Source organism: Methanosarcina sp. DH2, from assembly GCF_020804225.1.
Classification (GTDB): domain Archaea; phylum Halobacteriota; class Methanosarcinia; order Methanosarcinales; family Methanosarcinaceae; genus Methanosarcina.
In genome coordinates this window covers 1-45044 of sequence record NZ_WJBI01000025.1, presented here as the reverse complement: position 1 = coordinate 45044, position 45044 = coordinate 1, and the positions used below count along the sequence as shown (strand labels likewise).

The 45044-nt window shown below is 41.1% G+C and carries 39 protein-coding genes and 4 pseudogenes; 18 read left to right on the top strand and 25 right to left on the bottom strand.

What is annotated here, in order from left to right; all coding sequences use genetic code 11:
- The 3 pseudogenes from FXV91_RS19015 to FXV91_RS19005 form a co-directional block, all read left to right on the top strand.
- Window positions 1–158, top strand: a pseudogene (locus FXV91_RS19015) (acetyl-CoA synthase subunit gamma); the annotation flags it as partial.
- A 292-nt stretch (window positions 159–450) separates the two neighbouring features.
- A pseudogene (locus FXV91_RS20125) lies at window positions 451–630 on the top strand (hypothetical protein); the annotation flags it as partial.
- Window positions 611–835 (top strand): annotated as a pseudogene (locus FXV91_RS19005) (transposase); the annotation flags it as partial. The pseudogenes FXV91_RS20125 and FXV91_RS19005, both read left to right, overlap by 20 nt.
- Before the next feature lie 44 nt (window positions 836–879).
- Here the strand turns inward: FXV91_RS19005 and FXV91_RS19000 are convergent.
- The gene (locus FXV91_RS19000; protein ID WP_229392365.1) at window positions 880–1668 is read right to left on the bottom strand and encodes an alpha/beta hydrolase; all 789 of its coding nucleotides are present in this window, start codon (window positions 1666–1668) and stop codon (window positions 880–882) included.
- 270 nt (window positions 1669–1938) lie between these two features.
- Here FXV91_RS19000 and FXV91_RS18995 point away from each other — a divergent pair, with 270 nt between their 5' ends.
- Entirely contained in the window at window positions 1939–3102 is a 1164-nt protein-coding gene (locus FXV91_RS18995) for a multidrug effflux MFS transporter (RefSeq protein ID WP_229392364.1), read from the top strand.
- A 296-nt stretch (window positions 3103–3398) separates the two neighbouring features.
- On the opposite strand, the gene FXV91_RS18990 is transcribed toward FXV91_RS18995, so the two are convergent.
- Window positions 3399–3719 carry a hypothetical protein gene (locus FXV91_RS18990; protein WP_229392363.1) on the bottom strand — a complete coding sequence of 107 codons (321 nt, stop codon included), beginning with the start codon at window positions 3717–3719 and terminating at the stop codon, window positions 3399–3401.
- A gap of 74 nt (window positions 3720–3793) precedes the next feature.
- Complete coding sequence (locus FXV91_RS18985) at window positions 3794–4336, bottom strand: hypothetical protein (RefSeq protein WP_229392362.1); 543 nt, start codon at window positions 4334–4336, stop codon at window positions 3794–3796.
- An 852-nt stretch (window positions 4337–5188) separates the two neighbouring features.
- Between FXV91_RS18985 and FXV91_RS18980 the strand changes: the two genes are divergently transcribed.
- Together FXV91_RS18980 and FXV91_RS18975 are read left to right on the top strand one after the other, a co-directional pair.
- Complete coding sequence (locus tag FXV91_RS18980) at window positions 5189–5683, top strand: hypothetical protein (RefSeq protein WP_229392361.1); 495 nt, start codon at window positions 5189–5191, stop codon at window positions 5681–5683.
- 60 nt (window positions 5684–5743) lie between these two features.
- Complete coding sequence (locus FXV91_RS18975) at window positions 5744–6124, top strand: hypothetical protein (protein WP_229392360.1); 381 nt, start codon at window positions 5744–5746, stop codon at window positions 6122–6124.
- Window positions 6125–6130: 6 nt separating this feature from the next.
- On the opposite strand, the gene FXV91_RS18970 is transcribed toward FXV91_RS18975, so the two are convergent.
- The 4 genes from FXV91_RS18970 to FXV91_RS18955 form a co-directional block, all read right to left on the bottom strand.
- Window positions 6131–6292 (bottom strand): hypothetical protein, encoded by a 162-nt coding sequence (locus tag FXV91_RS18970; RefSeq protein WP_229392359.1) that lies wholly within the window; start codon window positions 6290–6292, stop codon window positions 6131–6133.
- 221 nt (window positions 6293–6513) lie between these two features.
- Window positions 6514–7182 (bottom strand): flavodoxin family protein, encoded by a 669-nt coding sequence (locus tag FXV91_RS18965; RefSeq protein WP_229392358.1) that lies wholly within the window; start codon window positions 7180–7182, stop codon window positions 6514–6516.
- A 436-nt stretch (window positions 7183–7618) separates the two neighbouring features.
- Window positions 7619–10006, bottom strand: coding sequence for an endopeptidase La (lon, locus tag FXV91_RS18960; protein ID WP_229392357.1), 2388 nt, complete (start codon window positions 10004–10006; stop codon window positions 7619–7621).
- 144 nt (window positions 10007–10150) lie between these two features.
- The gene (locus tag FXV91_RS18955) at window positions 10151–10570 is read right to left on the bottom strand and encodes a MarR family winged helix-turn-helix transcriptional regulator (protein ID WP_229392356.1); all 420 of its coding nucleotides are present in this window, start codon (window positions 10568–10570) and stop codon (window positions 10151–10153) included.
- A 292-nt stretch (window positions 10571–10862) separates the two neighbouring features.
- Here FXV91_RS18955 and FXV91_RS18950 point away from each other — a divergent pair, with 292 nt between their 5' ends.
- The gene (locus tag FXV91_RS18950) at window positions 10863–11354 is read left to right on the top strand and encodes a protein-tyrosine phosphatase family protein (protein WP_229392355.1); all 492 of its coding nucleotides are present in this window, start codon (window positions 10863–10865) and stop codon (window positions 11352–11354) included.
- 211 nt (window positions 11355–11565) lie between these two features.
- On the opposite strand, the gene FXV91_RS18945 is transcribed toward FXV91_RS18950, so the two are convergent.
- Both FXV91_RS18945 and FXV91_RS18940 read right to left on the bottom strand, forming a co-directional pair.
- Entirely contained in the window at window positions 11566–12867 is a 1302-nt protein-coding gene (locus tag FXV91_RS18945) for a Fic family protein (RefSeq protein WP_229392354.1), read from the bottom strand.
- A gap of 406 nt (window positions 12868–13273) precedes the next feature.
- On the bottom strand, window positions 13274–13480 hold the full coding sequence (locus FXV91_RS18940; protein WP_229392353.1) for a hypothetical protein: 207 nt from the start codon (window positions 13478–13480) through the stop codon (window positions 13274–13276).
- A gap of 262 nt (window positions 13481–13742) precedes the next feature.
- Between FXV91_RS18940 and FXV91_RS18935 the strand changes: the two genes are divergently transcribed.
- Window positions 13743–15722, top strand: a complete 1980-nt coding sequence (locus tag FXV91_RS18935; RefSeq protein ID WP_229392352.1) for a M3 family oligoendopeptidase — start codon at window positions 13743–13745, stop codon at window positions 15720–15722.
- 143 nt (window positions 15723–15865) lie between these two features.
- Here the strand turns inward: FXV91_RS18935 and FXV91_RS18930 are convergent, their stop codons facing one another.
- Window positions 15866–16072, bottom strand: a complete 207-nt coding sequence (locus FXV91_RS18930; protein WP_229392351.1) for a hypothetical protein — start codon at window positions 16070–16072, stop codon at window positions 15866–15868.
- A 668-nt stretch (window positions 16073–16740) separates the two neighbouring features.
- Between FXV91_RS18930 and FXV91_RS18925 the strand changes: the two genes are divergently transcribed.
- Together FXV91_RS18925 and FXV91_RS18920 are read left to right on the top strand one after the other, a co-directional pair.
- Window positions 16741–18090 (top strand): hypothetical protein, encoded by a 1350-nt coding sequence (locus FXV91_RS18925; protein WP_229392350.1) that lies wholly within the window; start codon window positions 16741–16743, stop codon window positions 18088–18090.
- Between the two features lie 392 nt (window positions 18091–18482).
- Window positions 18483–19664 carry a tetratricopeptide repeat protein gene (locus FXV91_RS18920; protein WP_229392349.1) on the top strand — a complete coding sequence of 394 codons (1182 nt, stop codon included), beginning with the start codon at window positions 18483–18485 and terminating at the stop codon, window positions 19662–19664.
- A gap of 124 nt (window positions 19665–19788) precedes the next feature.
- Here the strand turns inward: FXV91_RS18920 and FXV91_RS18915 are convergent, their stop codons facing one another.
- Both FXV91_RS18915 and glgP read right to left on the bottom strand, forming a co-directional pair.
- Entirely contained in the window at window positions 19789–19995 is a 207-nt protein-coding gene (locus FXV91_RS18915; RefSeq protein WP_229392348.1) for a hypothetical protein, read from the bottom strand.
- On the bottom strand, window positions 19992–21671 hold the full coding sequence (glgP, locus tag FXV91_RS18910) for an alpha-glucan family phosphorylase (protein ID WP_229392347.1): 1680 nt from the start codon (window positions 21669–21671) through the stop codon (window positions 19992–19994). The genes FXV91_RS18915 and glgP overlap by 4 nt, the downstream gene beginning before the upstream one ends.
- Before the next feature lie 409 nt (window positions 21672–22080).
- Here glgP and FXV91_RS18905 point away from each other — a divergent pair, with 409 nt between their 5' ends.
- The 4 genes from FXV91_RS18905 to FXV91_RS18895 all read left to right on the top strand — a co-directional run bounded on the left by FXV91_RS18905 (window position 22081) and on the right by FXV91_RS18895 (window position 25688).
- Entirely contained in the window at window positions 22081–23295 is a 1215-nt protein-coding gene (locus tag FXV91_RS18905) for a HEAT repeat domain-containing protein (RefSeq protein WP_229392346.1), read from the top strand.
- 442 nt (window positions 23296–23737) lie between these two features.
- Entirely contained in the window at window positions 23738–24730 is a 993-nt protein-coding gene (locus FXV91_RS18900; RefSeq protein WP_229392345.1) for a GAF domain-containing protein, read from the top strand.
- A 356-nt stretch (window positions 24731–25086) separates the two neighbouring features.
- Window positions 25087–25218: a hypothetical protein gene (locus FXV91_RS20095; protein ID WP_255680720.1), complete on the top strand. Its 132-nt coding sequence runs from the start codon at window positions 25087–25089 to the stop codon at window positions 25216–25218.
- Between the two features lie 29 nt (window positions 25219–25247).
- Complete coding sequence (locus tag FXV91_RS18895; RefSeq protein WP_229392344.1) at window positions 25248–25688, top strand: pyridoxamine 5'-phosphate oxidase family protein; 441 nt, start codon at window positions 25248–25250, stop codon at window positions 25686–25688.
- 309 nt (window positions 25689–25997) lie between these two features.
- Here the strand turns inward: FXV91_RS18895 and FXV91_RS18890 are convergent, their stop codons facing one another.
- The 3 genes from FXV91_RS18890 to FXV91_RS18885 all read right to left on the bottom strand — a co-directional run bounded on the left by FXV91_RS18890 (window position 25998) and on the right by FXV91_RS18885 (window position 27869).
- Window positions 25998–26657: a fasciclin domain-containing protein gene (locus FXV91_RS18890; protein ID WP_229392343.1), complete on the bottom strand. Its 660-nt coding sequence runs from the start codon at window positions 26655–26657 to the stop codon at window positions 25998–26000.
- A gap of 219 nt (window positions 26658–26876) precedes the next feature.
- Window positions 26877–27005, bottom strand: coding sequence for a hypothetical protein (locus tag FXV91_RS20090; protein WP_255680718.1), 129 nt, complete (start codon window positions 27003–27005; stop codon window positions 26877–26879).
- Between the two features lie 243 nt (window positions 27006–27248).
- Window positions 27249–27869 carry a nucleoside deaminase gene (locus FXV91_RS18885; protein ID WP_229392342.1) on the bottom strand — a complete coding sequence of 207 codons (621 nt, stop codon included), beginning with the start codon at window positions 27867–27869 and terminating at the stop codon, window positions 27249–27251.
- Between the two features lie 152 nt (window positions 27870–28021).
- Here FXV91_RS18885 and FXV91_RS18880 point away from each other — a divergent pair, with 152 nt between their 5' ends.
- Both FXV91_RS18880 and FXV91_RS18875 read left to right on the top strand, forming a co-directional pair.
- Window positions 28022–28426, top strand: coding sequence for a pyridoxamine 5'-phosphate oxidase family protein (locus FXV91_RS18880; protein ID WP_229392341.1), 405 nt, complete (start codon window positions 28022–28024; stop codon window positions 28424–28426).
- Window positions 28427–28551: 125 nt separating this feature from the next.
- Window positions 28552–28764 carry a hypothetical protein gene (locus FXV91_RS18875; protein ID WP_229392340.1) on the top strand — a complete coding sequence of 71 codons (213 nt, stop codon included), beginning with the start codon at window positions 28552–28554 and terminating at the stop codon, window positions 28762–28764.
- A gap of 865 nt (window positions 28765–29629) precedes the next feature.
- Here FXV91_RS18875 and FXV91_RS18870 read toward each other — a convergent pair.
- Window positions 29630–29848, bottom strand: a pseudogene (locus FXV91_RS18870) (IS200/IS605 family accessory protein TnpB-related protein); the annotation flags it as partial.
- Window positions 29849–30132: 284 nt separating this feature from the next.
- Between FXV91_RS18870 and FXV91_RS18865 the strand changes: the two are divergent.
- Window positions 30133–32343: a CHASE4 domain-containing protein gene (locus tag FXV91_RS18865; RefSeq protein ID WP_229392366.1), complete on the top strand. Its 2211-nt coding sequence runs from the start codon at window positions 30133–30135 to the stop codon at window positions 32341–32343.
- 94 nt (window positions 32344–32437) lie between these two features.
- Here the strand turns inward: FXV91_RS18865 and FXV91_RS18860 are convergent, their stop codons facing one another.
- Entirely contained in the window at window positions 32438–33172 is a 735-nt protein-coding gene (locus FXV91_RS18860; protein ID WP_229392339.1) for a YkgJ family cysteine cluster protein, read from the bottom strand.
- A gap of 923 nt (window positions 33173–34095) precedes the next feature.
- On the opposite strand from FXV91_RS18860, the gene FXV91_RS18855 reads away from it, so the two are divergent.
- A complete protein-coding gene (locus FXV91_RS18855; protein WP_229392338.1) occupies window positions 34096–36237 on the top strand; it encodes a CHASE4 domain-containing protein in 2142 nt (713 codons plus the stop codon).
- Window positions 36238–36298: 61 nt separating this feature from the next.
- Here FXV91_RS18855 and FXV91_RS18850 read toward each other — a convergent pair whose 3' ends face one another.
- From FXV91_RS18850 to FXV91_RS18815, 8 genes are all read right to left on the bottom strand, one after another.
- Window positions 36299–37450 carry a transglutaminase-like domain-containing protein gene (locus FXV91_RS18850; protein ID WP_229392337.1) on the bottom strand — a complete coding sequence of 384 codons (1152 nt, stop codon included), beginning with the start codon at window positions 37448–37450 and terminating at the stop codon, window positions 36299–36301.
- 84 nt (window positions 37451–37534) lie between these two features.
- Window positions 37535–38353, bottom strand: coding sequence for a winged helix-turn-helix domain-containing protein (locus FXV91_RS18845; protein ID WP_229392336.1), 819 nt, complete (start codon window positions 38351–38353; stop codon window positions 37535–37537).
- An 89-nt stretch (window positions 38354–38442) separates the two neighbouring features.
- The gene (locus tag FXV91_RS18840) at window positions 38443–39690 is read right to left on the bottom strand and encodes an ABC transporter permease (RefSeq protein WP_229392335.1); all 1248 of its coding nucleotides are present in this window, start codon (window positions 39688–39690) and stop codon (window positions 38443–38445) included.
- Window positions 39691–39725: 35 nt separating this feature from the next.
- The gene (locus FXV91_RS18835; RefSeq protein WP_229392334.1) at window positions 39726–41126 is read right to left on the bottom strand and encodes a COG1361 S-layer family protein; all 1401 of its coding nucleotides are present in this window, start codon (window positions 41124–41126) and stop codon (window positions 39726–39728) included.
- A 1-nt stretch (window position 41127) separates the two neighbouring features.
- Complete coding sequence (locus FXV91_RS18830; RefSeq protein ID WP_229392333.1) at window positions 41128–42057, bottom strand: ABC transporter ATP-binding protein; 930 nt, start codon at window positions 42055–42057, stop codon at window positions 41128–41130.
- A 304-nt stretch (window positions 42058–42361) separates the two neighbouring features.
- Window positions 42362–42502, bottom strand: coding sequence for a hypothetical protein (locus tag FXV91_RS18825; protein WP_229392332.1), 141 nt, complete (start codon window positions 42500–42502; stop codon window positions 42362–42364).
- Window positions 42503–42544: 42 nt separating this feature from the next.
- Window positions 42545–43951: an MATE family efflux transporter gene (locus FXV91_RS18820; RefSeq protein WP_229392331.1), complete on the bottom strand. Its 1407-nt coding sequence runs from the start codon at window positions 43949–43951 to the stop codon at window positions 42545–42547.
- Window positions 43952–43971: 20 nt separating this feature from the next.
- Window positions 43972–44436, bottom strand: coding sequence for a MarR family transcriptional regulator (locus FXV91_RS18815; protein WP_229392330.1), 465 nt, complete (start codon window positions 44434–44436; stop codon window positions 43972–43974).
- Window positions 44437–45044: the final 608 nt, after the last annotated feature.

The following is a 45044-nucleotide window of genomic DNA, read 5'->3' as shown; positions in this document are numbered from 1 at the left end:
AGACAGACACAAACCACAAAACCCTTATCATTCCAGGTCTTGCAGCCCGTCTGCAGGGTGACCTCGAAGATACGCTTGGTGCAAATGTAAAGGTTGGCCCAATGGACTCCGGCCGTATCCCAGGCTGGATCGAGAAGAACTGGCCCCCAAAACAATAATCGGAACGCAATTTGAATAGCAACTATTCAGGTAGCCCTATGAAGGCTACCCAATTTTTCCTCTTTTCAAGGAAAAATTAGATATAAAATGATTTTTTTTTCATTTGTGAAACGTGAAGTAATTCTTGCTTTATGTGCTTCAAACCCTGAAGTTATTGCCTACATTGTTATTCTTGAATCTTAAATTAAAGAACTCACTGAAAAGAACTCACTGAAAGGTTGATATCCTTAGGAATCTCGCTTAAATCAAAACAGTCGTAATAGCAGTCTCCTCCCTTCTACTGATTTTTTCAAAGAGAAACCTAATCCCAGGAGTCACCGTAAAAAGAGTGGCAAGAAACGTGGAGGTCAAGATGGTAATCCAGGGACAACTCTTGCACAGTCTCTAAACCCTGAAAAGCAAGGAAAACGTGGTAAGAATCCAAAAACCAAAGCAAGGAATATACTGGATAGCAAGGAATATACTGGATAGGTTTATAGAACACAAAGAAAAAATTCTGAGATTCTTGACAGATTTGAAAGTTCCATTTGAGAATAACCAGGCAGAAAGAGACATCAGGATGATGAAACTACAGCAGAAAATATCGGGAACTTTCAGAACTATACAAGGAGAGCAAACTTTCTGCAGGATGAGAGTTTACATTTCTACAATTAGAAAGAATGATTTGCCTGTTTAGAGAGTATTACAGCGGCGCTCAAGTGAGAGTTGCTAGCTATATCCTTAATAGTTACAAATTTCTTTCTTTAATAAGTTATAAAATCTCTCTTTCGCTTCTCTCTCAATCCATGGTTTATGCCCACATTTTTCCAGCAAAACGAACCTGAAATCATTCAAAACTCCTGACAGGGGTCCTCTTACTCCTTCGTAGGGGTGGGGGTCGTAATTTCCATGAATTGCAACTACGGGGCACGTGATTTTCGTTCCCAATTCCAGAAGCTTGCCGCTGCTCCTCAATTCGCTGGCTTCTTCCCACACGCCCTTGAAGATTTCGCAGTTGCATTCGAGCAGTTCTTCTTCATGTGGGAGAGGATCATAAGCATCTGCTTTCGACATCAACTTTCCAAAGCTGCACAGGGCTTCATCCCTGTTTTTAGCTGAGGAATCATTAAGGGTTTCTGTAAGGAAGAGGAAGTTTTCCCAATCTTCTTTTACGAGCCGGCTTACCCGTGTACTCATTATGCTTGCAGCGTACTTTTCTTCATAGGGGCCGCTTCCTATTAGGATTAGTTTTTTTACGAACTGAGGGTTGAGGGCTGTGAAAATAAAACTGAGCATTGCACCCCAGGAAAACCCTATCAGGGTTACAGGCAGAGCCCCATGCTCTTCCAAAATATCTCTTAGCTCATCTACCTGACCTTCAAGAGTTGCTTTAGTCTGGAAAGGTTCAAGGACTCCCCTACTGCTGGATAGTTCCCTGGCAACAGGGGCCATTTCACCGGGAGCACCGGGTCCGCCGTGGACAACGGCTGCAGTAAAGGGCGGGTTTCCGTATTTTCTCAGATTTTCCATGCTTATATAAGGTCTAAAGCTTCTTTGATTTAAAAGAAAATTGGTTTTCAAATCTATTTGTTTCCATATTTATTTGTTCTGATCTTTACTTTCGTAACCGTTATATAGGACTCGATTCCTTCGATAATCATTCTGGTTAGTTACACATGTAACTATTTACCCAATTAATAACCATCTAACAAAAACCACTAATGGTAAAAATTAAAAAAGGATCATGCTATGACTTTCCAACAAAAAACAAATAATTCCAATGAAAATTTAAAGCGAAATTTGAAAGGGACCTTGCCGCTGCTTGCCCTTCTAACCGCCTTTCCCGCGCTGTCAACAGATATGATCCTGCCTGCGGTTCCTTCTCTTGCCAAAATCTGGAATCAACCCCTATCCGTGATCAATCTAATTCTGGTCTGCTTTTTCGTTACCTATGGGTTTTTCCTTCTCTTCTACGGCCCTATTTCCGATAGGTTTGGCCGCCGTCGCCCTCTTCTTTTCGGGCTTGCAGTTTACATAGTGGCAAGCTTGCTCTGTGCCTTTGCGTCCAGTGCTCCTATACTGATAGGCTTGCGTATACTCCAAGCTGCAGGAGCTGCTGCCAGTTCATCTATCTCTATGGCTATGACCAAAGACATTTTCTCCGGACAGGAGAGGGAAAGGATTCTTGCCTACATAGCGGTTATAATGGCTCTTGCCCCTATGATTGCTCCCGTGATTGGCGGCTGGATCCTTGCAGATTTCTCCTGGCCCTGGATCTTCTTCATTCAGGCAGTCATGGGAGTAATAGGGATTCTCGGTGTACTCCGTTTTCCGGAGACGCTTCCTCGGGTATCAGATGTTCCTCTGTCCCGGATGATGCACACCTACGGCAGGCTGCTACTCAATCCTTCCTATATTGTTATGGTTCTTGTCATGTCAGCCAGCCTTTTCCCCCTGTACAGCTTCATTGCGGGCTCTTCTGATATCTACATTAACGGGTTTGGTATGACTGAGCAGAAATACAGCTACTTCTTTGCCTTCAACGCCATGGCCCTGATGGTCGGTTCTTTCTCCTGCCTACGGTTGACAAGAAGCATCAGTTCAAGGCATCTGATGACGGCTGGGTTTGCAGGAATCTTCCTGGGAGGAGTTTTTCTTCTTCTCACCGGACAGCACGGTCCCTGGAGCTTTGCGCTCCCGATGTTCCTGATCACATTTTCCCTGGGTCTGAGTCGCCCCCCGAGCAACAACCTTGTACTTGAACAGGTCGACCGGGATGCAGGCTCGGCTTCTTCCCTGCTGATTTTCAGTTACTTTACTCTCGGAGCTGTAGGAATGTGGTTTATCTCCCTTGAGTGGGCGGATAAGGTCCCTGTGCTCGGGGCAATTGCTCTAGGCTGCGGAGCTCTGGTTCTGGGCGCATGGGCTGTTTTGCAGCGAAAGGGTATAGGAGGAGCCGCTTGAATTTATTGGACCAGCCGTGCAAAAACTTCAGAATAGAACAGATTCCCCTGTACCGGATATCTGAATAAACAATTCCCAAACGAGCGGTGCTTTTCAGCTTCCCGGGGGATTCCCTGGAGAGTTGATAACTACCCTGGATTTTCCACAATAAATCTATACTCTTCCAGATTTGTTATCTGGAATTACATCGGGTATAGTGCGTCAATTTTTGAACAAAAAGTCCCAGATTCTAAAGCTGGGTGAGTATATTTACAGAACTATTTGTTGCACATGCGGTAAATGCAGTTGTAGTCAGGTTACATACAACCCTTACATTTGGAACAATCACCACAGATTGTTGCTTCCGTATAGTTGCCACCTGTGATTTTGAATGTACATTCAGAGACTCTGTAATCGGTTGCTCGCGTACCGTCATCAATGGCTACGGAATCCTCACCAAAGAGCAGTTTAATCGGCACTTTCTCATATTCTTCCATCAGGCCTGGTTTTAGCTTTGGAAAAATGACCTTCTTTTCGCCGTTACTTTTTCTGACCATAATGAGATCAAAAGTAGCAAGAGAAGTTAACCTGCCGGTTCTGTCAAAGCTCAGGGAGTTTTTATCCGCATCGATACCCAATGCATTAGCATCATATGCATTTATCGGACCAATTGGAGTCTCAACAGGGACTGGAACTGCCGGTTCTGCGGATTCTATGCCGCCATCTTCAAAAAGCTTAAATCCTGTTCTATCAGGATCTTTCCTGCAGGGGTGTCAATTGTGATTCTTTCGGTAGGCCATAGAATCAGGCTCCTGACTTTTCCATCCGGATAAAAGCGCAAACCGATTATCTTTGTACTGAAGTTGCCAAACGGAAATGTAAAATCATATTTCTGCGTTAGGGCACCTTCTTCTTCTTCCGACCAGAAACCGCTAATTTGCCCGTTTAAAGGGGACAAACTATTTATCGAACCATCTTCAAAAAAAGTTACCAGTTCAGCCGGGAATATTCCTATTGATGTGCTTATTTCAGTTTGCTGCTCTAAAGAAATGCTTTTAATTTTCCCGCTTTTATGGAAATACAAAACTTTTAATTGCTTACTTCTAACTCCAGGACTTCCATATTGCGGAACAAAATCGCCATATTTTGTGCTAATCAAATTGTAATCTTTAAGCTTACACTCCTTCAGTTCCCCATCATCATATGTGGTAAAGCTAGCTATCCCTTTGATCCCGCTTGTTTCAACAGTTAACATTGTATACCATTCCTGATTAAAAAATGAATATGGCTTCTTTGCTTTGCCAGATATAGCAAAGCCCTAATTTTTTGCGCGTCCAGCCCGATTTTCATCATAAATACAGCTTCAAAACTACATTGTTGCAGTATTTTTTTTGTTAAACACTTGCTCTAATATACCCCCATATTGAAGGAATACAGAATCCTATTTCCTATATAATGATATATATAAGTTTCTCTAAACCCCCTCTCAAGTACTCAGTGACAAGGGCATTTTCTAAAAGGTATTTTCTACCGTTCTTACTATGAAGGAAATTCCGAGCTTATGGATATGTGAGGAAGGCCCGGAAACAGGAACCGAACCCTGGAGCTGTTAAAATGTGCTTTTATCTATTGAATGGGAAGGGCAGATAATGATCCTGTGCTCGGGGCAATTGCTCTGGGTTGTGGTGCTCTGGTACTTGCAGTATGGTTTATCCTGCAGAAGAGGGAAATTGGGACCGCTTGAACACCGGACAAACGATAAAACTCTATTTCTATGTATACATACACAGATACATGGATACAAAGACAATTCCAATCCGGGATGATACATATGATCTGCTAAATAAAATGTAAAACGGGAGAAAGTTTCCAATCTGGATGTTTTAGTCTGCTGACCTACGCTTTTTCTCTAATAATAAAAGTTTTTCAAACAGGCTCCAAAAGAAATATAACCTATTTATTAAGTTAGTATGTTTAATATAATGTTGTGAAAAGCTCCGATTTATTAATCCTTTTTTAGTTACGATTTGAGATTTCATTCATAATACTGACAGAGTCTCCAGTTTAGTGATGCATTTCGCAGGGTTGAGACAGGGTTGAGAGTTTCATGAATAAGCAAAAAGCCATACTGATATTTTTATTGCTCCTTCCCCTTCTTTTTGTACTGTATTTTTTCGGCCCTTTTGCTATTTATATGTTTTTTGACAGTTCCTGGTACTATTCCGAGGAAGTTGATATCGGGTCTCTTGATTACAGTTCCGCACTTACGAAAGCGGAGAAAGCTGGTTATAAGGTAGAAGGTTCCTGGCCCTGGCCCGGAAACTTTCTGGGTTTTGATCCCGGAGATGTCCCGGAGGTACGGGAAAGCTTCGGAAGTGATGCCCTTGTGCAAAATATAAGGCTTAACTATAACGAGAACTCCGAGCTTATGGTCTTCACATGTGAAGAAGGACCTGAAGCAGGGACCGGAACCTGTGTGGCCATCTCGAATTTCAGTCACTCCGACCCCGATTCTCCCTTACAGCTATTGGAATTTCCAGATGACTCCTGGATGATTGATAAATTTGGGCTCCTCTTCGGGCTGGACGAAAAAGCTTCGTAAAATTATCTTGAGGCTCTGAAAAAAGCCGCACAAAACCATACATGGGACGCTGAAATACAGGTGAACGAATCTCCGGATTTCCCGGCTGTATATGCCTATCTTATGGAAAACAGTGATGATTCCAGTTACGAATCCGGTTTGGGTTTTAATGCATACCCTACAGAAGTCTTTTTAAAGAACGGGAAACGGTTGGGCTCCATAAAATACTTCATCCCACAGGCAAAGGCAGTGACTATTGATGAGGGAAACAGGTACATAGTTGAACTCGATGCCTCAGGAAAAGTCAGGCTTGAAATCGTAATGCATGCAGGAAGCAGTGGGGAATCGATACCTGAAGAGAAATACCGGGCGGTTTTCAGGGATATGTTTGAAGAACTGGGGCTTTCTCGTGCAGCGGTGGACAGCTTTGAATTTTTTCATAGCTCTTCACGGGTGTGGTGAAACAGGTCAACATTTAAACAATTTCTTTGCTTCCCGAATTACGCCTCGCCCGAATTGCGTCTCGCCCGAATTGTGCCTCGCCCGAATTGCGTCTCGCCCGAATTGCGTCTCGCCCGAATTGCGCCTCGGGAGTACGCGGTCCTTTTCGCTCCACTTCGTTTCGCTCAAGAGGACTAATTTATGGTTTTAAGTCACAAATACTCCTGACCCAAAAAACATTATTCGCTATACTGAACCATGTTTGTCACGCTCTACGAAGGAGAGCGGTCTTTTGAATAAAAAGAGGAAAAGAAGAGAAAAGAAAGTGAGCAAAGAGACAAAGGTTAAAAAGTAAAAGCTGTGAAAAAAGGCAATATTAGGAACTATTCTGTAGCTTAAATTTATTGCTTTTATTCCCGTGTTTCCAGAGTTTTTTGTCGCTTTACGAACCTAGCTCCCATCTCAAAGGCCTTCTGACAGTCCTGCGGGAAAACTTCTTTTCGTCTCTTTGCCTTCTCCTCGGGATCAAATCTATCGGCAACATACTTTGAATAATCATCGAACTGATAGGTATCGGTGCTGCATAGTGATTCGGAATATCCGAAGATTCTCTTTGCAAGATTTTCATTTAATTCAACAGTTTTCTTGAGCCCAAACATATCGAAGTATTCTTCATTTATCCCCATCGTGTAGATAAAACCAACAGGGATATTTTTCGGATAGAGCGAGGGTATGTCATTGGAGTAAACAAGATACGGAAATACATAGCGTTCCATGAACGACCTCATCTCGCCTGTAGAGTTTCCAAGATAAATGGGCGATCCAAGGATTACTGCATCGGCATCTTTTAACTTCTCCAGCACAGGTGTCAGTTCATCCTTTACCGCACATTTTCCATAGCTTTTTCCATCTTTTAGTTTACAGGCAAAGCAACTTATACATCCCTTGAAATTGAGATCATAAAGATGGATTATTTCAGTTTCCGCACCCTCTGAGGCTGCACCTTCAAGAGCTTTCTCAAGCAGGGTCGCTGTATTCCATTTCTTTCGAGGACTTCCGTTTATTGCTACTATTTTCATGATTTTACCCCCTGTTTTCAATTCCTCTTATTTTCAATTCCTCTTATTTTCAATTCCTCTTATTTTCAATTCCTCTTATTTTCAATCTCTCAGGATTTATTAGAATTAACTGTCATACTGCAATTTTCTTTATTATACTTCTTAAGGACATTTGATAAACAGGATTGACCGGGCAGTCTAAATCGGTTAATCAATATCATAATAAGTATTTTAAATCTATATCAATTATAAAAAAGGAATCCGGAACTATAAGTTCATATAATTATTACTTAAAGGGTATGATTTTCGTAAACAATCAGTTTTTTCCTGAACTTAATAAAAACAAGTAATTTTAAGCTAATTAAAGTAGGATTTTCCTGATATTTAAGTAAAAATAAATCAGGAGTGGGTAGTTACGGTTCTTGCAGGCGTAATCCCACCCTGTGCCTGTTGGTGTTTAAATGTTTTGTGCAGGCGCAAAACAATTTTCTGCATATGACATCACCGGCCTTGGCAGATCAAGGTCAAGTGCTTCTTTTAAGACTTCTTCAATGGTCTTTACAGGAACAAATTTAAGTTCGTTTCTGACTTCTTCAGGCACATCCTCAAGATCCCTTTCGTTTTCTTTTGGCAGGATCACCTTCTTTATACCTGCTCTGTGGGCTGCCAGAACTTTCTCTTTTATGCCGCCTACAGGCATTACCGCTCCACTCAAGGTGATCTCTCCTGTCATGGCAATCTTTGGGTCAACTGCTTTGCCAGTAATCAAAGATGTCAGAGCAGTGAAAAGGGTCACACCTGCTGACGGTCCGTCTTTCGGGGTTGCACCTGAGGGTACATGGATATGGATATCTCTTTTAATGAAGTCAAAGCTATCTGCAGTGTTTGCAAGCCTTGATCTGACCAGGCTCAAAGAGATCTGTGCAGATTCTTTCATTACATCCCCAAGTTGACCTGTGAGCGTAAGCTTTCCGCTTCCGGGCATAAACGTGCCTTCTATGAAGAGAATATCTCCTCCTACAGGGGTCCATGCAAGTCCGGTTACCACACCAGGTACGTTTTCTTCTCTGGCTTCCTCCTGCCTGATTACCTCTTTTCCGAGGACCTCTTTGAGCATGTCCGCTTTGACCACATAAGGAAGGTCAGTCTTTCCTGACACGATCTTTTCGGATATGAACCTTGCAGTCTTTGCAAGCTGCTTTTTAAGTCCGCGGACTCCTGCTTCACGCGTATATTTGTCGATGATTACCTTCAGGGCCTCATCTTCAATTTTGAGTTTGTCGGCATCAAGGCCGTGCTCTTCCAGTATAAAGGGCAGCAGGTGGTCTTTTGCAATTGCAAGCTTCTCGTTTTTGGTATAGCCCGAGATCTCAATTACTTCCATTCTGTCAAGAAGCGGCCAGGGGATACTTGCCATGGTATTGGCAGTAGCTATGAAAAACACTTCAGACAGGTCATACGGGACTTCCAGATAGTGGTCTGAGAAACTGTTGTTCTGCTCGGGGTCAAGGACTTCAAGAAGGGCGCTTGACGGATCTCCGGAGTAGGAAGCTGAAAGCTTATCGATTTCATCTAGAATGAAGACAGGGTTTTTCGTGCCTGCTTTTCTCATGCCCTGAATAATTCTTCCGGGCAGAGCCCCTACGTATGTCCTTCTGTGCCCTCTGATCTCTGCTTCATCCTTGACACCTCCAAAACTGACCCGGACATACTGCCTGCCAAGAGCTTCCGCAATACTTTTTCCGAGGCTTGTTTTCCCAGTGCCTGGAGGCCCTGTAAGGAGTAAAATTGAGCCCTGTTTCTCCTTTTTTAATTTCATTACGGCAAGATGCTGGATTATCCTTTCTTTAACCTTTTCAAGTCCGTTATGGTTGCTTTCAAGTACCTGGCGGGCTTCGGCAATATCGATGCTCTTTTTCTCTTCCGTTACCCACGGAAGGTCGAGCATGAGGTCCAGATAATTTCTGATAACAGAGCTTTCGGGATTATGGCTGCCTCCGGTTTCGAGTTTCTTCAACTCTGACAATGCCTTTTTTCGAACTTCATCAGGCATCTTTGAACTTTCTATTCTTTCCAGGTATCCTTTCTCACCTGAAGCAGCATCGTCACCACCGTTGAGCTCTTCCTGAATTATCTTCAGCTGCTCTCGCAGCATGGCTTCTCTGTTCGACTTGCTTATCTTATCGGTAACTTTTTTTGCCATTTCCATCTGGAGATTGACATTTTCTTTCTGTCTCATCAGGATTTCAAAAAATGTAAGATACCGTTCACGGACAGAAATAATTTCCAGCAGGTCCTGCTTTTCTGCAAGTTTTACCGGCATGAAGGGCATGACAAATCCCATTATCTGGTCAATGGAATCCATTTTCTCGATTGGTCGCGTAAACTGCTCAGCGCCCTGGAAGCGGCTGCTTATATCCTGAATTGCCTTTTTCATGTTCTCCATCATTTCTGTCCGGATATCTTCATCGAGGTCCTGGAGATCAAAAACAGGCTTATATGTGGCGTAGAACAATCCATCCTTCCGGTACAGAGATACTGCCTCTATCCTCTGGACAGCCCTCGCAATAACCAGATATCCGTCATCAGCAGGCTGCACATATGCGATTTTAAGCAGGTTGCCTGTTTTATACAGATCATCTTCTGATAAGTCCGAAGGTTTCGTACCGCTCTTTACTGTCAGCCCGACGGCATATACGGACTCGGCATTTTTCATCTCAGCTAACAGTATTTCTCCTGTGACTTTGTCAGCCAGGAATTTTGCCCTGCTTTTCGGGTAAACCACTATCTCAAAGAGCGGCATTACGAGGCTTTCTACGTTATTATCGGTTTGTTCTGAATACATTGTCAATCGTCTCAATATTATGAAGTCTTGTCTTGGTTGTCTCAGTAGTTTCGGTTATTGTCAGTTGTTTTTGTCGTTTCAGTTATATCGGTTATCGCGAATCATTAGTTTGAATTAACCTAACTATCTGGCAGGACAAAAAAATTATCTTACCTTTTCCAGAAGCTTGATCAGAGTCTCAATCTCTTTTTCATCCAGCGAATCTGCCATTTTTTCAATAACCCTCAACAAAGCGCTCTCTTCGGCACGGGCTAGTCTCTGCCCTTTTTCGGTCAGGCGAATATAAAAGATCCTGCCGTCCTCAGAGGACTTTTCTCTGTACACGTACTCCATTCTAACAAATCTGTTGACCATCTCTGTGATGGTGGGTTTTGAATTTCTGGTGATTTTCGCAAGCCTGCTGAACGTTACTTCCCCATGTTCATCAATGACTTTCAGATATCCGATCTGCTTCACAGTGATATCCGATACCCCGCACTCAGAGAAGATCTCACAAGAGCACTCGCTTTTGATTTTGATCAGGTTTTTAAAGACTATGAACAAATGCTCTTTTTTCGCCGTCATATCTAGATCAGGGTTGTTAGTTAGGGCTTGCCTAATTATATAGTTTGTGGTTGTGGCAAGTTTAGCCGGAATTGAAAAGGTTTGTAGTCTCTTAATTCATAGTCGCAACCAGAATGATAAATAGTAAAGTTGTAATGCCGCTTGATTCATTTTTACTGAATAATTATTTTCAGCGTGTGCAATCAATAAAGTAACCTTTTCAACAGGTTCGCTAATGAAAATTTATATCTAATTTATATCTCCTGCTTCTCATACTCTTAGCATGATGCCCTCTTTGTTGAATCCAAGGGAGATGCCTCTAATAGAAGGTATCCGAATTCCACTACATTTCTATACCGTGCTCAAGGAGCCCGTACTTCTCGCCGGTATGTCTCGTCCCGGAAAGTCCACACCATGGGAGAAAATTGGTGAAGCTGGATTTTCAAACATAGTCTGTCTTAGCGATCCAGAGGTTCATTACAATCCCTATCCTCTCAAAGTACTGTTCTCTGCAGAACTGGAGGATCTTTATTACGGTTATGATCCGGAAGATCCTGAAAGAGAGGAACGTCTTATCAGACAGGCAACTCATGTGATAAGAAGAAAAATGGATGAAGGAGAAGGTATTGTTGTCCATTGCATGGGAGGGATAGGCAGAACAGGAACAGTCCTCGGATGCGTACTCAGGGACATTGGTTTTTCGGCAGATGAGATACTGGATTATCTTGACGAAATAAATATGTTGAGAGGCTTTGGAGGGTGGCCGGAAACAGAATGGCAGGAGGAAATGGTAAGAAAATACTGACAAAACATTATAAATTCTTTTGGTAATCTTTTAAGTTAGCAGGAATTAGAAGGATGTTCTTCTTTTTTGTATCCTGTTCTTCAGTCAATTATATTCTTCAGTCAATTGTTATCTTTCCCATCAATTTGATAGATTTTGATAGAAATTGATTGGAATATATTTTTACAGATTATGATGTTGAGATTATAGTGAGCATCCGAAAGAGGAAGAATTAATTATTTCTGTCAACTCTCCTGAATATAAAAATAAACCCCTTTCCAGCCTTTCTTTTTTCAAGATAACCCAATTTTTCAAGCTGGAACAGATCACTTCTGGCTGTAGCGTACGCCACGCTGTAAGTAGTCACTATTTCTTTAATTGTGACGGGTTTCTCAGGCTCTTTTAAAAACTGCTTGAAGATTTCTGCCTGTCTTAAAGTCAGGTCCCCGGATTCGGTTATGATTTTCAGGGCTTGAAACTGTTCTTTTTGTTTTCTTTCCAGATATTCGAGGATGTCATCAAGGGCTTTTTTGATGCAGTCGAGGTTGTATTTGATAAAGTATGTGAGGTCTCCGGAATCATTCGCGGTTCTGTCGGATTCAGTGTAAAGGTAGGCATTTCTATACTGCTTTTTCGAGTTATTTATTACTCTTGAGACTGCCATGTACTCGAAAAGCCAGTAATCGTTTTTGAGTAGATACCAGTAGAAAAGAGCCCTTGCAGTCCGGCCATTGCCATCGTTGAATGGGTGAATGTATCCGACCAGGAAATGAATGATTATTCCTTTTATTACGGGATGAATGAAATATTCATCCTTGGTGCTGGCAAAATCACATAATTTATCAATTAATTTCGGAATTTCAGGGTATTCTACAGGCTTATGAAGTAATGTCCCGTCGTGTGAATAAACTGCAATCTCGTTATTTTCTCTGAAATTGCCTTCGTATTCGGATTTTTCAAGTGTTCCGGTTGTGATCATCCTGTGGATTTCAAGAATTTTATTTGGAGTAATGGTTTCATTTTTTAAAGCCACGATATGCTTCACTGTAGCGTAATTGTTTACAATCATTTTTTCGTCTTTATTTTTTGGCTTCCTGTCTTCCTGCAGCATCCTTTTTGCAACTTCCCTCGTAGTTGCTGCCCCTTCTATCTGGCTTGAAGCTATTGCTTCTTCCATCAGGGAACTGATAATGTACTTTCTTCTATTGTCCTGCAGGGCTTCAAGGCTGCTTATAAGATTTCCTGCTGCTGATTTGTCCAGAATATGGAGTTTTTCCTGAAATTCATCTATTAAAACATATTTGAAAACCCAGTCCCCAAATTCCAGGGTTTTTGCTTTTAACTCTCTGGATACTTTCATCAGATTCCATACAATAACAGGGTCTAGGGGAAGTTTCCTATGTTTTAACTCCTCCCAGTGCAGATACCTCTCATTGTATCTGTGAGCTAACTCTGCAATTTGGCGATCATGCAGAAACTTTCCAGCTTCTTCGAGGGCCTCTTTTGAAAATTCGGGGACTTCTGGGAGTTTCATATTATCATTTTCTATATCTTTCTATCAATTTGATTGATTTTGATAGATATTGATAGTTTATTTCCTATATTTCTTTCTATCAATTTGATACTTTTTGATAGATATTGATAGTTCTCAATTATATCTCTAGATATTAGCAGCATCAATTGATGACGTTTTTTATTCATTTTCTTCTTTTTTCTATCAATTTGATAAATTTTGATAGATATTGATAGATGTTTATAGCAAAATCTTAGTTTTACGGCCCGGCATCAACCAGTAAGAATATTTCAGAGAATAAACAAAAAATAGTGTTGGATTCTTTAGTCTCATCTTTAATCTCAGAAAGAGTTGATGTATTGCTGAGTAAGTTACTTTACTATACATTTATTTTTATCCTCTTCAGATTTCTCTTACTCCTCTTTATTCAGGCATTATAGGCATCATATATCTGCCAGATCCATATAATCAGCCATATTGAAATTCCAGTCCCGATAATGTGCATGGTCCCGGTGATCATAAGAGCTATCCAGATGCCCAGTGCCTTGAAAATATGTCCCTTTACAAGCTGGCCCAGACCTGGGATGAAAAAAGAAAATAGGGCTGGAACTCCATGTGTTCTTCTGCAATCCATAAGACTTACCTTTTTTTAAGAACTTACCTTTTTAACATCTAATAAGAGGAGAATATAAACAATTCGATCTTGATAAGTCTTTTTCCTTTATATTGACATCCTAACCTGTACTCAGTAGGCATGAATTATGAAGTTGAGATTTTTGATTGCATTTTCGAACACTTTTCGGGACATTAGGTTAATATGAATCAGTCCTAATATATTCTCAGTTATATGTGTTACGTTCTCAATCACAATTTAATAGTGATCAAGGGGTAGGTTTATGGGACAAAAGTTAGTTAAACGGCTCAGTTCTCTCGAACTATTATTGCTTTTTGCAATCTTTTCAGGGCGTGATGCTTCAGATAAAGTAAAGAAATCTTCTGGAAACACAGGTGAGAATAACATGTTTAAAGAGATTAATCTCGATGAGGTTACCACGGAATGGGATGATTCTTATCTTTTCAGCAGCAGAGGAGATGCCCTGGAAAAGCTTGGGGCATTGAAAAAGAGATCCGAGGAAATAAACCAGACTTTCCGTCCGGAGTTTGAGAACCTTCCCGGGTCGGTTTTACTGGATTATCTGGAAGCTGAAAAGGAGTTTTCAAGATCTGTTGACGTCCTCTATATTTACGCGTATACTCAGCTCAGTAAAAATGTGAATGACCAGTTTTTTAACTCTCTTCTTGCAGAATCTCAGGACCTGGTTACAGAACATAGAAAGGTCAGTGCATTTGCAACCGTAAAATTGACCTCGCTCAGTAAAGAGGAGTGGGATAGGCTCTTTTCCGAAGAGCCCGGACTTGAGGTATATCGGGCTTACCTTGAAGCAACCTATATGAGATTTATAGAGCATAGGCCAATGAATGAAGCCCAGGCTGTATATCTTGCAGATCTCGAAAATCAACGCATGAAACTGGAAACTGAGGCTCTTTCCGAAATCACCAATAAAGTCACAATGGCAGGAAACATAACTCTTGAGAGCGGGGAAGAGTTCCAGGTAAATTCTCAGTCCTACAATACTCTGCTCTCAACAGACCAGAGCCGGGAAAACAGGAAAAGATGTTATGACCAGAGGTTTTACCACCTGATAAACGAATCCGGTTCAATGGCTTCTCTCTATTCTAAAAAAGCCCGGCTTGACGACCTTGCTGCAAGTGAGCTGAACTACACGGATTCTTACGAATCCAGCCTGTATGGCCTTTATCTCACTAAAAACCAGGTTGACGACATGAATACGGTTTTTAAGGAAAGAAAAGATATATTTGAGGATTATAACGAGTTCAGAAGGAAAAAACTCGGGCTTGAAACTCTCAGTCCATACGACCTTCTGCTGCAGTTGACGGATCAATCCGGTAAAGATTACACCTACACAGATGCTTTGCAGGAGGTCCAGAAATCTTATTCCGGAATGGATTCCTGTTTCAACGAGATTTTTTTGAAAATGGTAACCGGAAATTTCATAGACGTATATCCTGATCCCGAACATGGAAAACAGCCAGGGGGATACTGTTACGGACTTTATGCCCTGAAGTCTCCAGCTCTGATCTTTATGAACTATAATGGCATTATCAGTGACCAGAAGACCCTCACTCATGAACTTGGACATGGAATTAATTTCTATTTAATGGGTAACTCAGTGGATTATCTCTACTGCGCAGGTCAGATTTACGAAATGGAGATCCCTTCCACTTTCAACGAAGAACTCTTCGTTGATTATGTGGTCGAAAATTCCGATAAAGAAACAGCAGTTGCAGTGCTTGCCCAGCATATAGGGGAATACCAGAACTATTTTACCCGTCAGCCTATGATTGCGGAATTCGAGTATAAAGCACACCAGCTCTGCGCTGAAAACGGGAATGTCAGCGGAACTGAGCTCAATGCCCTCTGGACAGACATCTCTAAAGAATACAGGAGCGAATCCATTGAATATTACAAAGAAGACTCTGCGGAATGGACCTATATTAACCACATTTACCTGACAAATAACTACTATACTTTCAACTACGCTATTTCAAAGGCAATAACTCTCGCCCTCTTCAAACAATATAAAGAAAAGCCAGAGGCCTTCAACAAAAATTACATTGCCTACCTCTCTGCAGGTTCGACAATGCCTCCTGAAGAAAAACTCAAAAAATACTTCGGGATCGAGATCAACAGGCAGCTCTTTGAGGACGCCGTGGATATCGTGAAGTTGAGGATTCAGGGATTGAATAAGCTAGAAAAAGAGATAAATGGAAATAAATCTGATTCTGCCGTATAAACCTTTATATGAACCCTTAATATCACTCAGGGTCTTTCCGGGATGATAGGCTCTGACTATTATTTTCTACCAATTTGATAAACACCGATGGTAAGTTCTTTTTAACCTGCTTTTTATGCATTATGGGTTTCTCATTGGATTTTTCAGGCATTATAAGCATCATAGATCTGCGCGACCCAGACAACCATTCCCATTAAAAACCCAATTCCGATTACGCTCATGAATGCACTGATTAGCAGGGCTGCCCAGACACCAAGTGCCTTGGACACTTGCTCCTTTACAAGCTGGCCCAGGCCGGGGATGAAAAAAGAGAATAGTGCTGGAACGCCGTGTGTTTTTTTATAACTCATAAATTTACCCTCCCTTATTTTAGAAAATATACTGACCAAATGTAATTACTAAAAATATTCATTGCTTTAATTAATTTTATAAGTATTAAATATTAGTGTAATAATCCTTTTAGTGAAATCCCTGACTCTTTTAGTAGTTGCCTGTCCAGGAAGTCCCATTTTAAATGTATTGCGAATTCGTATTTTCAGCTCTCAAACAGGTCCAGAATTTCTACTATTCATTTGAAATTCGTCCTGAAGTTATCGGTATTTTTGTAACCCAAATGGTATATGTAAATATGTGTAAATACCTAGCTCGTTCAGAAACACTTTTGTTATTTCTTCAAATTATATGCCATAATTAATATATATGATAATATTAAACCACAGCATATAATCTTTACTTTGGAGTAAAAAATGTATAATGTTTGAAAACCTGCATGCTGTGGAGTATCAGTTATGATGTCGAAAGGGATATCGAATATCTAAACCCAAATGTTAACGGAAAACCAAACTAACCCTAAAATCTTGATTGAATTTTATTCATAAAATTCTGATTGAATTTTATTCTTGAATAAAACTCTAAAGCAAATTCTCCTTTAACGATGAAATTGATTTTTTTCGGTATTGATTTTTTTCGTAATAACTGACTGCTTTGTGGTGATTTGCAGGCTGCCCGGAGTCTTTATATGGATAAACAGGACAGTAAAAAATCGGCATTGGATCACTTCAGATCTTTATGGAGTTCATTGCCAGAAATTATAAAATTAGTTGGTACCATCCTAGGTATAGCCCTCGCTCTTAAAGCCCTGTTTCCTGCAGCAGCTATGGGAATTAATTCTTTTGATGCAGGTCCTGAAGTTATTGAACCCGGAGAGCTTTCCGTTCTAAGCTGGGAAGTCTCGGGGGCAACGAATGTAACTATAGAGCCTGATCTCGGAGCCGTAAACTCGAGTGGATCACTTCCCGTATCTCCTTCTGAAACAACAATTTACAAACTGATAGCTTCAGATGAAGGGAAAGAAAAAGTAGCTACATGTACGGTTACGGTTGAAGAGGAGGATCTGCTTATCAGTTCTTTTGATGCAAGTCCAGACTCTATTCAGCCAGGAGAAAATTCTGTCTTGAGCTGGCACGTTGCCGGAGTTTCAAACGTCACTATAGAGCCCGGTATCGGAATTGTAGAGCCCGCAGGGACATTGAACGTATCACCCGCAGATACTACTTCATATGAGCTTACAGCCTCAAATGGCGATAAAGAAGATACGGCTTACTGCACGGTTACGGTTGAAGGAAGTCCTCTGCCTCCGAAAGATAACTTAACATCTGCAGAAGAGAACATTTTACCCTCTAATGAGAATCTATCAGGTCCGAAAGAGTATCTGCCTTCAGAGGATCTACCTTCAGAGGATCTACCTTCAGAGGATTTACCTTCAATTGTTTCTTTTAACGCAGATTCTGATGTCATTGCTAAAGGAGAGAGTTCCAATTTAACATGGAGTGTTTCCAAAGCTACGGAAATTGCCATAGAACCTGGGATAGGGACTGCAGGCCTGACCGGCAGCCAGCGTATATTCCCGGAAGAAACCACCACTTATACCCTGACAGCTACAAACAAAGAAGGAAGTGTTAGCGCTACCAAAGTCATATTCGTGGAAGAACCTTCTATGCTTACACCTTCTGTTCCTATCTCTACTCCGGAGCAGGTCTCACCAGCTAGCGGGGAAGTATTCGACACTTCTACTGCACAGGCTGTACTCAAATGGAAAGCTGTTTCGGGTGCGGCAAACTACACGGTAGAAATAGATTCATACGATTCAAGTACGGGTATGTGGCTTTCGGAAACTTCCGGATCCAGAGTAGTTTCCGGGATTTCCGGAACAAGCTACTCTTTTGAATTTCTGGAGGGCACAGGTCAGTACCGCTGGAGGATCTGGGCTATGAGTTCGGAAGGCAGGGAAAGCGACAAAAGTGGCTGGTGGAATTTCAGTCATCCGCTTAACCTCAGCCCAGAACCCGGAGATACGTCTTCCACATAACCTTTTGTTCCAGGTTTCTGGAAGGCTGCTAAGTTAATAACCGGAGAATTTCCGGCTAGTTTCTTTTTTAATATCTTTTTTACCGAGCATCAATCTTAATAGAATATGTAAAAGAAAGTGGATCGGATGTAAAAAGGATCGAATGTAAAAAGGATCAGATATAAAAAGGATCAGATGTAAAAAGGATTGGATGTAAAAAGGATTGGATGTAAAAAGGATTGGATGTAAAAAGAGTGATTACAAGTCTTGAAAAAGGTTTATATTCTCAGGGCTCAAAAACATTGGTAACCTTAGATAAACTTCTGTGAAACCGAATTTTCACAGGCTGTAGATTCTACAAAACGCAGATTCCAATAAATAAATTCTGACAAAAACCACATTCCACAAAAATTATGATCCGCAAAAAGCAAACCGAAAAACCTTATGAATGTGACCCTCCGGCTCCTTCAACAGTCTATATCAAAATTAAAAATATCCCTTACGAGACCTTCAAAAACAGGCTGAACCAGGGACTCATTACTACCGATATTGACCAGATCAGATATCGGCTCGAGAGGCACATCTACTGCTGCGGAGTCTGTTCTAAGTACGTGAATGAGTATTGTGTCATTACAAATAGAAAGGTTGAGTCAGGATGGATCTGCAAATCCTTCGTGCCAAAAGAGGAGTTCATATACCTTGATGCCAGGCCTGAGCAGAAAGATTCAGCAGGGTTCAGGTACCTCTCTGAAACCGGGCTTGAAAAGGACAGTGCCGAAGGTGGGGGGGAAGAAGGAAATCCGGAAAGTACAGGGATGAGAGGCTTTTATGAAGAAGGAGTGATTCTCTACAGACAGGGAAGGCTAAAGCTTGCACTTCAAGCTTTTGACCGCGTGCTTGAAGAAAATCCTCTTGATTTTGCAGCCCTGTTTCATAAAGGAAATTCCCTGCTGAAACTCAAACGCTATGAAGAAGCTCTCGAAATATTCGAAAGAGCCTTGAAAATTAGCCCTGATAATGCAGGGCTCTGGACTAACGTGGGTTTTGCTCTAACAAAGCTTGAACGCTTTCGGGACGCTCTTGAGGCTTTTGAGAAATCGATTCTCCTGAACCCTGTGCAGAAAAACGCATGGGAAGGCAAGGATGCAGTGCTCTCCCGGATACGTCTGTGTGAAGAGAAACTCAAGGAATCTGAAAAAGCCCTGGAAAGAGACCCTGATGACCAGGATGCCCTGTTTGAAAAAGGTAAACTCCATCTTAAGCTTGGTGAACAGGAAAAATCTGTGCAGGCTTTTAAAAGAGCCCTTGAGAAACAGCCTGAAAATGTCGAAGCCTGGCAGCTCAGGGGGAAAATTCTCTTTAAAACAGGTTCGGAAAAAGAAGCTCTGCACGCTTTTGAGAAGGCAACCCGTCTTAAGCCCGATTATCCCGACGCCTGGTATGAAAAGGGAAAGGTTTTCCTGAAGCTCGGAAACCTGAGAGGGGCAGAAAATGCTTTTAAAATTGCAGCCGATCTCTGGGATAGTAAAGGTTTCAAAACAAAAGCGGAAAGTGCCCGTGAAAAAGTTAAAAAGCTAGAATCCGGAAAAGCATAAGTTTTCTCTAGTATCACGCTCGACGAAGGAGAGTGGCTTTCCCGCGAAAAAGGATAAAGTAAAGCCAGCAAATAAAAATAATCTAAAAGATTTTCAGGGATACAATTAAAAGAAGAATTAAATTCTACAAAGAGACGTTTTCCTCTATCTCCTTTTTCTTGTTGGAAAGGGCCGCCAGACAAGCTGGCGTAAGCATTTTCTCATTTATTAATTGAAATGTGATTTCCAGGCCGATGTAAGTATTTTTCAGGCTGATGGCCTGGCTGCGGTTCTGTTTTGCTTCTGGAGTGAAATTAACCTGGTTCAGGACAGCCTGGTTCCCGAAGTTCACAGATAAGCATGAGTAACATAACGCCTCATCATTCTGTGGCTATTGAAATAATAGGCAACCATACCTATAGAGTTGTTAATCAGTTTAAACCATTCGTCCCTGCGGTCGTAATACATAGGGACTATAACGTAGTAGAGTTTGTTGTAAAGGTCGTCAAGCTCAGAGAGCCTTGCCTCTTCCACGGTAAGGTGTTCTTCGGGCTGAGGTCCTATGGACCAGCCAGTCACCCCTTCGATCCATCCTTCAATCCACCAGCCGTCAAGCACACTGAAGTTTACAACCCCGTTATGGGCAGCTTTCATGCCGCTTGTGCCAGAGGCTTCATAAGGGCGAACTGGGGTGTTCAGCCAGAGGTCGACTCCGGAAACCATCTTTGCAGCCAGGTCCATATCGTAATTCTCCAGAAAAACGATCTTGATTTCATTCCGGAGTGTTTCTATAGTTTTGAAAATATCCCTTATGAGCTGTTTTCCGGCTTCGTCATGCGGATGGGCTTTGCCTGCGAAGATAAGCTGAATCTTTCCCCTCCTGTTTACCTTTCTGAGCCTTTCAAGATCGGAGAGGATTAAAGTTGCTCGTTTATACGCTGTCATACGCCGTGCAAAACCTATGGTCAGGGTCTCATAGTCCATACCTGCCCCTGTTCTTCTGTTGACCTCATCTATAAGGGCTTTTTTTGCTTTCCTGCGAGCCTCCCATATTTCATCATCAGGGATTCCCCCTATCCTTACTAGGAGTTCGGGTTCATTTGCCCATCCAGGCAGATAACGGTCAAAAAGCTGCTTGAAAAAAGGGCAGGTCCATGTATAGGAGTGTACACCATTTGTTATTGCCTGGATCGAATACCCTGGAAAAAGTTCGTTTGAGACCCGGCTGTGCCGTTTTGTAACGCCATTGACATAGTCTGACAGGTTGAGAGCAAAAAGACTCGTATTAAAACGGTCTGATCCTCCATATTTTCTCAGGATTTCGATATCATTCTTATCACGGATCAGATCTTCAACAAGTCCATAATCGAACTTATCATGCCCTGCTTCTACCGGAGTATGGGTGGTAAAAATGCAAAGATCCTTTACTCTAAGACATTCTTTGCCATTACATTTTAAAAGCTCCAGAGCAAGGAGGCTTGAGTGTCCTTCATTCATATGGTATTTTCGGACCTTAAAGCCAAGTGCATTAAGCATGCGTACTCCCCCTATCCCGAGCACTATTTCCTGCTTGAGCCTGTAGGTATGGTCACCTCCATAAAGGAAATCTGTGATCCCGCGGTCTTCCCATGAGTTCCCCTCTACATTCGTATCGAGAAAAATGATAGGTACGCAGCCCCCGGTCAGGCTTTCGCAATTATAATGCCATGCCTGGACTTTAACCTCTCTGTCCTGAATTTTTACGCTGACTTCCTGCTGGAGTCTGATCATCAGATGTGAAGGGTCCCACTCTTCAGTTTGTTCTGTCTGGTTCCCGAAGATGTCAAGGCTCTGCCTGAAATATCCTTTATTACTGACAAGAGTTACTGCCACAAGCGGAACATTGAGATCTGCAGCCGAGCGGATTGTATCGCCTGCGAGCACTCCAAGCCCTCCTGCATATGTCGGGAGTTCATTGCGAAGCCCTATTTCCATGGAAAAATAAGCTATTTTTTGCCCTTTCAATACTCCTTGAAGACCATCTTCCATATTTGTAAATCCCCTTGCCTTTATCTTTTAACAGAGATACTTAAAATGCGTTTTGCTAATAATATTTGTAAAGATGTCTCCGGTGATATATTAACTCGACCTTTAAGATTGACTTGTTAATTCAAACAAGGCTTTAAATAAACCAAAAATAGTTTCTTGCTAACTGAGGTTTTTAGTTTCCTGGCATCTGAGATTACAAAATATATTCTCTGCTGCTTTTAAACCTGAAAACAACTGCAAACCAGACTAATGAATACGCTTTAATGTCAATTTAAATTTCGCATGTAAACTATTTAATTTATAAATGTTTTTAAGTATGATTTAAATAACAAATGTGAATATATTATTTAGGTCAATCTTATTCTGGTAGATATTTAATTAGTGGTGGACAATAAGTAGGTGGAAAGAAATGCCTGAAAATATTATATCTCGTCTCCCTGGAGATTCTGAAGAAAAAGAGGCAATTTCTTTTAGATCTCTAGAGTTGCTTAAAGATCGGGCAGTAAAAGATAAGGATTATACGGTTAGACGTGAAGCTCTTCTCATACTTGCGAAAAATTGTGGTGACAGTGAGGATATTTTTGAATTTATAAAAGAAAGAGCTGTCAGAGATAGCCATTACTCAGTCCGAAAGACTGTCCTTCAGGAACTGGCGAGATCATGGAAGGAAAGGCCCGAAATATTACACCTGGTCAGGGAAAGGGCTATTGAAGACATTAATTATGAGGTTCGGAGAGCTGCTGTAAAGGAACTTGCAGAGAACTGGAAGCATATGCCTGAAATTCTCGAGCTTCTAAGAGATTGGGCTGAGAACGCAAAAGATAGGTTTGTCCGAAGTACAGCTCTTCAGGAACTTTCCAGGTGCTGGGGTAAAAATTGCTGTAGTCTGGATTTTATAACACGTAGGGTTGTTGAGGAGAAAGATGGTTTTGTCAGGGCTGTTGCAATCCAGAGCGTTGCAAAATACTGGAGTAAGGAACCGGAGGTTCTTCAGTTGGTAAGAGATAAAGCCCTGAGTGACGAACATTACTCTGTAAGGAGTGAGGCTTTACAGGCACTGGCAGAGAAATGGCCCTGCAAAGGTGATATCCTCCCTTTAATAAAAGAAAGGGCAGTAAAGGATGATCATTATTCCGTAAGAGGGGCTGCTATTCAGGAACTTGCAAACGGCTGGCGGAACGACCCTGAAATCCTGGAATTTATCCGGGACAGGTGCATTCACGATGAAGATAATATGGTCCGGGGAACCGCAGTCACTCTGCTTACTTCCTTATGGCCTGAAGAGCCTGGAACTTTTGAATTGATCATGGAAAAAGCTGTTTCCGATGAACATTATTCAGTCAGGAAAAATTCAATGGAAGAGCTCGCAAAAGTCTGGCATGAAAAACCTGAGACACTTGGACTTGTAAGGGACAGATTGCTAAATGATGAAGATAATTTTGTAAGGATTACTGCAGTTCAGGAACTTGCAAAAATCTGGCATGCAGACCCTGGCACTCTTCCTCTGGTTAAGGAGATAGCTCTTAAAGAAAAAGATGAGTTTGTAAAAGATGCGGCTGTCCGGGAAATAATAGACGGCTGGCAAGGCGAAGCTATAACAGAATTCGTAAAAAAACTCGCTTAGAAACCCGCTTAGAAACCCGCTTAGAAACCCACTTAGAAGCCCGCTTAGAAACCCACTTAGAAGCCCGCTTAGAAACCCACTTAGAAACTCGCTTAGAAACTCGCTTAGAAACTCGCTTAGAAACTCGCTTAGAAACTCGCTTAGAAACTCGCTTAGAAACTCGCTTAATATCTCTCACCTGAATCCTCTAACTTCTGAAAGGAAATCTGAGTTGAGTTTGATTTATATATTTTTCCCTCGGTTTTTCCTTTTTTCTGCTAATTAATACGTTTAGACATTTCGTCTTTTAATCACTATTACGCCTTCCCATCGTGATATCTCTGAAGGTTCAAATCACAATCTTTTTAATTCATTGTGTGTTTCTATGTAGTTATAGCAAAAAGACTAAATATGCGAAAATTTCTCATAGCTTCCTGTAAAAGGTTTCTGTACGGAGAATAAGATGGCTAAAGCGGCTTCGAATTCGGCTAAAAACGGAAGTAATAACAGGCAAAAATCCTGTAAATATCTCAATGAGATAGCATTATGCAGTGCACTTGAGATGGCAAAAGAGCTTATCTCAGTAATAAATAAAGTTCCTGTAACTGTTTTCCTGTGGCGGCCAGAAAAGTACTGGCCTGCAGAGTTTGTCTCTGAGAACATAAAGCAGTTCGGATATACAGTAGAAGAATTCACGTCAGGAAAACTTCTCTATGGGAACATTGTGCATCCTGACGACCTGGAGAGGGTCGAAAGAGAACTCTCAAGAAGGATTGAAGAAGATTATGTTGACTTCTCCCAGGAATACCGGATACTTACAAAATCCGGGGAAGCCCGCTGGGTTGAGGAAAGAACCTTTATCGAAGCCGATGAGAATGGAGTCGTAAAATACCTTAAAGGCATAATTCTGGATATTACCGAAAGAAAAAGAAAAGAAAAACTGCTTTATATCCAGAGAGACCTTGGAATTGCGCTAAGCACCTCGAATTACCTGGAGGAAACCCTTGATAAGCTGCTTGATTCGTGCCTTCAGATTGATGAAATCAATGCCGGAGGCATCTATCTGGTTGACGACGAAACCGGGGATATGAATCTTGCTATCTATCGTGGTCTCTCTCCTACCTTTGTCGAGAACGCCTCCTATTATAGTGTAAATTCTCCAAACGCCAAGCTCGTTATGATAGGGCAGCCTGTCTATAAGCAGCACATAGACCTTCTTCTTACCTCAAGAGATGATATACTCAGGCAGGAAAACCTTAGAGCTACAGCAATAATCCCTGTACGATCCGGAAAGAAGGTTATTGCTGCCTTTTATCTTGCCTCACGGGTGGAGTATGAGCTTTCGGATAGTGTGCGTACGGTTATCGAAACTATTGCGACTCAGTTCGGGGTTTTCATCTCCCGGATCCGGCTTGAAGAAAAACTCAAAGAATGTGTGAAGAAGCGAAAGGCTTAATGCTTCTTCTATTTCGACTTAATGCTTCATTTATTTTGATTTCATCGCCCAGCTCTGGAAAGATCAATTCTTCCTTTTCCTGACAATTACCTGGAAAAAACGAGAATGCCGGTTTTTTCATCTGCCTATCTTTTCAGGGCCTTTTTCTTAAGTATGGATATCATTGCTTTCCAGGATTTTCCAGGATTTTTCCGGATTATGCGTAATCAAGGTTCATTACCTCTGATTTCCTATGGGATAAGATCAAAAGCCTATCTCGTTGATGAACCCTGCAGGAAATTTGCATACAAACGTATTTTATTTGCAAGTTTCGTAATTTATAAGTAAGATTTATAAATTTTGTCACTATAAATCGTATGGGAAAAAGACTGCAAATATCAGTAGATCATAATGGATTTTTTCCCTTCATAGCATTGATTGAAGAATACCTTGAAATAGTATCTGGAAAGGCTCGATGTAAAATGTCCGGATCTCCTTATGAGGTCTGACTGAAAGTTATAACATCTGGTGGGGGAATATGACAGAAGAGCTTAAAGATAAGATTCGTGAATACCTTGCAAATCACTATTACCTGAATCTGGCAACCGTAAGCCCTCAGGGAAGGCCAATGGCACATACAATGGCGTATGTTTCCGAAAACGAAATCATATACCTGGCAACCAATAAAAACACCCGAAAGGTTCAGAATATCATGCAAAACCCGAAGGTAGCATTTACTGTTGATGAAGATGATCCTGACTGGTTTGATATGCAGGCACTTCAGGTAGAAGGCAGGGCATCGATAGTTGCCGATGAGAAAGAGTTGCGGGAAGTCGGGGAGATCATGGCAGCCAAATTCCCTATTACTGCAGATATGCCGCCTGATCCGGATACTATCATGATAAAAATAGAACCCGAAATTGTCTATTATCTGGATTACAGTGTTGAGTTCGGGCACAGGGTAAGTGTAGACTTCTGAACAGACTATAGAATCCGGTAGATAATTAGACTCAAGGAAAAGCTTCACAGCTTTTCTTCTATTCAGAAGCCAATTTTTAAATTTTATTTTTATTTTTATTTTTATTTTTATTTTATTTTATTTTATTTTTATTTTTATTTTTCCGTTCTTTAGCCTTTAATTGCGTTTTTACTCTATAATATTAAAACTTAAAATGCCTGTGCTGGACAGGCACAAAATTAAAATAAAGAAGCGAAAAGAAATTAAGAAAAATTAAAAAGATAAAAATAAATTAAAAAAGATGAAAAAGAAAAGCTTTTAATTCTGCTTTTACAACCCGGAAGGAATCAGTACTTCATTGATTCCGTGGATTACACCGTTGCTTGCAATAATGTCAGGTTCGACAACAGTTGCGTTTCCGATTGTTACTTCATCATCTGTAATACCCACAGGGAGCTCGTCGGTTTGCACAGTAGTAAGCATCTGCCCGTCTTCAAGGTCCGATGCCATGTATTCTCCCTCCACTACATGGTAAGTCAGCACATCGTTCAGGGCCTGTTCGTCCGCACGGAGGTCATCAAGCGTACCTTCCGGAAGGGCGTCAAAGGCTTCATTGGTAGGGGCAAATACTGTGTATGTCCCTTCATTCAGGGTATCCTCAAGTCCTGCATCCCTGACGACTGAGGCAAACATAGTGTAGCCTGCAGCTTCTGCAGCATCAACAATTGTCTGGTTGTCCTCTGCACCACTTTCATTGTCGCCAATGCTTGGCTCTTCCTCACCCGGAATTATTCCTTCTTCTCCCCCAATCGAAGATTCTTCTTCCTGACCGGGTACCAGTCCTTCATCTGCATCTTCACCTGAAGGTTCTTCTGTCCCTTCTGTTAGAGCGACTTCTTCTACCGGAGTTACCCTTTCTTCGGTGTCAACCTCTTCCTGAGTATCTTCTGCACAGCCGGAAACGAAAAGCACTCCTGCTAAAAGTAACACTATAAGAATTCCAAGTTTCTTAATACTTCTTCCCCCATTATACAATTAAAAGATATACTTTATGATGTATTTTTCATATCACATTATATGCTCTTTTTATTTAACCTTATCTGTTTTTGGAAATAATAGTCTTTTTAAAAAAACATCTGTTAAAAAATAGTTTGTATTAAAAAAACTGCCGGATATTGCTAAATGATAAGTGCCAGATGGTTGCGTTTTTTATCTGACTGAAGGCTCTTCGGGAACTCTTTCGAGATAGTTTATGCTCTGCTCATCTGCAGATAATGTCTGCAGATCACTCATCTGGGCTGGCTTATCTGCCAGAGCATCTTTGATAGTTCTTATCAAGTTACTGATTAAGTCACACGAAGGACTTTTCTTTTTATATGAACAGCTTTCCTTGCTTCACCAGAAACTTTTTACCCGAAAATTAACTGGATAATCAACTGGAGAGACCTATCCGGCAGAAAGTTCGCTGTTTCCGTTGACTTCAGATTTTTATTGGCTTTCAGATAACCAGAAGCATAGTTAGGGAAAAATACAGCAACGGATAATAGTAGTTAGCCTGATCATTTGCCGGGTGCAGGATCACTACTCTCTGCGTTTTCTCAGGACTTCAAGCAGTTCCTCTGCATTGATGAGCATTATCCCTGTTGCAGCATTTGAAAGTTCTGCGGAGCAGTGGGCTTTTGCAAAAATCTGTGATTCTGAAAGCTCCTTCCAGAGAGGAGGCAGGAGATCTATTGAATCTGTCATTCCTCCCATAGGGTCAGAAGAAACATAAAATACTCTGTTAATACCTGCAGAAATTAGCCTTATCAGGCACATCGGACAGGACTCGAGGGATGTATAAAGTGTATAACCTTTCAGGGTTGTTATTTGAGGATTCTTTTCTTCAAAATAATTTAATGCTACCATTTCTGCATGCAGGTCACTTCGAAAAGATGGAGAATACACAAGGTTGTGCCCGAGAACAACAATTTTTCCTTCAGCATCGACAATTATACTTCCAACCCCATAATTCCCCGAATTTACGGATTTCAGTGCAAGCACATTTGTAAGCCATGCATAAGGGTCATCCGTGTGCTCAGGACGGAAATCGTACAATTGCAGCCAGTTTTTCCAGTTAATAACATTTTCGTTTTTGAAGCTATTTTTAGAACCGATTTTTCCCAGTATCTCTTCACCCAGACTTCTAATGTCTTTTATCATGAATTTTACCCCTGTTTTAGTTCAAATAATATTTAGTAAAGCTTTTTTAGCTCTAAAAGGTTATTAAAGTACACAAAGAACTCCCCTTGTACAGAATTCTAACGCTTAAATATATAAATTTATACTGCAAATCATCCTGATGGTGAAATATTATGGTAAAGTTAAATGAAGAAATGAAAACTGCTTTTTCAAAGGTAAAAATTTTCCCAGTTGCAACGGCTTCAAAAGAGGGAGTTCCTAATGTAGTGCCTATAGGCTTCTGCCAGCTCGTAGATGATGAGACTATCTGGATCGCAGACAACTTCATGGTTAAATCTCTGGCAAACCTGGAAGAAAATCCAAATGTCGCAATCTATGTCTGGGGTCCGGAAACAGGCGGATGTTTCCAGATAAAAGGAAAAGCTACAGTTATTGGTTCCGGTGAAAAATTCGACAAGATGAAAGCAATTGTGAATGCTGCAAAGCCAGGTCTTCCTGCAAAAACCCTCATAGAAGTCAACATAAGTGATGTCTTCCAGTGTGCTCCCGGTCCTGCAGCTGGAAAGAAACTCCTGTGACAGGAAATATACCTGAAATACAATAGTTCTATTAAAACATTCTTCACACCCGCACCCGGTAAATAAGTATTCAATGAAATTACAGGTGTAGCATCTGGAGAATGTGAGTAGTCTGGAGTGAGGAAATGGTTGAAAATAAGGGAAAGCCCCCTGTTTTTTGTGAAAAACTCTGTATTATCTGCAAGGGTGCAAGATCAGGCAATAGCGTCTGCAAATCTATCCAGAACCTTGAACTGAAGATATTCGGGAAAAAAGGCTGTATCTGGGGAGCGGCAAGGACAAAATATTACGGAGTTACTCCTGATAAAAAGATTCCTGAGAAATTAAAAAATAAGTAAATACAGAGATTTGTAATAGAAAGAAGGTTTGTAGAAGGATAAGTTGAGGAACGGCTGTAAATTAATATTATTATCCTTATCTCTTTTTAAGGATTCCTCTGCTATCTTCTCTTACTTAGCTGTTGCTTTTGCTAACTCCATATAATTTAACCTGCTTTAGCCTTGAAAACTTAAACGACAAATGTAAGCCTGAAGTATCTGTAATTTGAAATATGCCTGTATTAGGTATTATTGCCTTCAGAATGCTCTAATTGTCTTCAGAATACTCTAATTGCCTTCAGAATGCTCTAATTGCCTGCGGAATGCTCGAAGGAGCTTGTGCATGTGCTCTAAAGAGACTGTAAAATCAAGCAGCTATATTTGTGGAGAACAGGAACACTTTCTGGTTCCTTCACAAGCAGGTCCGGAAACTATATTCTGCGTATAGTCTCTCTGGATAAAGTTCAGATGCTTATCTAAGACGGATTTAGCCCTGATTTCAAAACTCTTACAAAGATTCTTGACCCTTTCCCAATTCTCGGAGAAATATGTGAGAGAATCGAATCGGAGGAAGGAAAAAGAATAGGAAAAAGAGTGAAAAAGAGTAAGTGTGATAGTAACCTATGTTCCGCATTTTTAGACGCATAAAGGTCCCCTAATGTTGAATTATGCGCTTAAAATATAAGCACATAATTTTTTGGACTGAATTTCAAAATTGGTATCAATTGAGATTATATATTTGTAATAATGCTTCTTTTGTCATCGGTTAACGAATTTTATGCACAACTTCGAATACTACATATAGCGATTTTCCAACAGAATTAGTTGATATGTTGCATAAAAAATAGCATTTTTTGGCGTTTTGCACCTTAACCGAATCCAAATGGAATCTACCTATCCTTAATATGTTTTTTCCATCCCATTCAGCCTTATACTGTAATTTTGTTACAAAGCTATTCCATGATGCACCATTAATTGATTGTGCTAGATGATGATTCTTAATCATACCATCAACGTCTAATGTTTCCATAGCTATTGCGTGGTTTTCGCAGATTAGTCTAAAAGAGAGTTTATTCTAGAAATCATTACGCTGATCAGTGATTTTTGCTGCAAGAAAAATGATTGATGGAATCTATGAAAAAAAATAGTGTTTAAAATTGATACCTCCTGTCTAAAAATGGTAAGGAAATGGACTTTAAGTTTTTGATACCGATTATTTAAGTTCATTCTCACTTTTTTTCTGAAATTGTTTAATTTTATAGAATGAGTCCGTTATATTTATATATAAATTTATTTAAGGTGTCTACTAACTTTTATATAGTTTCTCCTCTTTTAATATTAAATATATATAACCTTCAAGCTCCTCTTTATTTCTAAGCAGTCGGGGGTATCGTAATAGATATTAGCGAAAAAGTTCTTATAATCACCCTCTTAATTTTTGCAGTGCTTACAGCCTCATTTACATTTACACATAACATGCAGCTATCCAACTTTTTGGAGCTTGAACAGGTTGATACAACAGAGAATGTAGAACGAGTTCAAAACGCGGTTTCTGCCCGGCAGGGTTATATTAATTATGTTGTCCAGGACTGGGCTTGTTGGGATGATACCTATCAGTTTATCGAAGATGGGAACCAGCAGTACATTGATGTGGACCTTCAGAATGAGACACTTGCAGGGATTAGGATTAATGTAATGCTTTTTGTTAATGATTCCGGAGATCTGGTCTATGCAAAATCGGTGGATGTTAATTCTGCGGAAGAAAAGCCGGTTCCTCAAGGGCTTCTGAAAATGATCGAAGACGGAACTCTTCTTACAAAAGGAGAGGATGACTTAATAAGCGGTATTGTTTTGCTCGATGAAGGACCTATGCTTATTGCCTGCCATCCGATTCTTACAACAAAATACGAAGGACCTTCGAAGGGTACTCTCATTTTCGGGAGATTTTTTGATAACTTCCTGCTTGAATCCTTCAAAGACGTTACGCGTTCTTCCCTTTCTATGTATAGGACCGATCAGGAAATGCCTCCCGATTTTCAGAAAGAGTTTCGAAAATTTTCGGAAACTCCTGATAAGATTCTTGTGGAACCTCTCAGTAAAGATAGAGTAGCAGGTTATTTTGAATTGAGGGATATTTCGGGCCAGCCTGCCCTGATTGTTAGAGCAGATTTTCCCAGAGAACTCTATTTGCATGGTGAGAGGACCCTCAACTATATGTATTTGTTTTTGCTTTTTACCGGGCTATTGACAGGTATTGGAGTCAAGTTTGCTTTTGACAGGTTGTTTATCTCAAGGTTAGTAGAAATCGATGATTTCGTTACAAAAGTTCGGTCGGAAAAAGACCTTTCCAAACGTTTGTCCCTGAAAGACAATGATGAGCTCTATCGCCTGTCAAGGGAAATAAACGGGATGCTAAATGAAATCTATCTGGCAGAGCAGGAGTTAAAGGCCCAGGAACGCGAAAAGAAAGTCCTGCTTGATTCACTCAATGAACTTGTTGTTTTTGTGAACCCTGAAATGAGAATAATATGGGCAAACAAAGCTGCCCTGAAACACATGCAAGTGAGCCTTGAAAAGGCGGTCGGGATTTTTCTAAAAGCTACTCCGGACACCAGCAGCCCGTTAGTTGAGTACCCCCAGCTTGAGCAGGTCTTCATGACAGGTGAGAAAAAGTCAGGAGAGTTCACTTCAAAAGACGGGAGAATCTGGTTTTTCCAGGCAATTCCTGTGGCTGATGAAAATGGAAAGATTATAGGGGTCATGGAAACTTGCAGAGACATTACGGAAAGCAAGAAAGCCGAGCAGCTTCTCCATGAGAAACAGATTGCAGAGGTCGCAAACCGTACCAAGAGTGAGTTCCTTGCAAATATGAGCCATGAACTCAGGACTCCGCTTAACTCAATAATAGGCTTCTCAGACCTTTTGTATGAGAAGGTTTACGGGGAAATTAACGAAAAACAAATCAAGGCTGTAGGGAATATTTCAAGGAGCGGAAAGCACCTCCTAAATCTGATTAACGATATTCTCGACCTTTCTAAAGTAGAAGCCGGAAAACTGGAGCTCGATTATAAAGAATTTGAGCTTGCCGGTAAACTCAGTACAATAAAAAATCTGCTGTCTCCTATTGCAGACAGGAAAAGGATTGAGATTAAAATCGATGTGGATAAAAACCTTACCACAATCCGTGCTGACGAAGCTCGTTTTGTTCAGATCCTGTATAACTTGTTAGATAATGCTATAAAGTTCTCTCAGGAAAGTGGACTTGTGAAGGTAGAGGCAAAAAAGAAAGGAGACCTGGTAGAAATAATGGTTAAGGACAATGGAATCGGGATAAAAGCTGAAGACCAGCATAAACTCTTCAAGCCGTTCAGCCAGGTTGACCCGTTTTCTTCAAAAAAATTCCAGGGAACGGGGCTGGGACTTGCACTGGTTAAGCAAATTGTTAACCTTCACGGCGGCTCTGTCTGGTTCAGCAGCAAGATAGGGGAAGGAAGTACCTTTGCCTTTACAATTCCGATAAATGGAGATGAAAGAGACAGTGACAACAGCGAAGTAAAGTCACTTAACGGCACGGAAACGGTTGAAGATCCTGATTTGTAAAGGAAATTTAAAAAAGAATAGGGTAAGGAATCAACTGACTAAAAGTCGTTTGAATATATCGGCTTACCTAAGCCATAAGTTTTTCAGTCTCTTATTAAAATATGGGCTCCTCAATTTCCTGACAGAAATCAACACAGTAACCTGCCACTTTTATCCTATGTATTTCTACCTTACTTGCTTCTTTCTTATGTGCTTCTATATCATGCGTTTCTACTTTATACGCTTCCATATGGCCTTTCTGAAGGCTTAAAAGTTCTTCCAGAGTAAAAACAGCGTACTGACTTTTTCCTTTTCTGCATTTTCTTAACTGGTCATAATCAAAATAAAGGTCATCGTAGCTTACCACATGACTAAACCATTCAATCGGGATAGGAAGGCGGGACAAAAGGGGGATAGCAGATTTGAAATAGTTTCTACAAACTTTCTTTCTTGATAACTGACACCAATTGTCTATTGTAAAGTTTACCTTTCCATCTTCAACCGTAAAAACAACAGGGTAAATTTTACAGATTATAGGTTTAAAATCCCGACATTCACATACCTCAGTTTCTTTATTCAAGAAAGGACATAACTCTCCAAGCTTTAATACATGAATAAGAGTTCCGTCTTCCATTTTCAAAATATCCAGATACCTTAGTTTGAATTCGGAAACGCTCATACCCATTTTTTTTGCCATATATTCTTTTTCTCCAGGGAGCAAAGTTCCTATTTTATTGTGCTCGCAAGCTCCTCCACATTTCTTGCAGACATTGAAAGTATTCTGATTACTTCCACTAAACATTTTATGGAAGTTCTCGTACATATTCATGGATATTTTTTTAAATCTCAATCTAAAAACCTCGGCTATGTAAAACTGGGTATATTGCTTATATTTTTTTTAAGTTATATTTACATTTATGCCTCTAGAAGCTTTTTTTGTCAGCTTTAAATAATTATATAATAAGTCTGACTTACAAATAAAAATATTAAAAGCTTTATAGTTTTCAAAAGAGTAATTGGTATAAAAAATTTACCAGCCTAACCTGAATTTTTTATGATTTAATCTGAAAGTAGCAAAAACTGTTATACACAGGAGACATGTGGCTGTGCCCGGAGGGCCCTCAAAAAATTATTCTGGACAGCTCTACAGTAATTTACTACTTTTCTTCTCTGATTTTGCGTGCGTAGGTGTGCAATTTATAGATTTGGCACAGGCTCGAAAAACTAATGTTCTTACGGGTTCTGCCCTGTATCCTAATTTTTTATATAATATTATAATTCAATATTGGCTTTTGTCTATTTTCGAAAAACTCTGCAGTCAGGGCGGAAAGTTTTACTTAATTTATAATTTCGTTTAAATTTATGGGTCTATCAATCAGATCTGCAGGAATCTAATATGTATTTCTTCTTCTTGAAGTGTAAAAATGATTTTATGAATTTTTTTCCAAAACAACTTTACTCTCAAATCAGTACAGTTTTAGAATCAGTTTTCGTTATCAAAGGTTCCATTGACCTCTCAAAATATAAGATTTAGAGACTCGGTTTGAGTTCTGGGATCAGTTCAAAAAGTGTACTGATAATTCAACAAGAGTACCGATCTTGAGTATCTGCCTTAATTGCACAGGAATTTCTGCTCTACTTAGCAACCTTTATATATTTTTTCACTTCATTTTTATAACAAATATCTGCACTTTAGCTTTTGAATGGATTATGTTTTATGCTACACGGTTGCAAGTATGTGATTTCACTTCCGGCAGTTTGTTGGTGATGTGTATGGATGTTAGTAAAAAATTATTGGTAGTTACTTTCACAATGTTTGCTTTATTAACTGTTCTTTTAATAGTCGCATCCCATACCATCCTGTTATCCAGTTTTTCCAAGCTTGAGACCCGGGATACCCTCAAAAATACGGAGAAAATCGAACAGGCAATTGCCTGGGAGACGCTGTCTATTGACAGAACTGCAAGAGACTGGGCTTACTGGGATGATACATACGAATTCATGAATACCCTGAATCCTGAATATATAGAGTCCAACCTGGAAGACAACACTCTATATGACCTGGATCTCAATATTATGCTTTTTGTAAACAAATCTGGAGTCATGGTCTATCCCATGTCTGTAGACCTGATAAACAGGACAAATGTTCCGGTTCCTGCAGGGCTTCTGGAGAGGATTAACAGTGGGCTTCTCACGACTCATGGAAATGCGGATTATATGCAGGGAGTCATACTGCTTGAAGAAGGGCCGATGCTTATCGTTTGCCGTCCTATCCTTGTAAGTCTCGAAGAAGGTCCTTCTGCAGGGACTTTAATTCTTGGAAAGTATATTGACAGCTCTTACATCGCCTCTCTTGAAGAGCGTACACAGTCTTCCCTATCTCTCTATGCTTTAAACGAGGAAATGCCCCCGGACTTTCAGGATGCATTCAATAAAGCTTTCAGGGGAGAAGGGAATACTGTTAATATTCTTGGAGATGATAGGGTGGCCGGGTATTTCATACTGAAAGATACTACCGGGGAGCCCGTAGCCCTTATGAGAGCTGATTACCCGCGTGACCTCTACGCACAGGGCAAAAAGACTCTGACTTATATTTACGGTTTCCTGCTGCTCAGCGGGATAGTTATAGGAACCGCGACCAAGTTCAGCCTGGATCGTCTCCTTGTCTCAAGGCTAATTGCTATTGACAGTTTTCTTGAAAAAGTAAAAAGAGAGAAAGATATCTCAAAGCAGTTGGACGTCGATGGAGAAGATGAGATCCACAGGCTTTCAAAAGGTATCAATGAAATGCTTTCCAGCATCAGACTTGCTGAGCAGGAACTTAAGTCCAGGGAATATGAAAAAAAGTTTATTCTCGATTCCCTTGAAGAAATAGTGGTGCTCAGGGATCCTAACTTTAATATTCGCTGGGCGAACCGGGCTGCCCTCAAAAACAGGGATCTATTAACGGTTAAGGTTAAAGAGATGACTTCTGATTGCCACAAGGCTGCGGACAAAGAGATTATCCAGAAACCACGGTATCCACAGGCTTCCGGCTGGACTGATCAGGAGTTCACCTCTTCCGAGGGAAAGACATGGCTTCTCAGGTCAAAGCCTGTGTGTGACGAAACCGGAGATATCATTGCAATTCTGGAAACAGGTGTGGAAATTACGGAACGGAAGAACTATGAAATCGAGCTCTTCAGAGCAAAGCATGACGCAGAAGTCGCAAACCATACCAAGAGTGAATTCCTTGCAAACATGAGTCACGAACTCAGAACCCCACTAAACTCAATAATAGGCTTCTCCGACCTTCTGTATGAGAAAGTCTATGGAGAACTTAATGCAAGACAGCTCAAAGCTGTCGGGAATATTTCAAGCAGTGGAAAACACCTGCTGAACCTGATCAATGAGATCCTTGATCTCTCTAAGGTAGAAGCAGGGAGCTTTGAACTGCATTACAGCACTTTCTGGCTGGCTGAAGCATTTGCTGAAGTTCGGGATATGCTGTTTCCATTTGCCGCCAGCAAAGGAATAAATATAAAATTTGAGATTGAAACTAGCCTGCCCAGAGTGTCTGCAGACAGGGAGAGAATCATGCAGGTTCTCAGCAACCTGATGACAAATGCAATTAAATTTTCAAATGAAAATGGGTGTATAAGAGTTAAAGCAGCACAGAGAAATGACTATATAATGATAGCTGTCTCTGATGAAGGAATTGGCATTGCAGCAGCAGACCACGACAAACTTTTCAAGCCTTTCAGCCAGATAGACTCTTCCTCGTCTAAAAAATATCAGGGAACCGGGCTTGGTCTTGCCCTTGTAAAAGAAATCGTGCATCTCCACGGCGGAAGCGTCTGGTTTGAAAGTGAAGCCGGAAAAGGGAGTACCTTCGGTTTTTCGATCCCCTTTTCCGGCAGGAGTGAACGACTCTGAGCTCCTATTCTTCTTCATCCGAAGTATCCGGTTTGCTCAGATTCAATCCCAGTATTGAATTTTAAAATGAAATAAGGGTCGAAAATGTCACTTTCGACCCGATCATATTTTTTGATAGCTTTCCGGTTTTTTGATAGCTCTCCGGTTTTTTGTTCCAGGACACTGGAGCATTTCCAATCTTCGTTCCTGAATCTATGAAATACTCGTTATTATAGTAATACCAGATTTCCACTGCCGGATATATGTTACTACTATATTTCTCATAGTCAATCTCCGATGCATTCGCAGACATCAATTCTGAACTTTCGTCATCATAGTAAGGTCCGTCAGTAGGGTCAAGGGGGAACCATTCTCCATCCTCGTAAACCTCTACCCAGGCGTGTCCGCCGCTAACATCCCCGAAATCGACTTTTCCTATTGCAACCCGGACTGTGCTCTCATTGTATTCTTCTGAAGCTATCAAAAGGGAAGCCAGGCAATTTGCCTGTTCCTCACAGTCACTCGCAGGTTCGCCATATACCGGGTTGCTGGAATAATCAGGAGTTTCTTCCAGGAATTCGGTCGGAGTAAGCCACTTTTCTTCTGCATTATTCAAAGTCTCGTCTGATACCCAGGTCCAGGAGAGAGCTGCTTTATAAATCCCGTACTTATCATCAAGACAGTTTTCTTCGATGTAAGAGTTTACAGCCTCAGAGTCCGGGGTGACATACGTCTGGTAATTTGATGTTATGTTTTTTCGTTGTAGCGGCTGTTCTTCCATGAAATTATTCAATTCATCTCTGTCAGGAATTCCCCTCCTTACAGGCTCTTCTCTGGTAGGAGCAGGAAGCAACCGTTCTGGTCTTTCCCTCCTGAAAACGGGCTGGTTATTTTGCACTATAAGTTGTCTATTTTGCATCATATCTACTTCCCTGGCAGGCAGGCTGAACTCCAAATTCCAGTTTCCAACAGCATAAATTTTATTTTCAAAAATATCTATCAAATTTAGATACCGACTTTCCGAAATCCGGCTCTCGATGGATGAACAGTAAGAAGTAATACTGTCTGCAATGAGCTCACTGGAAGTGAAACTCCCGGAAATGGTCTCATAAATACTGGTTATGCAGCAGGTTTCCCGGGAAGTTCCGGAATTTCCTGCCTCCAGGCTTTCGCAGGCACAGACAGATACTGCCAGTATAAAAACAGCCAGCAAAATTATAGCAATTTTTTTCATTCTGTTACCTACCATCCTGCTTTTCTTTCTATTCAATTTTCTTATGTTGAATTTTTTCCTCTTTATTCATGTAAAGTTCATTTTTCATACTTCCGCAGGCTTCAGATTCCCACAGTCTTTCAGGTCTCTGCTTCGTAAAGATTCCGAAAACTCCTCATAATATCTGTACAATTCTTTTCCCCAATGCAAAGCCCCATCTTCAAAACAGATTATCAACTGAATGCTCAGTTTCCCGCTATTCTGAAAAAACAATATTGCCATAAACCGATCTGTCACTATAAAGACAGGCAGGTTTACTTTCCTGCTGCAAACAAACAGTTTAGTGTTTTCAGTTTCCAGAAGTATTTTTGTTTCAATAGGGAAGTCATTGAATAATCTTTCAGCTATCGGTTCTGTCACACATAAAGAGAGCTTTAAGCCTGTTTTCGCAAATCCTGAATAAAGGAGCGGGATTTCCGGATGCAGGCAGGAGAAAAAAGCAAAAATCTCCCCTGATGTCCTTAAATGTCCTATAATTACCTGTGGGATTTCGAACATATGTGATGCATCAGATTCAATAAGTTCAAACCTTCCCAGGTCTTCGAGCTTTCTCAATAAAAAGTCGGGAACCGGAGTCAGGTCATGTTTCTTCCAGTAACCCATATTTTCCTCAAAGAAAGCCAGTGAGTCCAGCAGTCCTTTCAGATTCTCAATTATCGGTATCGACATGCACGATAACTTGTATTCTCCTCTTTTTTCCTCAAGAAGCCCGGAATCTAACAGTTTATTTATATGGAGCCTTAATGAAGCAGAAGTTATGTCAAGTAAACTTTTAATTTCCTCAAAACTTCCGGGTTTCCTTTCTATAAGTAAGAGTATTTCTCTTCTTTTTTCAGGGAGAACTGCCAGGTCAATAAGATTCATTTTATCCCGTTCTCTGCTTTTTCCTTGGCAAAAAAATTAAGAAAGGTTTTATCCTTTCTTTTAATTCACTTATTTCCGGTTTCTTCCGGTTATTCGTATCTCAACGCATCTACAGGTTTCAGTTTTGATGCCCTGTAGGCCGGTACTACTCCTGAAGCCACACCTATTCCTACTGCCAGGATAAGCCCGAAAGCCATAAGGTCAGGAGCAAGAGATATGCCTGAAGAGCCTCCCCCTCCCATCATAGTCATGCCCAGAAGTGGGAATAGAGTTGAAACACAGGCTCCCAGCATAACTCCAAGGATGCCACCAACAAGGCCTACCATTGCAGAGTTAAAAAGGAAAATCATAAGGATATCCCTGTTTTTCGCTCCAATGGCTTTCATAGTTCCTATCTCCTTGGTCTTTTCAAGGACTGAGGTAAACATAGTGTTTGCAATACCCACAGCTCCTACAAGGAGGGATACAGCTGCAATTGCTCCGAGGAAGAGGGTCATCGAACTTGTCATTTCGGTGACGGACTCAGCCATTGACTTAGAGGCTGTCACGGAAAAGTCCCTGTCATCATCCCGGATAATATGCCTTGAAACCATGAGCTTATCCTCGATGTCTTCTATCAGTCCGTCAACCAGATCCTCACTCTTGGCTTTTACAGTGATGGTGTCATAAACATCTTCTTCTGCATCATCAAGCAGGTTTGCTGCCCCATCGATTGGCATGTAAATGCTTCTGTCTCCCCCTCCTCCTTCTTCTGCAAGAATGCCGACAACGCGCACTGCTTTACCGTTAATTGTTATTACCTGGTTCACACCTATATTCTGGTCATAAACTCCACTGGCAACGCCACTTCCTATGACTGCGGCATACTTGTCAGATGGCTCGAGCAATCTTCCTGATTGCGTCTCCAGAGTAGTCATATACTTCCAGACCTGAGGGTCCACGCCTGTGATTGAGAGGGTTGCATTTTGCGCTGCATAAATCACCGGTTCACTGCCGGAAATTTGGCCAGCTATATATTGTATACCGTCCAGGCCCTGAAGTGCATCGATATCATCATCTGTCAATTCGACATCCGTTGTCGTGCCCCCTCCTCCCCCGGGTCCTCCGGGACCGGGCATATTGGATGATGCTTTAGTATATCCTGGAGATATGGTTATTTTTGTCAGGTCCATCTCGGCAAGCCTGCTCTGTACCTGCTCCTGCATGGCATCCCCGAGAGAGAGGATGCCAACAACAGACCCGATCCCTATAACTATCCCGATAATGGTCAGCCAGCTTCTCAATTTGCTGTGCAGAAGCATGTTCAGGCCCATTTTCAGGTAGGTTGAATTTCTCATCTTGCATCCTTCCGTTATCTGTGGATGTTGATTTTTCAGTCTCTGGGTGTCTTACAGCCGTATTTCTGTTCTTCAGGCTTTTTATCTCCTGATTTTTTCTCTCTCTTTACCAGTATTTTTTCCTGTATTTTCTTCCTGTACACGAATACTCCACCTGCAAACACTATTACAGCAATATAGGGCAGGTATGAACTGATGCCACTTCGTTTACCTTGTCCGCCTGCCTGTGCAGTCATACTTCCACCGGTAATCTCGAGTTCTACTTCCTTATCCACCGTGATTCTTTCTCCTTTCGCATCAGTATATTCAATCTGGACTTTTAGTGGATTGCCTTCCACAGAAGCAGCAGTTAAATTTCCCCCTTCAGCACTTGCTTTTGCAGTACCCGGTGCTCCTGAACCACCTTCAACCACTGCGGCACCCTGTATGCTCGTCACATCAAAGGAAGCGATTGTGTAGTCTCCTTTCTCAAGGTTTCCTACAATCGTTGAGGAACTTCCTGACACTTTGTAATTGTCCTGTTTCGGAACCGATACTTTTACTGAATATGCGATGTTGTTACCTACGTTTGCAACTGAAAGAGAAATCTCTCCCGCATCACTTTCCGAGAAGGCTACATCAAAGTCAGTTTCTCCACCTACGAAAACTCCTGCTGTAGTCTGAATGATTTTTTCATTTGATTCGTAATCTTCCAGAGTGAGATTTATATCCAGAGTGTAAAGTCCCGGATCTGCGTTTACATCTGCCATTACCGAGTAAGCAACGGTCACAGATTCCCCTGCATCCAGATACTTGATATATTTGGTATTGTCAGAGTATACCGGGAGGATCACGCCTTTAGGGTCTTTCCAGGAAACGACCATGTTCTTCAGAGAGGAAGTTCCGGTATTCGTTATGATGAATTCAAGAGTCTCTTGCTTTGCTATGTCAATATTCGCCTTATCTATGGTTACAATCTGAGCGTATTCTTTACCTCTCACATCGAGCTGGATTGTTTTTGTAGTGGTCATCGTGCTTGAGGAGGAACCTGATCCGCTTTTGTAAGTAGTAACGATGTCAATATCATACGTACCTGCAGATGCGTTGGAATCTGTCATAAGCTTGAATTTAAGGACGCCTCCCTCGTTGTCATCCTGCCGTGCATTCAGATAGGAGACCTTTTTTACAATAGATTGTCCTGAAATTTCTGTGAAGGGGTATTCCGGATTGACGGTGACAGTAATATCCTTTATATCCTTTGTACCAACGTTCTGTACGCTGACAGTGAGTTCAACAGGTTCTCCGGGGCGAGCAGAGTCCGGGTTCTGGTTAGTCAGGTTCACCTGCATGGATGAAGAGTTTATGTTTCCGTTTGATGCGCCAAGTGCTGTTCCAGCTCCAAGGCATATAAATGCAGAAAATAACAGTATTAATGTTAGTAAAGAGAACTTTTTCATTTCAATTCCTCAATTCATCTGGTTCATTTTTCTTGCGTTCCTCGATTTTTTCGATCTCACCGTCTCTTATGTACACAACTCTTGTTGCATATTTTACAAGCTCAAGGTCGTGGGTAACGATGATAATCGTCTTTCCTTCCTTTTCATGCAGTCCATCCAGAAATTCCAGAATATAATCTCCGGTCTTGGTGTCCAGRTTYCCTGTTGGCTCATCTGCCAGGATTATAGGCGGGTTCACAGCCAGGGAGCGTGCTATGGCAACCCTTTGCCTYTGTCCGCCTGACAGCTGAGAAGGCAGGTTTTTTCTCTTTTCCGAAAGCCCGACTATATCAAGCAGGTATGCTGCTTTTTTTCGGGCCGTCTGTATATCTTCTTCCTGGAATTCCAGAGGCAGTAGTACGTTTTCTTCCGTGCTCAAAGTGGGTATGAGGTTGAAACTCTGGAAAATAAAACCGATCATCTGWCCCCGGATGCGGGCAAGCTCGGATTCAGCAAGTTCTGAGATATCTTCTGAGTTCAGGTAAACAGTGCCTTCCGAGGGTATGTCCAGGCAGCCCAGAAGGTTCATAAGTGTACTTTTACCACTTCCACTGGGGCCAAGTACTACCAGGAACTCACCTTCATAGATCTCCAGGTCTATTCCTTTGAGAGCTGCAAACTCGACTTCTCCCATCTGGTAAATCTTCCAGACATCAGTCAGTTTGATCAGTGGGTCTTTYTCACTCCGGGTGATTCTGGTATCTTCAGAGCTTTTGACAGAACCGGTAGCTGAAATGCTGTACGGGTTATTTTTTAGATCCTCCCCGGAATCACTTCCCCCTGAACTATTATCAGATTCATCGTAGAAACTCGCTGTTTTTTCGAGTGAATCCATAATTTTTGAAGGATTTAACTTCGTTTTAAATGTCTCTATAATTTCAGTAAGTGTCATAAATTGCCTCTAAAAAGCTAATCATATCGGAGCTGAATCTTTCAGGCTGAGCTGAATCAGCCGAATCTTTTCAGGGTGGCTTGAGTCTGATCATCTTTTGTTCGTCTGGTTCCTATTTTTCTCACTACCTGTTTCAGGATCAGACCTGATGTTCTTAGACAAGCATAAGGTTGAAATTAGATAAATAACTTGGTATATTTATTAAATCTGTTACCGTATCTGTAGTGATATAGTTTAAGTGCCATAAATACTCTAAAAAGTCAGTCACATCTGAGCTGAATATCTCAGGCTGAACTGAACTTTTTTAAGATGGCTTGAGTTTGAGCTTTTTTGCTTGTTTAAACTTTTCTGGTTGTTTGAGCTTTTTTGGTTGTTTGAACTTTTCTGGTTGTTTGAGCTTTTCTGGTTGTTTGAACTTTTCTGGTTCATTGTTTTCATATTTCAATAAACGTTTTGTGATATTATCTGAAGAATTTTTTACAAACTTTCAGATATGAGAGACCTTATCTGCAATTTCTGATCCGACACTAATTTTAGAAGAATATTTACGTTCTTTGAAGACCCTGTACACTCTGAAAAGCAGAAATCCGGAAAGTAGAAATGCCAAAAAGTCCGCTACCGGAAAAGCAGCCCAGACTCCAAGAAGTTTGTATAAACGGGGAAGGAAGATAACAGCAGGGATCAAGAAAAGGAGCTGCCAGCTCATGGAAAGAAGAAAAGCGGGTTTGGCTTTTCCTAAGGACTGGAACAGGATTGATGTGACTACATTCAAACCTATCAGGGGCGTTCCCAGAATCATGATCATTACAGCAGTTTTCCCCATCTCCAGATATTGCTGGTCTGTACTAAATAGTCCTAGAATTTGTTCTGTGAAAAGGTAGATAATAAGCAAGCCAAGAAGCCCAAAAGCCGTTGTCATTGCAAGAGATAATTTTACAGCTTCTACTATCCTATCATATCTCTTTGCTCCATAGTTAAACCCGATAATTGGCTGCAGGCCAAAGCCCATACCCAGGAGGGGCAGGAAGATAAAGGAATTAATCCTCATTACTACGCCAAAAACGGCAATTGCGACATCCCCCCCATAAATTGCGAGTGCATTGTACACGAAAATCATCATGACACTGCTAGAGCATTCCATTATAAAAGATCCAGTACCGATAGCTCCAATTTCCTTAACAATTTCCGGGTCTGGTTTCAAGGTTTCTGGCCTGAAACGCACAGATCCTTTTCCTTTAAGGCAGTACTGCAGGAGCCAGACCGAAGCTACGGCCTGTGACAGTACGGTTGCAATTGCAGCACCCTTCACACCCATTCCGAAACCAAACATGAAGACAGGGTCAAGGAAAATATTGAGGCCACCTCCTATAAGCATAGCATTCATCGCAAGGCGTGCGTTTCCTTCGGCTCTGACAATATTCTGAACAGCTACTCCAAATACAAAGAAAATCCCGCCTGCAATTATAATTTCAAGGTACTCGCTGGCATAGGGGAGGACTCCGGGAGTTGCCCCGAACACTTTTAGAATTGGGTCAAGATAGAAAAGGCAGGGGATGGCTATGAGCACGCTTAAGATCAGACTCAGGGAAAAGACATTCCCAAGAACTCTTTCAGCTTTTTCATTCTCTCGTGCGCCAAGGGCACGCGAGATTATAGAGGAGCCCCCTGTCCCGAGAACAATTCCAAAGGCCATGATTATCATCTGGACTGGAAAAGCTATAGAAAGTCCGCCTATGGCCTGGACACTCTCTGTTCCATAGGCTATTCCTACGAAAAAGGTGTCCACAACATTGTAAAGAGCCTGTACCAGCATTCCGATGATCACGGGAGTTGAAAGCTTAAACAGGAGCTTTCCTATATTCTCTTTTCCCAGAAATTCACTTTTCTCTTCCATATTTTTCGTCTCTGTCGTTTTTACTGCATGTCATCTGGACTGTTAGATGGAGGCTCGAACCCGGGCTCTAAGAGTTTAAATGCAGCTTTACGGAGGAGTAGCCTTAAAATTTCTTTTTCTTCCGGTGTAAAATCCGAAAAAATGATGTCAATAAAAGAAACCAGCTTTTCATGAATCACACCCCTCATTTCCTTCCCTTTTTCAGTCAGGTAAACTTTGTAAGCCCGGAGGTCATCTGTGTCTCTTTTCCTGTACACGTACCCCTCTTTTTCCAGACTCTGGACCGCTCTTGTGCTTGTTGCTTTGCTCACTTTCAGGGTTTTTGCAAGGGTCTCCTGAGAGATGCCATCCTTATGGTACAAAATCAGTAGAAAATCAAATTGCCCGCTCCCTATCCTGTAAGCTTCGAGTTCTTTTGCCATGTATTCCTGGTGGCTCCGGTAGATGTGGACGATGGGACCTAATATTTCTCTTGGGTCTGTCATAATTTTACCTTTCGTTGTTTAGGAAGCTGGAAGGCTTTTTTTAAACAAAGGTCATTTGCAAAATAATTGAATATGAAACTAATCTATAACACCTCATACAATTATGGTGTATATAATAGTTACGTATGAAACTAAATTTGACCAGCAATTACCTTTTAACCACTTTCAATTCGGCAAATTTAAATTATTTATTTTAAATACAGACGGCTTTGAGGGTTATGAGATAAGGAAGCACAGTCAGATATTCATAGTCACATGTTTCATTTTTATGAAACCAGGAAGCTTGTTTTGAAGTACGGACCGTTTATGGAATAATTACGCATGAAACTAATATTATAACTGACTGCAACAAATATATCAAGAAGATAATTGCATTTGAAACCAAATCAGAATAACGACCAACAAGTTTTCACCCAAAACACAAACATTAAAATAATTATTTGTAACTATTCAGGCAGCCTTTTAAAGGCTACAATTTTTCCTCTTTTCGAGGAAAAATTGGATATAAATTGAATTCTATTTTGTTTCGTTATCATGCTTACACGTGAAGAGATTCTTGCTTTGTGTGCTTCAAACCCTGAAGTTATTGCTTACATTGTGAGTCTTGA

Bases quoted from the DNA above. Each gene is read 5' to 3' on its own strand.
- FXV91_RS18845 (WP_229392336.1), bottom strand. From the start codon at position 38,353: ATGAATCTTATTGACCTGGCAGTTCTCCCTGAAAAAAGAAGAGAAATA.
- FXV91_RS18980 (WP_229392361.1), top strand. From the start codon at position 5,189: ATGAATAAGCAAAAAGCCATACTGATATTTTTATTGCTCCTTCCCCTT.
- FXV91_RS19000 (WP_229392365.1), bottom strand. From the start codon at position 1,668: ATGGAAAATCTGAGAAAATACGGAAACCCGCCCTTTACTGCAGCCGTT.
- FXV91_RS18935 (WP_229392352.1), top strand. From the start codon at position 13,743: ATGGGACAAAAGTTAGTTAAACGGCTCAGTTCTCTCGAACTATTATTG.
- FXV91_RS18835 (WP_229392334.1), bottom strand. From the start codon at position 41,126: ATGAAAAAGTTCTCTTTACTAACATTAATACTGTTATTTTCTGCATTT.
- FXV91_RS18965 (WP_229392358.1), bottom strand. From the start codon at position 7,182: ATGAAAATAGTAGCAATAAACGGAAGTCCTCGAAAGAAATGGAATACA.
- FXV91_RS18985 (WP_229392362.1), bottom strand. From the start codon at position 4,336: ATGTTAACTGTTGAAACAAGCGGGATCAAAGGGATAGCTAGCTTTACC.
- FXV91_RS18815 (WP_229392330.1), bottom strand. From the start codon at position 44,436: ATGACAGACCCAAGAGAAATATTAGGTCCCATCGTCCACATCTACCGG.
- FXV91_RS18940 (WP_229392353.1), bottom strand. From the start codon at position 13,480: ATGGATTGCAGAAGAACACATGGAGTTCCAGCCCTATTTTCTTTTTTC.
- glgP (WP_229392347.1), bottom strand. From the start codon at position 21,671: ATGGAAGATGGTCTTCAAGGAGTATTGAAAGGGCAAAAAATAGCTTAT.
- FXV91_RS18945 (WP_229392354.1), bottom strand. From the start codon at position 12,867: ATGAAACTCCCAGAAGTCCCCGAATTTTCAAAAGAGGCCCTCGAAGAA.
- FXV91_RS18850 (WP_229392337.1), bottom strand. From the start codon at position 37,450: ATGAAAAAAATTGCTATAATTTTGCTGGCTGTTTTTATACTGGCAGTA.
- FXV91_RS18840 (WP_229392335.1), bottom strand. From the start codon at position 39,690: ATGAGAAATTCAACCTACCTGAAAATGGGCCTGAACATGCTTCTGCAC.
- FXV91_RS18880 (WP_229392341.1), top strand. From the start codon at position 28,022: ATGGTAAAGTTAAATGAAGAAATGAAAACTGCTTTTTCAAAGGTAAAA.
- FXV91_RS18885 (WP_229392342.1), bottom strand. From the start codon at position 27,869: ATGATAAAAGACATTAGAAGTCTGGGTGAAGAGATACTGGGAAAAATC.
- FXV91_RS18950 (WP_229392355.1), top strand. From the start codon at position 10,863: ATGCCTCTAATAGAAGGTATCCGAATTCCACTACATTTCTATACCGTG.
- FXV91_RS18930 (WP_229392351.1), bottom strand. From the start codon at position 16,072: ATGAGTTATAAAAAAACACACGGCGTTCCAGCACTATTCTCTTTTTTC.
- FXV91_RS18875 (WP_229392340.1), top strand. From the start codon at position 28,552: ATGGTTGAAAATAAGGGAAAGCCCCCTGTTTTTTGTGAAAAACTCTGT.
- lon (WP_229392357.1), bottom strand. From the start codon at position 10,006: ATGTATTCAGAACAAACCGATAATAACGTAGAAAGCCTCGTAATGCCG.
- FXV91_RS18900 (WP_229392345.1), top strand. From the start codon at position 23,738: ATGGCTAAAGCGGCTTCGAATTCGGCTAAAAACGGAAGTAATAACAGG.
- FXV91_RS18895 (WP_229392344.1), top strand. From the start codon at position 25,248: ATGACAGAAGAGCTTAAAGATAAGATTCGTGAATACCTTGCAAATCAC.
- FXV91_RS18920 (WP_229392349.1), top strand. From the start codon at position 18,483: ATGATCCGCAAAAAGCAAACCGAAAAACCTTATGAATGTGACCCTCCG.
- FXV91_RS18925 (WP_229392350.1), top strand. From the start codon at position 16,741: ATGGATAAACAGGACAGTAAAAAATCGGCATTGGATCACTTCAGATCT.
- FXV91_RS18955 (WP_229392356.1), bottom strand. From the start codon at position 10,570: ATGACGGCGAAAAAAGAGCATTTGTTCATAGTCTTTAAAAACCTGATC.
- FXV91_RS18905 (WP_229392346.1), top strand. From the start codon at position 22,081: ATGCCTGAAAATATTATATCTCGTCTCCCTGGAGATTCTGAAGAAAAA.
- FXV91_RS18855 (WP_229392338.1), top strand. From the start codon at position 34,096: ATGGATGTTAGTAAAAAATTATTGGTAGTTACTTTCACAATGTTTGCT.
- FXV91_RS18820 (WP_229392331.1), bottom strand. From the start codon at position 43,951: ATGGAAGAGAAAAGTGAATTTCTGGGAAAAGAGAATATAGGAAAGCTC.
- FXV91_RS20095 (WP_255680720.1), top strand. From the start codon at position 25,087: ATGGGAAAAAGACTGCAAATATCAGTAGATCATAATGGATTTTTTCCC.